The sequence below is a fragment of the Gemmatimonadales bacterium genome (assembly GCA_019637315.1).
Taxonomy (GTDB): domain Bacteria; phylum Gemmatimonadota; class Gemmatimonadetes; order Gemmatimonadales; family GWC2-71-9; genus SHZU01.
On record JAHBVU010000003.1, the window covers coordinates 57,672 to 115,342 of the forward strand.

At 65.0% G+C, this 57,671-nt stretch carries 47 protein-coding genes (2 of these 47 cut by a window edge); 23 read left to right on the plus strand and 24 right to left on the minus strand.

Annotated features, from left to right (window positions below; translation table 11 throughout):
• The 5 genes in view from glgP to KF785_03870 are tightly spaced (at most 22 nt apart) and all read left to right on the plus strand, a layout consistent with a single transcriptional unit that may run on beyond the window.
• Nucleotides 1-1,602, plus strand: the 3' portion of a protein-coding gene (gene glgP / locus KF785_03850; GenBank protein MBX3145877.1) for an alpha-glucan family phosphorylase. It extends 561 nt beyond the left edge of the window; the window shows 1,602 of its 2,163 coding nt (coding positions 562-2,163); the start codon falls outside the window, past its left edge; its stop codon occupies nucleotides 1,600-1,602.
• A 22-nt stretch (nucleotides 1,603-1,624) separates the two neighbouring features.
• Nucleotides 1,625-3,106, plus strand: coding sequence for a glycogen synthase (locus tag KF785_03855; protein ID MBX3145878.1), 1,482 nt, complete (start codon nucleotides 1,625-1,627; stop codon nucleotides 3,104-3,106).
• A gap of 10 nt (nucleotides 3,107-3,116) precedes the next feature.
• Nucleotides 3,117-4,799 carry a DUF1957 domain-containing protein gene (locus tag KF785_03860; protein MBX3145879.1) on the plus strand — a complete coding sequence of 561 codons (1,683 nt, stop codon included), beginning with the start codon at nucleotides 3,117-3,119 and terminating at the stop codon, nucleotides 4,797-4,799.
• Nucleotides 4,796-6,790 carry a DUF3536 domain-containing protein gene (locus KF785_03865; GenBank protein MBX3145880.1) on the plus strand — a complete coding sequence of 665 codons (1,995 nt, stop codon included), beginning with the start codon at nucleotides 4,796-4,798 and terminating at the stop codon, nucleotides 6,788-6,790. Before KF785_03860 ends, KF785_03865 begins: the two co-directional genes overlap by 4 nt.
• The gene (locus KF785_03870) at nucleotides 6,787-8,727 is read left to right on the plus strand and encodes a DUF1925 domain-containing protein (protein MBX3145881.1); all 1,941 of its coding nucleotides are present in this window, start codon (nucleotides 6,787-6,789) and stop codon (nucleotides 8,725-8,727) included. Before KF785_03865 ends, KF785_03870 begins: the two co-directional genes overlap by 4 nt.
• A 17-nt stretch (nucleotides 8,728-8,744) precedes the next feature.
• Here the strand turns inward: KF785_03870 and KF785_03875 are convergent, their stop codons facing one another.
• Nucleotides 8,745-10,700, minus strand: coding sequence for a hypothetical protein (locus KF785_03875; protein MBX3145882.1), 1,956 nt, complete (start codon nucleotides 10,698-10,700; stop codon nucleotides 8,745-8,747).
• 29 nt (nucleotides 10,701-10,729) lie between these two features.
• Nucleotides 10,730-11,800 (minus strand): hypothetical protein, encoded by a 1,071-nt coding sequence (locus KF785_03880; protein MBX3145883.1) that lies wholly within the window; start codon nucleotides 11,798-11,800, stop codon nucleotides 10,730-10,732.
• 88 nt (nucleotides 11,801-11,888) lie between these two features.
• Here KF785_03880 and KF785_03885 point away from each other — a divergent pair, with 88 nt between their 5' ends.
• The 9 genes from KF785_03885 (at nucleotide 11,889) to KF785_03925 (ending at nucleotide 22,503) form a co-directional block, all read left to right on the plus strand.
• Nucleotides 11,889-12,782 (plus strand): carbon-nitrogen hydrolase, encoded by an 894-nt coding sequence (locus KF785_03885; protein ID MBX3145884.1) that lies wholly within the window; start codon nucleotides 11,889-11,891, stop codon nucleotides 12,780-12,782.
• Nucleotides 12,779-13,852, plus strand: coding sequence for an agmatine deiminase family protein (locus tag KF785_03890; protein MBX3145885.1), 1,074 nt, complete (start codon nucleotides 12,779-12,781; stop codon nucleotides 13,850-13,852). The genes KF785_03885 and KF785_03890 overlap by 4 nt, the downstream gene beginning before the upstream one ends.
• Nucleotides 13,853-13,886: 34 nt before the next feature.
• A complete protein-coding gene (gene ftcD / locus KF785_03895; GenBank protein MBX3145886.1) occupies nucleotides 13,887-15,575 on the plus strand; it encodes a glutamate formimidoyltransferase in 1,689 nt (562 codons plus the stop codon).
• Nucleotides 15,576-16,067: 492 nt separating this feature from the next.
• Nucleotides 16,068-16,475 (plus strand): SCP2 sterol-binding domain-containing protein, encoded by a 408-nt coding sequence (locus KF785_03900; GenBank protein ID MBX3145887.1) that lies wholly within the window; start codon nucleotides 16,068-16,070, stop codon nucleotides 16,473-16,475.
• 224 nt (nucleotides 16,476-16,699) lie between these two features.
• On the plus strand, nucleotides 16,700-19,423 hold the full coding sequence (locus KF785_03905) for a peptidase (protein ID MBX3145888.1): 2,724 nt from the start codon (nucleotides 16,700-16,702) through the stop codon (nucleotides 19,421-19,423).
• A gap of 43 nt (nucleotides 19,424-19,466) precedes the next feature.
• A complete protein-coding gene (locus KF785_03910; GenBank protein MBX3145889.1) occupies nucleotides 19,467-19,853 on the plus strand; it encodes a hypothetical protein in 387 nt (128 codons plus the stop codon).
• Between the two features lie 169 nt (nucleotides 19,854-20,022).
• On the plus strand, nucleotides 20,023-20,934 hold the full coding sequence (locus KF785_03915) for a metallo-mystery pair system four-Cys motif protein (protein ID MBX3145890.1): 912 nt from the start codon (nucleotides 20,023-20,025) through the stop codon (nucleotides 20,932-20,934).
• The gene (locus tag KF785_03920; protein ID MBX3145891.1) at nucleotides 20,931-22,088 is read left to right on the plus strand and encodes a di-heme enzyme; all 1,158 of its coding nucleotides are present in this window, start codon (nucleotides 20,931-20,933) and stop codon (nucleotides 22,086-22,088) included. The genes KF785_03915 and KF785_03920 overlap by 4 nt, the downstream gene beginning before the upstream one ends.
• 46 nt (nucleotides 22,089-22,134) lie before the next feature.
• Complete coding sequence (locus tag KF785_03925) at nucleotides 22,135-22,503, plus strand: copper resistance protein CopC (GenBank protein MBX3145892.1); 369 nt, start codon at nucleotides 22,135-22,137, stop codon at nucleotides 22,501-22,503.
• A gap of 116 nt (nucleotides 22,504-22,619) precedes the next feature.
• Here KF785_03925 and KF785_03930 read toward each other — a convergent pair whose 3' ends face one another.
• Nucleotides 22,620-22,814, minus strand: coding sequence for a hypothetical protein (locus KF785_03930; protein ID MBX3145893.1), 195 nt, complete (start codon nucleotides 22,812-22,814; stop codon nucleotides 22,620-22,622).
• A 351-nt stretch (nucleotides 22,815-23,165) separates the two neighbouring features.
• Between KF785_03930 and KF785_03935 the strand changes: the two genes are divergently transcribed.
• From KF785_03935 to KF785_03950, 4 genes are all read left to right on the plus strand, one after another.
• Nucleotides 23,166-24,110, plus strand: coding sequence for a hypothetical protein (locus KF785_03935; GenBank protein MBX3145894.1), 945 nt, complete (start codon nucleotides 23,166-23,168; stop codon nucleotides 24,108-24,110).
• Nucleotides 24,107-24,904, plus strand: coding sequence for a glycerophosphodiester phosphodiesterase (locus KF785_03940; protein ID MBX3145895.1), 798 nt, complete (start codon nucleotides 24,107-24,109; stop codon nucleotides 24,902-24,904). The genes KF785_03935 and KF785_03940 overlap by 4 nt, the downstream gene beginning before the upstream one ends.
• Before the next feature lie 24 nt (nucleotides 24,905-24,928).
• Nucleotides 24,929-25,549: a hypothetical protein gene (locus KF785_03945; GenBank protein ID MBX3145896.1), complete on the plus strand. Its 621-nt coding sequence runs from the start codon at nucleotides 24,929-24,931 to the stop codon at nucleotides 25,547-25,549.
• Nucleotides 25,550-25,624: 75 nt separating this feature from the next.
• A complete protein-coding gene (locus KF785_03950) occupies nucleotides 25,625-25,993 on the plus strand; it encodes an MmcQ/YjbR family DNA-binding protein (protein ID MBX3145897.1) in 369 nt (122 codons plus the stop codon).
• A 116-nt stretch (nucleotides 25,994-26,109) separates the two neighbouring features.
• Here the strand turns inward: KF785_03950 and KF785_03955 are convergent, their stop codons facing one another.
• A complete protein-coding gene (locus KF785_03955) occupies nucleotides 26,110-27,306 on the minus strand; it encodes a DUF1343 domain-containing protein (protein ID MBX3145898.1) in 1,197 nt (398 codons plus the stop codon).
• Here KF785_03955 and KF785_03960 point away from each other — a divergent pair.
• From KF785_03960 to KF785_03975, 4 genes are all read left to right on the plus strand, one after another.
• Complete coding sequence (locus KF785_03960) at nucleotides 27,269-29,047, plus strand: hypothetical protein (GenBank protein ID MBX3145899.1); 1,779 nt, start codon at nucleotides 27,269-27,271, stop codon at nucleotides 29,045-29,047. The genes KF785_03955 and KF785_03960 overlap by 38 nt on opposite strands.
• The gene (locus KF785_03965) at nucleotides 29,028-30,257 is read left to right on the plus strand and encodes a beta-lactamase family protein (protein MBX3145900.1); all 1,230 of its coding nucleotides are present in this window, start codon (nucleotides 29,028-29,030) and stop codon (nucleotides 30,255-30,257) included. Before KF785_03960 ends, KF785_03965 begins: the two co-directional genes overlap by 20 nt.
• Nucleotides 30,258-30,351: 94 nt before the next feature.
• A complete protein-coding gene (locus KF785_03970) occupies nucleotides 30,352-30,699 on the plus strand; it encodes an iron-sulfur cluster assembly accessory protein (GenBank protein ID MBX3145901.1) in 348 nt (115 codons plus the stop codon).
• A 215-nt stretch (nucleotides 30,700-30,914) separates the two neighbouring features.
• Entirely contained in the window at nucleotides 30,915-31,799 is an 885-nt protein-coding gene (locus KF785_03975) for a hypothetical protein (GenBank protein MBX3145902.1), read from the plus strand.
• 8 nt (nucleotides 31,800-31,807) lie between these two features.
• Here KF785_03975 and KF785_03980 read toward each other — a convergent pair whose 3' ends face one another.
• The 12 genes from KF785_03980 to KF785_04035 all read right to left on the minus strand — a co-directional run bounded on the left by KF785_03980 (nucleotide 31,808) and on the right by KF785_04035 (nucleotide 42,127).
• Entirely contained in the window at nucleotides 31,808-33,352 is a 1,545-nt protein-coding gene (locus KF785_03980; protein ID MBX3145903.1) for an amino acid permease, read from the minus strand.
• Between the two features lie 64 nt (nucleotides 33,353-33,416).
• Complete coding sequence (locus KF785_03985) at nucleotides 33,417-34,226, minus strand: energy transducer TonB (protein MBX3145904.1); 810 nt, start codon at nucleotides 34,224-34,226, stop codon at nucleotides 33,417-33,419.
• 137 nt (nucleotides 34,227-34,363) lie between these two features.
• The gene (locus KF785_03990; protein ID MBX3145905.1) at nucleotides 34,364-34,708 is read right to left on the minus strand and encodes a biopolymer transporter ExbD; all 345 of its coding nucleotides are present in this window, start codon (nucleotides 34,706-34,708) and stop codon (nucleotides 34,364-34,366) included.
• 63 nt (nucleotides 34,709-34,771) lie between these two features.
• On the minus strand, nucleotides 34,772-35,164 hold the full coding sequence (locus tag KF785_03995) for a biopolymer transporter ExbD (GenBank protein MBX3145906.1): 393 nt from the start codon (nucleotides 35,162-35,164) through the stop codon (nucleotides 34,772-34,774).
• Between the two features lie 40 nt (nucleotides 35,165-35,204).
• Nucleotides 35,205-35,951, minus strand: coding sequence for a MotA/TolQ/ExbB proton channel family protein (locus tag KF785_04000; protein MBX3145907.1), 747 nt, complete (start codon nucleotides 35,949-35,951; stop codon nucleotides 35,205-35,207).
• A gap of 84 nt (nucleotides 35,952-36,035) precedes the next feature.
• Nucleotides 36,036-36,740, minus strand: coding sequence for a TonB family protein (locus tag KF785_04005; GenBank protein ID MBX3145908.1), 705 nt, complete (start codon nucleotides 36,738-36,740; stop codon nucleotides 36,036-36,038).
• A 104-nt stretch (nucleotides 36,741-36,844) separates the two neighbouring features.
• Nucleotides 36,845-38,293, minus strand: a complete 1,449-nt coding sequence (locus tag KF785_04010) for a HAMP domain-containing protein (protein ID MBX3145909.1) — start codon at nucleotides 38,291-38,293, stop codon at nucleotides 36,845-36,847.
• A 1-nt stretch (nucleotide 38,294) separates the two neighbouring features.
• Nucleotides 38,295-38,963, minus strand: a complete 669-nt coding sequence (locus KF785_04015; protein MBX3145910.1) for a response regulator transcription factor — start codon at nucleotides 38,961-38,963, stop codon at nucleotides 38,295-38,297.
• Nucleotides 38,960-40,465, minus strand: a complete 1,506-nt coding sequence (locus KF785_04020) for a PAS domain-containing protein (protein ID MBX3145911.1) — start codon at nucleotides 40,463-40,465, stop codon at nucleotides 38,960-38,962. Before KF785_04020 ends, KF785_04015 begins: the two co-directional genes overlap by 4 nt.
• Before the next feature lie 31 nt (nucleotides 40,466-40,496).
• Nucleotides 40,497-40,955, minus strand: a complete 459-nt coding sequence (locus tag KF785_04025) for a hypothetical protein (protein MBX3145912.1) — start codon at nucleotides 40,953-40,955, stop codon at nucleotides 40,497-40,499.
• A 107-nt stretch (nucleotides 40,956-41,062) separates the two neighbouring features.
• The gene (locus KF785_04030; protein MBX3145913.1) at nucleotides 41,063-41,476 is read right to left on the minus strand and encodes a redoxin domain-containing protein; all 414 of its coding nucleotides are present in this window, start codon (nucleotides 41,474-41,476) and stop codon (nucleotides 41,063-41,065) included.
• A 45-nt stretch (nucleotides 41,477-41,521) separates the two neighbouring features.
• Nucleotides 41,522-42,127, minus strand: a complete 606-nt coding sequence (locus tag KF785_04035; protein ID MBX3145914.1) for a superoxide dismutase — start codon at nucleotides 42,125-42,127, stop codon at nucleotides 41,522-41,524.
• Nucleotides 42,128-42,544: 417 nt separating this feature from the next.
• Between KF785_04035 and KF785_04040 the strand changes: the two genes are divergently transcribed.
• Nucleotides 42,545-44,383: a CocE/NonD family hydrolase gene (locus KF785_04040; GenBank protein ID MBX3145915.1), complete on the plus strand. Its 1,839-nt coding sequence runs from the start codon at nucleotides 42,545-42,547 to the stop codon at nucleotides 44,381-44,383.
• Here the strand turns inward: KF785_04040 and KF785_04045 are convergent.
• The 8 genes from KF785_04045 to KF785_04080 all read right to left on the minus strand — a co-directional run.
• A complete protein-coding gene (locus tag KF785_04045; protein ID MBX3145916.1) occupies nucleotides 44,355-46,442 on the minus strand; it encodes an acylase in 2,088 nt (695 codons plus the stop codon). The genes KF785_04040 and KF785_04045 overlap by 29 nt on opposite strands.
• Nucleotides 46,439-48,055 carry a long-chain fatty acid--CoA ligase gene (locus KF785_04050; GenBank protein MBX3145917.1) on the minus strand — a complete coding sequence of 539 codons (1,617 nt, stop codon included), beginning with the start codon at nucleotides 48,053-48,055 and terminating at the stop codon, nucleotides 46,439-46,441. Before KF785_04050 ends, KF785_04045 begins: the two co-directional genes overlap by 4 nt.
• A gap of 225 nt (nucleotides 48,056-48,280) precedes the next feature.
• On the minus strand, nucleotides 48,281-49,570 hold the full coding sequence (locus KF785_04055) for a RagB/SusD family nutrient uptake outer membrane protein (protein MBX3145918.1): 1,290 nt from the start codon (nucleotides 49,568-49,570) through the stop codon (nucleotides 48,281-48,283).
• Nucleotides 49,571-49,587: 17 nt separating this feature from the next.
• On the minus strand, nucleotides 49,588-52,617 hold the full coding sequence (locus KF785_04060; GenBank protein MBX3145919.1) for a SusC/RagA family TonB-linked outer membrane protein: 3,030 nt from the start codon (nucleotides 52,615-52,617) through the stop codon (nucleotides 49,588-49,590).
• Nucleotides 52,618-53,163: 546 nt separating this feature from the next.
• Nucleotides 53,164-54,441, minus strand: coding sequence for an amidohydrolase family protein (locus tag KF785_04065; protein ID MBX3145920.1), 1,278 nt, complete (start codon nucleotides 54,439-54,441; stop codon nucleotides 53,164-53,166).
• Between the two features lie 2 nt (nucleotides 54,442-54,443).
• Nucleotides 54,444-55,658 carry an amidohydrolase family protein gene (locus KF785_04070; protein MBX3145921.1) on the minus strand — a complete coding sequence of 405 codons (1,215 nt, stop codon included), beginning with the start codon at nucleotides 55,656-55,658 and terminating at the stop codon, nucleotides 54,444-54,446.
• 66 nt (nucleotides 55,659-55,724) lie between these two features.
• Nucleotides 55,725-56,876, minus strand: a complete 1,152-nt coding sequence (locus KF785_04075; GenBank protein ID MBX3145922.1) for an ArgE/DapE family deacylase — start codon at nucleotides 56,874-56,876, stop codon at nucleotides 55,725-55,727.
• Between the two features lie 71 nt (nucleotides 56,877-56,947).
• Nucleotides 56,948-57,671: the 3' portion of a hypothetical protein gene (locus tag KF785_04080; protein MBX3145923.1), read on the minus strand. Its footprint extends 611 nt past the window's final position; the window shows 724 of its 1,335 coding nt (coding positions 612-1,335); its start codon lies off the right edge, out of view; its stop codon occupies nucleotides 56,948-56,950.

The following is a 57,671-nucleotide window of genomic DNA, read 5'->3' on the forward strand; positions in this document are numbered from 1 at the left end:
AGTGGCGAACCCCACCTGGCGGTCGTCGATACCTTCGGACGGCCAGTCCACATCCAGGTCTGGACCATGAAGGTGGGGCGGGTTCCACTCTACCTGCTCGACACCAACCTCGAAGAGAACCACCCGGAAGATCGCACCTTGCTCAGCAAGCTGTACGCCGGGGGGCCGGACCTCCGGCTGCGACAAGAGTGGCTGCTCGGTGTCGGCGGCGTTCGGGTACTTCGGGCGGTGGGCATCGATCCTGGTGCCTGGCATGCCAACGAAGGGCATGCGGCGTTCATGATGCTCGAGCGGGTTCGCGAGCTGTGCGTGGCTGGCACATCGTTCGACGAGGCAGTTCGCCAGGTACGCGCAGCGTCGGTGTTCACGACGCACACGCCCGTGCCAGCCGGCCACGATGCCTTCGATCTCGACCACCTGGCCGAATGCACCGGCCCGATCTGGGAGGAGATGGGGGTCGACCGAGAGACGCTGTTTGGCCTGGGCATTCATGACCCGGTCCGCGAGCCGCGATTCCAGATGACGGTGCTGGCGATCCGGGCCGCATCGCATATCAACGGGGTCTCGAAGCGTCACGGGCAGGTCACCCGGGACATCTGGCATTCGCTCTGGCCCGGCCGGCCCCAGGATGACGTTCCGATCGGTGCCATTACCAACGGGGTCCATCTCGCCACCTGGATGGCCAATCCTGTCATGGCACTGCTCGATCGCGAGTTGGGCCAGGACTGGGGCCTGCGCCTCGACGACCCCTCGCTTTGGGAGCAGATTCGTTACCTCAACCCCGCGGCACTCTGGGCCACCCACCAGGAGCTCAAAGGGATCATGATGGGTTCGATTCGCGAGGACGCCCGGAGACGCTTTGCCGGGCACTGGGAAGCCGCGAATCAGGTGGTTGCCGCGGGCACGCTGATGCACCCGTTTGCTCTCACCATCGGCTTTGCGCGACGGTTCGCCACGTACAAGCGTGCTGCGCTGATCTTCAAGGACCCCGAACGCCTGCACCGCCTGCTGTGCGACAAACGCCGGCCGGTGCAGATCATCTTTGCCGGGAAGGCTCACCCGGCAGACAATCCGGGCAAGCAGGTGCTGCAGCAGGTCTACGAGACGACCCACGACAAGTTCTACGAGGGACGAGTGGCCTTCCTCGAGGACTACGACATGAATCTGGCGGGCACCCTGGTGCAGGGTGTCGACGTCTGGCTCAACCTTCCGCGAGTGCCGCTGGAGGCCTGCGGCACGAGCGGCATGAAGGCAGCCTTCAACGGTGTTCCCCAGTTGGGCACGATCGACGGTTGGTGGGAGGAGGGATACGACGGCACCAACGGCTGGGCCATTCCCTACCCGCCGGACGACGATCCTGAGATTGCCGACGCTTCCGACGCCGAGCATTTCTATCGGCTGCTGGAGGAGGAGCTGATCCCCCTCTACTACGAGCGCGATGCCTCGGGCGTTCCCTATGCCTGGGTCGACAAGATGCGCAATGCGCTCCGGGTCGCCATGGCCCAGTTCAGCGCGCGTCGGATGGTGCAGGACTACAGCGACCGCTACTACGTTCGCGCCATGCGCGCCGACGACGCGGCCGACGACCCGCCGACCGGCTGATCCGATGCTCGATCGCCGCCGGGTGTCCCACCGACGTTTCTCCGCTTCCGCTCTGCAGCATTCGAGCGGCGAGCCGGTCACGGTGGTACACGTTGCGGCAGAATACTATCCCTTCGCGCGGTCGGGAGGGCTGGCGGAAGCGGTTGCGAACCTGGCCAAATGGCAATCGCGGAGCGGCGTCCGCTCCCTCGCGATTCTCCCGCTCTACCGGAGCGCGAAGGACAAGGCGGGCCCCCTCGTCCAAGTCGGCGCACCGATCGACGTCGCCATCGGCCCGCGGCGCGAGACGGTCCGACTGCTGACCCAAGCCACGCCCGAACCAGGGGCAACGATCTATTTCATCGAGTACGATCCCTATTTCGATCGGCCACAGCTCTATGGCGATCGGACCGGAGACTACTCCGACAACGCGCAGCGGTTCTCGCTCTTTGCGCGCGCGAGCGTGCTCGCACTGCCGCGAATTACCTCTGGACCGATCCTGCTGCACGCCCACGATTGGCACGCGGCGCTGGCCCTGGCCTACCTGCGTGTCTACCACGCCGACGACGGCGAGCTCGGTCGCGCAAGCACCGTGTTGTCGGTTCACAACGCCGGCTACCAGGGCCACTATCCCGCGTCGACGATGGCCGAGATCGGCTTGCCCTGGGAGCTGTTCAACTGGCGGCAGGTCGAGTGGTACGGCAAGGTCAACCTGCTCAAGGCCGGGCTAGTCTTTGCCGACGCGGTCGTGACGGTCAGCCCCAACCACGCCGCCGAACTGAGGACCGCGGCGGGCGGCTTCGGCCTGCAGGAAGTTTTTGCCTCGCTCGGCAAGCGTTTCAGTGGCATTCTCAACGGCATCGACCCCGAGGAATGGGACCCGAGCCGAGACCCCCAGATCGCCGCGCCGTTCTCGGCCGAGGACCTGTCAGGCAAGGCGGCCTGCAAGCGCGCGTTGCAGGAGCGCTTCCGTCTGGCGCGTGAGCCCCGCGTCCCGATCATTGGCATGGCCGCGCGTCTGGTCACGCAGAAGGGACTCGAACTGGTCGTCGCCAGCTTTGACCTCTTCCAGGTGGAAGCACAGTTCGTCTTCATCGGCGCCGGCGAGGCGCGCTTCGAATCGGCGCTCAAGCGTATTGCCGGCATGATGCCGGATCGGGTGGCCGTCGACACCAACTTCACCGACGAGCTCGAGCATCAGGTCATGGCTGGCGCAGACTTCCTGCTGATGCCCTGCCAATACGAGCCATGCGGTTTGACCCAGATGCGGGCGCAGCGGTACGGCGTAGCGCCGATCGTCCGACGGGTGGGCGGTCTGGTCGACACCGTGGAGGACGGCGTGACCGGCTTCGTCTTCGATCCGTACGAGGCCCCGTCGCTGGTCGGTGCCACCCTGCGCGGCATCGACACCTATCACAATCCCGCCGAGTGGCGCCGGCTGATGACGTTCGCCATGGCGACGGACTTCAGCTGGGAGCGCTCGGTCGGCGAGTATCTCGACGTGTATCAGACGGTGATCCGATGACGGCAGCGCCATGGACCTGATACTCGCGCTGCACAGCCATCTGCCCTACGTCCTCAACCACGGGCGCTGGCCGCACGGATCGGACTGGATCGTCGAAGCGGCGGTCGACACCTACCTGCCGCTCCTCGAAACGCTGGGTATCCTCGAGACCCAGGGCATCAGGGTCCCCCTGACCGTTGGCGTGACACCGGTGCTCGGTGCGCAGCTGTCCAGCCCGACGTTCGGGCAGGAGCTCGATGCCTTTCTGGCCCAGCGCCTGGCCGCGTGCGATGAGGCGATCGCCGATTTTGCCCTCAGCGGCGAGAAGCAGCTGACCCCGATTGCGGAGTTCTGGCGCGGCCGCCTGGCCCGGCTGGAACGGCTCTTCGCGCGGATCGATCGCGACATCGTCGGGGCGCTCAGGCGGCATCAGGAGGCTGGGCGGATCGAGATCATGAGCTCGGCAGCTACGCACGGCTTCCTGCCGCTGCTGGCGCGGGACGAGAGCATTCGGCTGCAGCTTGCGGTTGGCCTGGTGGAGCATCGTCGGCTGTTCGGTCGCGCGGCCCAGGGTTGCTGGGCACCGGAGTGCGCCTATCGCCCGCGCGGCGATTGGCAGCCGCATCCCGACGCGCCGGCCCAGGCCGACCGCGCCGGCATCGAAACCCATCTGGCCGACGCGGGATACCGGTATTTCTTCACCGACTCGCACCTGGCCCAGGCCGGGCGAACCCTGGGGCTCTACCGGAGCGGCAACCGTCCGGATGGCGGACTCGAACCCACCGACGACCCGCTCGATCTCCCCGCCGCCCGATCGCCGTACCGGGCCTACCAGGTCTCGCCCCGCCCCGGCCAGCCAACGGTTGCTACGCTGGTTCGTGATCCGGTGTCGTCGCGACGGGTCTGGAGCCGGCACCAGGGCTACCCCGGCGACGGCGCCTACCTCGAGTTTCACAAGATCCGTTTTCCCGGCGGCCTCAAGCTGTGGCAGGTAACCGGCGCCGACGTCGACTTGGGCGGCAAACGGTGGTACGACCCCAACGGTGCGCGGGCGCGGGTCCGCCAGCACGCCGACGATTATGCCGCCCTGCTCGAAAGCGTGGCGGTGGGGGAGGCCGCGCATGGTGGCCAGCTGATCGTCGCGCCGTTTGATACGGAGCTCTTCGGTCATTGGTGGTTCGAGGGGGTCGACTTTCTGCTCGACCTGTATCGCGCCTTGGAGCGGAATACGACCCCGCGCCCGGTGACAGCGAGCACCCATCTGGCGGAGACGCCGCCATCGGCGGCGGTCCATCTCGCCGAAGGATCATGGGGAGCCAACGGCGACTTCAGCAAATGGCTCAACCCGGACACCGAGTGGACCTGGCTCAGGCTCTGGCCGGCCGAAGACCGCTTCTGGTCCGTCGCCGCCCGTGCCATCGAGCGGTCCGATGCGCATCCGGTGCTGGAACAAGCCGCGCGCGAGCTGCTGCTGGCCCAGTCGTCCGACTGGCAGTTCATCATTTCATCCGCCACGGCGGGCGACTATGCGTCCAAACGGTTCACCGAGCACCTCGACAACCTGGATCAGCTGCTCGGGATGCTCGAGGCCACTGTGCTACCTGAGCAGGCCGTCGCGGTTGCCGGAGAGATGCGGACCCGGAGCGACCTCTTTCCTTCAATCATCCCTGCTCTCCGGTCCGCCTTGGCCGTCAGAGGACCCCTGATCGCATGACGACGGGCACGGGGCGACGCAGCGTCGTCATCCACGGCCACTTCTACCAGCCGCCGCGGGAGGACCCGTGGATCGACCTGGTCGAGCGTGAGATCAGCGCGGCGCCGTTCCACGACTGGAACCAGCGGGTCGACCACGAGTGTTATCGGGCGGTACTTGCTGCGCGGGTTGTCGGGGAAGACGGCAGTATCCGGCGTATCGTCAATACGCTGGAATGGATCAGCTTCAACGTTGGCCCGACCCTGCTCGAGTGGATGGAGAAGGAAGCGCCGGCCACCTACCGCGGCATTCTTGCCGCCGACCGCGCCAGTATGATCCGGCTCGGCGCAGGCAACGCTATAGCGATGCCGTATCACCATACCATCCTTCCGCTTGCCTCGTATCACGACAAGGTCACGGAGGTTCGCTGGGGCATCGCCGATTTCCGACGCCGGTTCGGCCGCGAACCAGTCGGGATGTGGCTGCCGGAGACGGCGGTGGACGACGAGACACTCGATGTCCTCGCAATGGAGGGGATTCACTTCACTCTCCTGGCGCCGCATCAGTTGACCAAGCTCCCGCCGGCTGGTTTGCCCGGACGCTACCAGACCGGCCGCGGCCGATCGATCGTGATCATCCCCTATGACGGCGGAATGAGTCACGACGTCGCGTTTGGTCCCTTGGTGCGAAGTGCCGATCTCTGGCTCAGGCGCCTGCTCGAGCCACCGCTCCCGGCCCGCGGGCCCCGGCTCGAAAGCGTCGCGACCGACGGCGAGACCTACGGCCACCACCACAAGTTCGGTGACATGGCGCTTGCTGCCGTCTTGCATGCGCTCCATGGGCGCCGCGACGTTCGGATCGAGAACTTCGCCAGCTTCCTCGCCCGTCATCCGCCACAACACGATGTCACGATCGAGGCACCGACCTCGTGGAGTTGCGCTCACGGGGTCGAACGCTGGCGGTCGGACTGCGGCTGCCGGATGACGGCGGGAACCTCGCAGGCCTGGCGCGCTCCGCTGCGGGACGCGATCGTGTGGCTGACCGACGAACTGCATGCCCTCTACGGCGCCGAAGCGGCTCAGTACTTCGAGGACCCCTGGGCAGCCCGAACGACATACGGCATCACCGGGGCGCCCAGCGACCTTCCCGAGCGGGCACGGGAACTGATCGAGCTCGAGCGAAACGCCCTGCGCAGCTTCACCTCCTGCGGATGGTTCTTCGACGACATCGGTGGAATCGAGTCGATTCAGATCTTGCGTTATGCCGCACGTGCGCTCGACCTCGCCGGACCGACGGGCCCTGATCTCGAGCGCGGCTTTCTCGAGCGGCTGGCCGCAGCCGAAAGCAACGACCCTGCGCTCGGAACGGGAGCCGACATCTACCGACGCAGCGCCCGGCCGCGCTGGCCGGCGGAGCAACGCGTGGCCGCGGGATTTGCCGCGATGTCGGGCCTGTGTCCCGGTCACACACGGCACCTGATCGGCGGGTTCCTGGCAGGGCCCTCGGAGCAGAACACGGTTCAGGTCCAGCACCGACGGACAGGCCACCGCACCCGTTTTGCTGCGCAGGTTCATCGCACAGCCGGCTTCCGGCTCGAGATCGACCTCACCGACGCCGAGGGCCGACAGACAACGCTCGGCCTCGAGGCGCTCCCCGAGCGTGAACACGACCTTGCTCGCGAAGTGCTGCGTCGTGAGGTGCTGCGGGAGGTGATGAGCCCGGAGGACCTGGTGCGCTTGGCGCACGGTTCCGTGGCGTACCCCGAGGCACTGCGCAGCGCCATAACCCGGCTCGTTCCCGAGTCGACCGACCAGGTTACTGCCGACACGATTGCCCGATTGGTTCGCAGCTTGGACCTCCTCGCACTCGAGGAGCTCACGGTGCCGTTCGAAGCCCAGACTCGGTTCTTCCGATTGATGGAAGCGGCCGGGCCGCATCCGCCGACGCTGCTGGCGGGCCTCAGCACGCGACTGGGCTTCTCACGCGACGCCTTCGACCGCGAGGACCGATGACCCAGCCTGTTCTGTTCACCTTCGGCCTGCATCTGCATCAGCCGGTTGGGAATTTCGACTCCGTCTTCGAGCAGCATCTCACCGACGTCTACGCTCCGCTGCTGGATGCGCTCGGCGAGGGCCAGGCCTGGCCCGTGTCGCTCCACCTCTCCGGCCCGCTGCTCGACTGGCTGACCCGACATGCCGCAGCCTACCTCGACCGGCTCGGCCGCGAAGTGGCCTCGGGCAATATCGAGCTCCTGCTTGCCGGGTATGACGAGCCGATCCTCGCGGTGCTGCCGCGAGAGGATCGCATCGAGCAGATTGCCCGCCTTCGCGACACGGTCGAGCGCCGCTTCGGGGTGCGAGCGACTGGGCTGTGGCTGACGGAACGCGTCTGGGAGCCCGATCTGCCCGAGGACCTCCGCCGGGCCGGCATCGACTACGTCCTGGTCGATGATCGTCACTTTCTGGTCGCGGGCTTCGAGCGCACCGTCCTGCATCGGCCGTTCCGAACCGAGAGCGGCGGGCACGCCATTACGGTCTTGCCGATCGACGAGCGGCTTCGCTATCTCGTGCCGTTTCGCCCGCCCTCGGAACTGGCGGACTACTTCCGTCGGCTGCACCAGGAGGGCGCACCCATGGCTGTCCTGGCCGATGACGGTGAAAAGTTCGGCGGCTGGCCGGGCACGCTCGAGTGGGTCTACGGCAGCGGCTGGATGCGCGACTTTACCGCCACGTTGCGCCAGCTGAGCAATGAGGGCGTCATCCGCCTGGCCACGTTTGCCGACGCGGTGGCAACGATTCCGAGCGGCGGCATTGCCTATCTGCCGTCAGCCTCGTATCGCGAGATGGAGGGTTGGGCCCTCCCCGCCGCCGCATCGCGCCGGCTGTCCGCCCTGGAGTCCGAGCTCGGCCCGGACCGGCTCGAAAGCATGGATGGCGCCCTGGTCCGGGGAACCCACTGGCGAAACTTCTTCGTCAAGTACTCCGAATCGAATCGGATGCACAAGAAGATGCTGGCGTTGTCGGCCCTGTCGCGGCAACGCGGAGACCCTGCCGAAGCTCGCCGTGCCATCGGCAAGGCGCAGTGCAACGATGCCTACTGGCACGGCGTCTTCGGTGGACTCTACTTGCCCCACCTGCGCGAGGGGATCTGGCGAGAGCTGGCCAGAGCCGAGGGAGTTCTCCGCCACGGTGAGCCGCTCCGCTGGGAAAAGACAGATCTGGACGTGGATGGGGTCCACGAGCTCTGGATTCACAGCGGTGCGACCTCCGTACTGCTGGCTCCGCACCGCGGCGGGTCGGTCGAGGAGTGGACTGTGTTCGCCGCTGGCCGAAACCACGCCGACGTGCTGACCAGGCGCCGCGAAGCCTACCATCAGGACGCGATCGATCGCGCCACGGTAGAAGGGGCGCCAGCACACCCGCCCTCCGGCGACGGTGCACCGAGCATTCACGACCTCGAAGAGCGGCTGGAGCTGTCGACCCTGCCACCGTTTGACGCCTATCCGCGCGCGATCTTCCAGGAGCGCCTGCTTGGCACCATCGAGTCACCTGAGGCCCTGGCGACGTCTGCGGTCGCAGTTCTGAGAGATTGGGGAGCCCAGGTCGGACGGCTCGAGGCCGAACCAACCGACCAGACTGCCCCCAGACTCTCGTTCCGAGTCGTCTTTGAAGGCATGACCAAGCGCCTCACGATCGCGGATGACGGCACGATCACGGCTGAGTTCACCTGGGATAGCAGCGAGGACGTACCCTGGTTTGCAACCGAGCTCTCGGTTGCCGGGCAGGTCGAAATCGAAACCAATGCGGTGCGCGAGTGGCGCTACCCGATCGAGACGGTGGCCAAAAGCGAGCGGGGCTTCGACCGAACCGTCCAGGGCACCGCCATCGTACTGGCCTGGCCTGCCCCGGTCGGTCACGGCAAAGTCATTCTGCGCTCGGGCGGCCGGTAGCCGCCCGAGCCTGTGTATCAAGGAACCGGCTGTTCTTTCCGCGCCAGGCGCGTAATCCAGAGCCCGCTGTTGATATCGTTGAAGTAGATCGTGTTGTTCTTGACCACGACACCCCAGGTAAAGGTCGCCCGCGGCTTGAGCCCGGCCGAGTCTGCCGTGAAGAGCCAGGCGATTTCCCGCCCCTGCCGCAGCAGGTCGCCTTTGAGTTCACCCGAGATGTCGACCACTCGGCCACCACCCTGATAGGCGCCCATATACAGCGAGTCGCCCTCGACCCAGATGTTGTGCACCCCGCCATCGGTCGGCTCGTACCAGGCAACGATCTTGGGCTTGAGGATATCGGAGACATCCACCACTTGCAGCCGGCCCCAAGTCAGGTCGTTGCCACTCTCGTGGCCCTTGGCGGTCGCGGCGGCATACACTTCATCGGCAATAAAGATGTAGTCCTTGTGACGCCACGACGTGTGGGTACCCCGAGCGCCAAGCCCGTACATGTCGTCGACCCGGCGATACAAGTGATTCAGATCGTACTTGAGTTGCGACACGAACGCCGGCTTCTCGGGACTGCCGCCACGGAGGCCGTTCCCGATGTCGAGAATGATCAGGCCGTCGTTCCAGTAGGACAGGTAGGCAAAGCCGCCGCGCACGTCGATATCGTGGATGTACCGCCCATGTTCGCTCTGCTCAGTCTGCCAGCGCCCGACTTCCCGGGGGTTATAGGGATCCTTGATCGAGATGACGCGCATCGACCCGGTCGCGTCGTCCGTCAGGTAGACATGACCCTCATAGACGTACGACGAGTGGACCCCGCCTGACACGGTCTCGGTATAGTCGGCAATGATCTTGGGATGGCAGGGATCACTCGCATCGAAAACGGCAATGCCGTTCTTGCGATTCGAGGCGTTCTCCCGAGAGAAGACGCCATACTTGCCGTCTTCCGTCGTCATCACGTCGTTGATGAGGCGTGCATCGATCACCATCGAGTCGACGATCTGCGGTGCCGACGGATTGCTTACGTCGATGGCATAGATTCGATCCGCAATCGTGCTGTAGTACAGGCATTTGCCGTTCGGGTGCGGCCAGATCTCGGCGCCTCGAAACGGCAGCGGAACCCGACCGAGCACTTCGATGCCGCGACCGACGTTGCGCGGCGCGGCAACCACGCCCGCGTCACCACTGGCGCTTCCGACGGATGCGGTGACGGTGTACGACCCTTGTTCTTCCGCCACGAAGGCGCCATCGGCCCCGATCTGAGCCACCGCCGCGCCGGACAGGGCCGCAACGGACCAGCGAGGCGTCAAGCCCTCGAGAACCCGTCCGGCCCGGTCCTTCACGACCGCCGTGAATCGGACCACATCACCCGTGCGCACCGAGCTGACGCCGGGTTCGACCGTCACCGTGGCGGGAATGGCAGCGACCACCTCGATGTCGACCGAGGCCGATGCGGTTCCAGCCCGCGCTGTGACTACCGCGCTACCTGCGCGCACCGCATTGAGTCGACCATCCGGCGTCACAGCCACCACCGAGGGCTGGCTCGACTGGAAGGTGATGTTGTCATAACGGATGTCGTTTTCGGCGCTGAGCGGAGTGCCGGTCAGCGAGTAGCGGGATCCGACGGCCAGTTTAAGCGAGGTCGCCGAGAGCTGCAGCTTGGCTGCGGGCGCCGGGGTGATGCGCACCGTAGCCTCCTGAGTCACGCGAGGACTCCCCGGCGCAAACGCCATGGCCACGACGCGTACGTAGCCCCGAAAGCCTCCACGAACGAGACCGGTCGAGTCAACCGCTCCATCCCCGCCACCGAACCAGACCACCCTGGCGTTCGGTACCGGCGCGCCGTTCGCATCGAGGACTCTGGCAGTCATCTGCAGCGTCTGCCCGACCTGCAGTTCGGCACGCTCAGGCTCGACCTGCACTCGCGCAATCGTCGCCGGTGCCTGCTGCAGCACCGCAAGAACCAATACTGCCGACACCATACCCGCTCCTTTGCCTTCAACGTTTCGAGCTATCGAAGCCGGACTTCAAACGGTGTCCGGACTACCAGACGATAGGAGTACTCCCACGACGTTCCACGAATCGCAATGCTCGGTTCCTGATCGATCCGATGCAGTCGGAACTCAGCGTCGAGAGCAACTCCGCCCTCGAGGGTGGCGCGATGCAGCAGACCCAGCTCGAGATAGTCCCGCTTCGACCGAAACGAGACCGGCAGCACCGCGGTGGAATTGTAGTTGTTGTCCCCTTCCTGCGAGACAAAGTCCCGTCCCCACCAGCGAATTCCGAAGACCTCGAGGTGCCGAGCCGGCCAAACGCCCGCACGCACGAAGGTGCCCTGCCCGCGCCGGGGCCAATCCTCCGGGGCCTCCGAGTCGATGTTTCCCCGGCTGGCCTGACGAAAAAACGACAGCGAGGCCAGCCCGACAGCTGGAATGGTATCAGCCACCGTTACACCGTACGCAGAGGCGCCGTTGTTGGTGACGGGCACCCCGGCACTGAAGAGCTGACCTCCGTGGTGCAGGCCATGATACTGCGCTTCCAGGGCCAGCTGCCGGACTGGTTTCAGTCGGAAAACCCACCCAAAATCAAAGACCTCGCGCTGCTCCGGCGTGTTGAGAGCCTGCCAGTTGATGAATATCTCACCATCGAGCCAGGGACGCCGTTCGATCCACTGCAGGCCATACTCGATGGGCCGAGTCAGCTCGAGGGTGCTGACGGCAAGAGGATCGATGAACCCATGTCGACGCTCGGTCTGCAAGGTTCCCAGCACCCCGGTGGAGCTCCCGCTCTGATAGCGAAACGAGAGGATCGGTTTGACCCGATCGAGGAACGATTCGGACCCCCAGCGGACATCACCCAGCGCCCCGACGTGAAAGGCGTACTTGGGCGAGGGCCTGATGACCAGCCGAGTGGCCAGCTGGCCACCCAAAATCGTCTCCCCTTCACGGTACGGCGTGAAGAACTCGGTGTTGTCCCCATAGATTGTCCCGACGGACCGCCAGGTCACCTGCTGAGCATGGATCGGCAGCGCCGTCCCCACGGCTGACAGCATCAGGAGCGAGAGCGGGACAATGCGCGCCATGGCAGATCATGATAAGGCCGTGACGTGCTGGGGGCGAGGGACCCTCTGCCGGGCCCGTTTACCCCGCTACGACGTTAGATTCGGACCCATGACCAATCGATCCCGTATCGTGACGGTCGGACTCCCCCAAATGACGACGGTGGAGGATCCGACAGCCAATCTCCAAAAGGCGCTCGAACGCACCCGAGACGCGGCGCGGCAGGGCGCCCAGATCGTTTGTCTGCAGGAACTCTTCATGGGCCCCTACTTCTGTCAGATGGAGGACCACCGGTTCTTCGCGCTGGCCGAAGCAATTCCGGGCCCGACCACCACCGCGTTCTCGACCCTGGCCAAGGAGCTGGGCATCGTGGTGGTTGCTTCGCTGTTTGAGAAGCGAGCCGAGGGACTCTATCACAACACCGCGGCCGTGATCGACGCCGACGGGACCTATCTCGGTAAGTACCGGAAGATGCACATCCCGGACGACCCGCAGTACTACGAAAAGTTCTATTTCACACCGGGCGACCTCGGCTTCCGGACCTGGCAAACCCGATTCGGCAAGATCGGGGTGCTGATCTGCTGGGACCAGTGGTACCCCGAGGCTGCGCGGCTGACTGCCCTGTCTGGAGCGGAGATCATCTTCTATCCGACCGCAATCGGCTGGTTGCCCCCGGAGAAGGCCGAGTACGGCGAACGCCAGCAAGCGGCCTGGGAGACGATCCAGCGGTCTCACGCGGTCGCCAATGGCGCGTATGTCGCGTCGGTCAACCGGGTCGGGCACGAAACCGGCGGCACGGCCGGGCCGGGGATCGAGTTCTGGGGCGGCAGCTTCGTAGCGGACCCCAACGGTCGGATCCTGGCCAAGGCAGGTACGGCAGAGGAGACCTTGATCGTCCCTTGCGACCTGAGCCAGGTCGACGTGGTCCGCACCCATTGGCCCTTCTTTCGCGACCGCCGGATCGACGCCTACGGCGATCTCACCAAGCGATACATCGATTCATGACGACCACCGGTCAGAACCGCCCAGGCTATCAGGAAACGCCCGCCGAAGCCGGCTTCAGCATGCCCCCCGAATGGGCTCCGCATCGCGGCACCTGGCTGTCGTGGCCGCACCGGGAATCATCCTGGCCTGGCAAGCTTCACCTGATCCCGACCGTGTTCGGCGAGATCGTGCGCCACCTGGCCGGGCGCGAAGAGGTCCATATCAATGTGGCGGACGCCGCGATGGAGGCCGGGGCACGACTGACCCTGGCCCACGCCGGCGTACCAACCACCCAGGTGTTCTTTCACCACCATCTGACCAATGACGCATGGTGTCGGGATCACGGCCCGATCTTCGTACAGCGCGAGCGAAACGGCCGCAACGAACAGATCATCCTCGACTGGGGCTTCAACGCCTGGGGCAACAAGTATCCGCCCTTCGAGGACGATGACCGGATTCCGACGCTGATCGGCGAGAAATTCGGGATTCCGGTGGTACACCCGGGCCTGATCCTCGAGGGCGGTTCGATTGACGTGAACGGTGCGGGGACACTGCTGACGACGGAGAGTTGCCTGCTCAACCCCAACCGGAACCCCAGCCTGTCGAAGGACGAGATCGAGCAGGCGCTCCGGCAGTACCTGGGCGTCGCCAACGTTCTCTGGCTGGGTGATGGGATCGAGGGCGACGACACCGACGGGCACATCGACGATCTGACCAGGTTCGTCGACCCGACCACCGTTGTCACCGTGGTCGAAACCGACCCGTCGGACCGAAACTACGGGCCACTCCAGGATAACCTGGAGCGATTGAGCCGGATGAGGGACCAGGACGGACGCACCCTCGACATTGTGACGCTACCGATGCCTCGGGCCCTCTACGAGGACGGCCAGCGGATTCCCGCAAGCTACGCCAATTTTTATGTCGCCAACGGCGTGGTGCTGATGCCGGGCTACGATGTCGAGCGCGACGAGATTGCCCGGGAAACCTTGCAGAGTTGCTTCCCCGACCGCGAGGTCGTCGTCATCGATTGCACCGATCTGGCATGGGGCCTCGGCGCGATCCACTGCGTTACGCAGCAATGGCCGGCATGAGCGAGACGCCCTTGCCATTTCCGATGGAATAACCATGTCCCAGCTGATCGAGTGCGTCCCCAACTTCAGTGAAGGTCGCGACCCCGCCGTGATCCGCCAGATTACCGACGCGGTCGAACAGGTTGAGGGAGTGACACTGCTTCATGTCGACCCCGGCGTCTCCACCAACCGGACAGTCGTCACATTTGCTGGCGCCCCCGGCCCGGTCATCGAAGCAGCCTATCGGGCCATCAAGACCGCCGGTGAGCTGATCGACATGCAGCGCCACCACGGCGAGCATCCCCGAATGGGAGCGACGGACGTTTGCCCGCTGGTTCCGATTTCCGGCATCTCCATGGAGGAAACGGCCGCCTATGCCACGGAGCTGGCCCGCCGGGTCGGCGGCGAACTGGGCATTCCGGTCTATCTCTACGAGCACGCTCAGCCAAATCCCGCCCGGAAGAACCTGGCGGCGATTCGAGCCGGTGAGTATGAGGGCTTTGCCAAGAAAATGAGCGACCCCGCGTGGCAGCCGGACTTCGGGCCCGCGACGTTCAATGCGAAAACCGGTGCCACCGTGATCGGAGCACGCGACTTTCTGGTCGCCTACAACGTCAACCTGAATACGACGTCGACCCGACGCGCCAACGCCATTGCCTTCGACGTCCGGGAGGCCGGCCGCCCGGCCCGCGACGGCGACCCGCTGACCGGGAAGGTCCGGATCGGTCCCGACGGGAAACCGGAGTCGATTCCCGGAACGCTCAAGGCCGTCAAGGCCATCGGGTGGTACATCGATGAGTACCGCCTAGCCCAGGTATCGATGAACCTGACCAATCTGTCGGTCACACCCCTGCATACCGCGTTCGACGAGGTCTGCCGGGCGGCCGATGCCCGCGGCGTCCGGGTAACCGGCTCCGAACTGGTCGGGCTGGTGCCGCTCGAAACCATGCTGGAGGCGGGCCGTTATTTCCTGCGCAAGCAGCACCGCTCGGTCGGCATTTCCGAGAGCGAACTGATCCACATTGCCGTGACGTCACTCGGCCTCGATCAGCTTGGCCCGTTCAAGCCCGAGGAGCGAATCATCGAGTATCGGCTTCGCCAGACCGACCTCAAGCGTCTGGTCGATCTGACCGTCACCGATTTCACCAATGTGACGGCCAGCGAATCGGTCGCCCCCGGCGGCGGATCCGTCTCGGCGCTGCTGGGTGCGCTTGCGGCCGCGCTCGGCTCGATGGTCGCCAACTTGAGCGCCCACAAGCGAGGGTGGGACTCCCGCTGGGAGGAGTTCTCCGCCTGGGCAGAGCAGGCGCAAGTGCTGAAGGACCGCCTGCTCCGCGCGGTCGATGAAGACACCCAGGCGTTCGACCGGGTCATGGCTGCCCTCGGAATGCCCAAGGGGTCGGCCGAGGAAAAGGCGGCACGAGCAGCGGCCCTCGAGGCCGCGAACCGCGGCGCCACAGAGGTTCCCTTCCGGGTCATGCAAGCCGCGCACGCCACCTTTCCCCTGCTGGCGGCCATGGCCGAGCATGGCAATCCGGCCTCGGCTTCGGACGCGGGCGTCGGCGCTCTGTGCGCCCGATCCGCGGTGCTGGGCGCCTGGCTCAACGTGCGCACCAACGTCGCTGGCCTCAAGCAGCCGGAGCTGGTTGCCGAGTGGGTCCGCGAGGGCGAACGGCTGGCAGCCGAAACGCCGGGGCTCGAAGCGGCGGTTCAGCGCATCGTGGAGACGAAGATCGGCAGCTGACCGGAGCCGACGTCGCCCAGGCATCACCGAGCGGTGGCTCGGACCCACGAAGCCAATACCCACCCCTTGGCGAAGCCAAGGGGTGGGTATTGGAGCGGCTTCCACGAGCCACCATCGGGTCGACCCCGTCGGGCCGGTCCTGCTTGTGAACCCCCCTGCTCACGGCGACCCCCTTTGGGAGGCCTGAAAACCGATCTGTGACGATCGGGCTCTCTCTTCCACCGGTCGCTGACCGGGCCGCGTCCTCCCCATGAGCAACCCGCGCGCCGTGTCCGACCGAATCGTCAACACCTTGCCGTTCAATGGGTTACACGCGCAGACCCCGGGTTGCCGCGTCGAAAAGACACGAATCGCTCGATCACGTCCGTAGCGATACGACACAGCCAGCAGTCCGTGCCGACCCGGCGGTGCACGAGCGGGCTCGATTACTTTGGTGCCGTCTTCGCAGGCGCACTGGCCTGCCGATGTTCAACAGAACCCGACTGGAGCACGATGATAGCATTTTCGGAGCAGTGGGCCAGCGCTTGGTGCGCCGCGCTGAACAGCAGCGAAGCGTATCAGGCTGCGGCAGCGGCCTGGGAAGGCTCCGTTGCGGTCGTCGCGCGCAACGGCAAGAACTTGCCGAGCGCCGTCTACCTCGACCTGCATCGGGGGCAGTGCCGAGCGGCTCGGTCGGCATCCGAGGCCGATCTGGCCAGCGCGGCCTTCGTACTCGAGGGTGACGGGGCCGCTTGGCGGGACCTGTTCACCGGGCGACAAGCGCCCCTGATGGCGCTGATGTCAGGGCGGATCAAGCTGGCGCGAGGGGAAATTGCGCAGCTGGTGCCTCACGCTGGATCTGCCCGGGAGCTGGTCACTCTAGCCGGGCAGATACCGACCGAGTTTCCTGATGATTGGTGAGCAGAGGAGGGGCCTGTTCCTGCGACGGGCGCCGGCAAGGGCGTTCTCGTCCCCCCGCCGGACCGCGCTGCCTTCAACGTCGCCCTATCCATTTGCGTATACTTGAGATACGCCGCAGGCGCCCACCGCGTCGCGGCGACAGCTCATCAGCCCTTTCGACGCGGAACAAGCCCATCGGCGCCACCTGCCACTGGCAGCCTCATTTCTCGACCAGGAACCTTCTCATGCGTGCAACGGTTCGCATCGGCCTCGGGGTACTGCTTGCCACGACCTGCCTCACATCGTTGGCCTCGGCACAGCGGCGAATCACCACTCCCAAGGAGCAGTTCGGCTTCACCCTGGGCGACGACTATCAGCTGGCCAATTACAAGCAGCTCACCGAGTACTGGAAAAAGCTCGACCGCGAATCCGACCGGATGAAGCTCGTCTCGATCGGCAAGACGGCCGAGGGACGCGAGCAGTGGATGGCCATCATCACCTCGCCGGCCAACCATGCCAGGCTCGATCGCTTGCGGGAAATCTCCCGGCGGCTGGCTCGCGCCGAAGGGCTGACCGATCAGCAGGCCAAGGCCCTGGCCAAGGAAGGACGCGCCGTGATCTGGATCGACGGTGGCCTCCACGCCACCGAGGTGCTCGGTTCGCATCAGCTGATGGAACACGTCTACCAGATGCTCTCGTACACGGACGAGGAGACCATGCGGCTCCTCGATGACGTGGTCCAGCTGGTGGTCCATGCCAACCCCGACGGCATGGATCTGGTCAACGACTGGTACATGCGCCGCTCTGACCCGACTAAACGCACCACGGCCGAGCTACCTCGGCTGTACCAGAAGTACATCGGCCACGACAACAATCGCGACTTCTACCTGAACGCGATGCCGGAGTCCAAGAACATCAGTCGCGTGCTCTATCGCGAGTGGTACCCGCAGATCATGTACAACCACCACCAGACCGGCCCGGCCGGTTCGGTGATGTTTGCGCCGCCCTTTCGCGATCCGCACAACCACAACCTCGATCCGCTGCTGATCAACACGTTAGGCATGGTCGGCAACGCGATGCATACTCGGTTTGCCTCCGAGAACAAGCCCGGCGTGGTACAGCGCGAGGCCGCCAGCTATCAGACCTGGTGGAACGGCGGGCTCCGTACCACAGCCTACTTCCACAATCAGGTCGGGATTCTGACCGAGACCATCGGCAGCCCCACCCCGATGCAGATCCCGGTCGTTCCGGACCGGCTGGTCGCGGACGGCAACGGCCCCTTTCCGATCGCGCCACAGCCCTGGCGGTTCCGTCAGTCGATCGATTACTCGATTACGGCCAATCGAGCCATTCTCGACTATGCCTCGCGGTATCGCGAACCGCTGCTCTACAACATCTACCAGATGGGCAGAACCGCGATCGCGAAGGGTAACGAAGACAGCTGGACCCACTATCCGAAGCGGGTGGAACGCCTCGCCACCGAGGCCGCGAAAGACACCATGGGCGCCCAGAGTACTGCAACACAGCGGGGGCCGCGTTCCCTGACCATGCGTCAGTTCGAGACCTGGATGCGGCGCCCGGAAGATCGCGACCCGCGCGGATACGTACTGCCCAGCGACCAGCCCGACTTTTTGACGGCCACGAAGTTCGTCAACGCCCTGATCGAATCGGGTGTCGACGTGCACTACGCCACAGCGGCGTTTTCCGCAGGCGGCAAACGCTACCCCGAAGGTTCCTATGTCATCCGGTCGGCGCAGGCGTTCCGGGCCCATGTGCTCGACATGATGGAGCCGCAGGACTACCCCAATGACTTGATCTACCCGGGGGGGCCTCCCAAACCGCCCTACGACAACGCCGGCTATACCCTCGCAATGCAGATGGGCGTGCGCTACGACCGACTGCTCGATCGCTTCGACTGCCCCTGCCGCAAGATCCCGGATGTTCTTGCGAAGCCACCGGTCTCGGCCCGGATGCCGGGCGGCAGCGGCTTCCTGCTCTCGCGGCGCGTCAACGACAGCTACCTCGCCGTCAACCGACTGCTCGCCGCCAAGCAGCGCGTCGAAGCCCGCGGATCGATGTTCTACGTCGCCGCCACACCTGACGCTGTTCGGATCTTGCAACGGCTGGTCGATGAGCGAGGACTGCCCGTCACGGTCGGCGATCGGCCCATCGGTGCGTTGCCCGTGCCTCCCTACCGGATCGGCCTTTGGGACCAGTATGGCGGCTCGATGCCATCCGGGTGGGTGCGCTACCTCCTGGAGACGTTCGAGTTTCCGTTCGAGGTGGTCTATCCGCCCATGCTCGATCGCGGCAACCTGCACCAGCGCTACGATGCCCTCGTCTTCGTCGGCGGATCGATTCCCGCGGCTCGGGCTGACGGCCCGGGCCGAACGGTCGCGATGCAGCCGACGCCGTCGACCGACATCCCCGAGCCCTACCGCCAGCAGCTCGGTCGCGTCACGGTCGAACGCACGGTTCCCGCGCTCAAGAGTTTCCTTGAGCAGGGCGGTCGGGTGGTGACGATCGGCAGTGCCACCGACCTGGCCCGCCACCTGGGCCTCCCAGTCGACGACCACCTCGTCGAGCGCGATCCAGCGGGCCGGACCCGCCCGCTCCCGCGCGAGAAGTTCTACGTCCCGACCTCGATCCTTCAGGTCACCGTGGACACCACCGCCCAAAGCGCTGCAGGAATGGGTGCCGAGGCGCTCGTGACGTTCGACCAGAGCCCGGTTTTCCGGGTCCCGCTCGACGGACGCCACCGGGGCATTCGCCCGGTGGCGTGGTTCGCGTCGGCCGAACCACTCAGGAGCGGCTGGGCCTGGGGCCAGACCTATCTCGATGGCGGCGTGGCCATCGCCGAAGCAACCGTTGGGAAGGGCACGTTGTTCTTGTTCGGCCCGGAGGTGACCTTCAGGGCTCAGCCCCACGGGACGTTCCGGTTCCTGTTCAATGGCATGATCGGGCGGTAGGAGTGGTCTGGCCTTCCGATCCGAACGGCCTTACAATCGACTGATGATGCGGTCGGTACGGCAGCGGGGATTCCGGTCCATCCTGGGCTTGGCCGCGAGCGTGATGCTCGCGGCCCGCATGGTGGTGTCGCCGTGGTTTCACGCCTGCCCCATGCCTCCGTCAATCGAGGCACACGCGGTCGACGAACACGCCCACCATGCCGCACAGGCCGACGCCGACCATAGCGCGGGCCAGCACAGCAGCGAGCATGACTGCCGCTGCGCAGCCTCGCAGTGCGGCCCCGGTGGCGCACCCGCGCACCGCCCCCCGCTCGTCGGCAGCTTCGGCAGCCGTACGGCCGACCGGGTTGAGACCCCTCAGCTGGACATCCGTCTGGCGAGACCGCCCTACCAGCTTCCCTACGCTACGGCACCACCGCTGTCGCTCTGATCATCGATAACTGACACATCGTTCGCCGCCCAGCGCGTGTGCGGGGCGGCAGTGCGCCATCGCCTGCAGCTCGGCGACGGCCGGCGTGCGAGAATGCCTCGCTGGCCGGCTGCACGGCACAGATCGCAGCTGGGAGCTGGACGGTCGACCCCGTCCGGAACACTCTATCATGACACACCTTGCCATCCGCGCAGGACGTTTGGACCTGCTGACAGTCGCCGGTTTGATCGGGCTGACCGCATGCTCATCGTCGCAACCCAACCTTCAGCCCGATCCGGCGAACCTGACGCCCGTATCGATTCCGTTTGCCGCGCTCGTCGGCGAGCGGTCTTTTGCCTGCGGCCAGACCTACGACAACCTCGGGGCCACAGGAAGTCAGATCACGCCGACCGATCTCCGCTTCTTCGTCTCCGAAGTCGAGCTGATCGATCGCCGGGGTCGAGCGGTCCGGCTTCAGCCGACCACCGGCGACGTCTGGTCGCACGAGGGCGTGACCCTGCTCGACTTCGAGGATGGCACGGGCCCGTGCACCAACGGCAGCGCCGAAACCAACACGGCAGTCCGAGGCCTGGCTCCCGCAGGTGACTACAACGGGGTGCGGTTCACCCTGGGCGTACCCTTCGATCAGAACCATCTCGACCACAACCGGCAGCCGTCTCCGCTCAACGTCACCAGCATGTTCTGGGCATGGCGCTCGGGCTACAAGTTCCTGCGAATGGACTTCCGCACCTCGGGACCGGCTCGACAGCTGTTTCTCCACATCGGCAGCACGGAGTGCCTCGGCGCCGACACCACCGCCCGCTCCGCAACCCGGTCCTGCGGCGCACCCAACCGGGCCCGCATCGAGCTGCCGACCTATCGGGTCGGCCAGGACACCGTGGCCCTCGATCTAAGCCGGCTCCTGGCGGGTGCCAACCTGGACGAGAACCACCCCGAAACGGCTCGGGGCTGTATGTCCGCAGCAAGCGACCCTGATTGCGCCCCGATCTTTGCCAACTTGGGTCTTCCCTTCGGGGCGACCCAAGCCACCCGCCAGAGCACCTTCCACGTCCTCGACCGGCGACTGGCCCAGGCACCATGAAGTCCACCAGAACCCGTGGGATACTGACTGCCGTCACCGGCGGCATCATCCTGCTGGCGGCGATGGCCGCGCCGCCGACTGTGTTCGAATGGGATCTGCCACCGGGTTTCCCGGCCCCGCGCGTCCCGGCGGACAACCCTATGAGCAATGCCAAGGTTTTGCTTGGTCGGCACTTGTTCTATGATCTTCGGCTGTCGGCGGATCAGTCCATCTCGTGTGCCACCTGCCACATCCAGGCCTCGGCGTTCTCCGACCCCCGAGCCCATCCGGTCGGTGTAACCGGGGAGAGCCATCCTCGGGGATCCATGAGCCTCGCCAACGTCGGCTATGCCGCGGTGCTTACCTGGGCCAACCCGGTTCATCGACGCCTCGAAAACCAGGCGCTGGTTCCGATGTTCGGAGAGACGCCGGTCGAGATGGGACTGGCCGGAATGGAGCGAGAGGTGATCGAGCGCCTCACGGCCGAGCCGCGCTACCAGACCCTCTTTCCCGCAGCGTTTCCGGGAGACACTGCCCCAGTCTCGATTCCCAATGTGACACGGGCCTTGGCTGCCTTTCAGCGAACCCTGATTTCCGGACGGTCGCCCTACGACCGCTTCGAAGCCGGCGATGCCTCAGCCATGTCACCAGCTGCGCAGCGTGGGCTCGAGCTCTTCAACAGCGAACGGCTGGAGTGCTTCCATTGCCACGGCGGCTTCAACTTCTCGGGCAGCACCGACTTCGAAGGCAAGGGGCTGGTGGAGATCGAGTTCCACAACAACGGCCTCTACAACCTCGACGGCAACGGGGCGTACCCCAAGTCGAACCAGGGTATCTACGAGATCACCGGCAACCCGGACGATATGGGCAGGTTCAAGGCCCCGACCCTACGCAATATCGAGGTGACTGCGCCCTACATGCATGATGGCAGCCTGGCGACGCTGGATGCCGTCATCGAGCACTATCGCCGCGGCGGCACTCTGACGGCGCACGGGCCCAACGCTGGCGACGGCGCCGAGAGCCCGCTTACGAGCCCGTTCGTGCCGGGTTTCCGCTTGAGCGAGGCAGAGAAGGCAGATCTGATTGCATTCCTGATCAGTCTGACCGACCGCGGCTTTCTCAACGATCCGCGTTTCAGTGATCCCTGGCCCAAGCCCTTCGAGCTACCCAGATGACAGTCGGACCCAGATATATTTCGCCTTCATGAAGGAGATGACAACGATGCGTATCCGTACCCTTGCCCTGTCCCTGGCCATCCTCGGCGCAGTTGCAACCGGAGCCCGTGCCGCATTCCACGCGCGTCTCGTCAAGGCCGAGCCGGCTCTCGATGGCACGGTGTCCGAAAAGCCGTCCCAGGTTCGTTTGTGGTTCAATGAGGCACCCGACGCCAAGCTGTCCTCCGGAACCCTGACGTCCGCCGACAGCAGCGTCATTGTGAAGTTGGTATTCGGCGCCACTGACGACCCCAACTCAGTGGCAAGCCCGGTTGAAGGAGACCTCAAGCCCGGCGCCTATACAGTCCGCTGGCGCACCGTATCGAAGGACGGCCACGGCATTCGGGGCACTTACAAGTTCACGTTCCAGCCATAACGGCTGCCAGGCCCTGCACCTCAGACTGCAGGCTTCTGCACGTGACCCCACCAAACACAACGGGTCCTCGACACCAGTTCGAGGACCCGTGCTGTTTGACTGAGCCCGTTGGGGCTCTACACCGCTGCGAGTTCGGCCTCTGACGACTCGTCGTCGCCCTCGTCATCCGCTGAATCAGCGCCGAGCAGGCGGGCCGCCAGGAGCGGAAGCGCGGCCGGGAGCACCAGATCAGGGTCCAACTGGATCATCTGGGCAATCCATTGGGCCGTCTGCTTGGCCTGCGGTAGATGGTGCAGTACCGGATCGATCATCGTCCTACCCTCGCTTTCCATCGGCAAGTCCCCCAACCCGCCGACGCTACGTCATGACCCAGGAAACTCTCTTTCGTCGTTGCCTGAAGGTCAGCGCAAGAATGGTTCCACAATTTTGCCGGGCTTGGTCCCCCAGACCGGGCCCTAAACGCCACCGTCCCCCATTCTCGAGTTGAGGGGAAACAGCCCATCGGCCCGGAGACAGAGCGCCGGAAAGCAAGGATTTTCCCCAGCTTCATCGGTACCATAGCAGACGCGCATCACATGAGGCCGGGCTGCCATGTGTCGATCCGTCATCATTCGTGCGACGAATTGTCACGTGCGTGAGGCACGACGTTCCGATAGATTGCGGTGCTCGCGATCGTGATCGTCATCACCTTTTGTCGCCGCTGCCTCGTGAACCGATTCTGCATAACGCTGATCCTGCCTGCCGTTGCTGCGTGCCAAGTAGCCACCTTGCCACCGCCTTCCAGCCGTAGCGACGGTGGCCCCGTCGCCGCGCGGGGGACGATCGCGCACGAGGCACGCTCGCAACTGCGCCTCTATCGAGACGCCGCAGGCTGCGAGTCGATTCAGACGGTCAACCGGCAGTTCCGCCCTGTCACGATCACGACCGACCAGGGCTCGGAGTTACGCGTCCTCGAGGAGCAGTATGACATCCGGCGCTGCCGTGACACGGGCGGCGTCTCTTCCGAAGCCATCGTTACTGCGTGGCTACCGGAAAGCCGGCAACCCCGGCCGCTGTTCCGAATCAGCGGCCGAGGCGTGTCGGGGGCACCAGCCGGCAACCTGTACCAGATGGTCACGTCCGGGTGCTGCGGCAGTCGCCCGCTGGCGACCTACCACAGTTTGCACACGGGGGCCTTCCTTTTCAGCTCGAGCGTGCCGCTCCGAGAGATCAGCACCAGCACGACCGGATTGGCCCGATTTGCTGCGTTTCACGATACGTTCTCGGCCGCGCCCCCGCCGGAGACCGCCTCGGATTCGACGGTCATCGGCGTGCTGCAGTGGGGGGATGATCGCTCTCCAGGTCGTCGTATCCTGGTGCACGCCGACCGGCCCGAGGACTTTGCCGCCACCGGATTCCGGTTCTACCGCGGCGGTGTGCCGATCGCGGACTCCATCGGGGTTGTCGCTGCTGCTGCAGCCGACCCGATCTCGCTCCGAATCGAGCTTCAGGCATCCAGTTCCAGCCGTCGCCTTCAACTCAATTTTGCAGTCCGGGGAGACTCGCTCGCACCAGAAAGCGCCGACCTTCCGGCCGGTATTTCGCTGTCCTGGGGTCAGGAGGGGTGAACCCGCTGCTGGACCCCGATCGACGCCCTATCATCGGGCATCGGGGTGCCTCAGGAGATGCGCCAGAGAACACCATCGCCAGCTTCGACCTGGCACTCGCCCAGGGTGCCGAGGCATTCGAGCTCGATGTCAGGATTGCCGCGGATGGGGTCCCGGTGGTCATTCACGATGCGACCCTGGAACGAACCACCGGGCAGCCTGGGTTGGTGAGGGGAGCGACAGCCGCAGAACTCGGGCGGCTCGATGCGGGCAGAACCTACCTGGCAAATGGCCGTTACCCGTTTCGGGGCCAGGGTGTCGGGATCCCGACGCTCAGCAGCGTCCTCGAGCGCTATCCGAACACGCCCATGTTGATCGAGCTCAAAGAGGTGGCGGCCGCCGCCCCGGTTCAGGACGCTATCAGGGCCGCCAATGCCGTTGAGCGAGTCGTGGTTGCCTCGTTTCACGCTGATGCGCTCAGGCCGTTTCCGTCTCCGCCGTTCCTGATCGGGGCGAGCCGGCGGGACATCATTCGCCTCTATCTCAGGAGCCGAGTCGGCCTGGGCCCGGACCGGCGAGAGAATCCCCGGTGCTACGCCGTTCCAGCCCGTTATCGCGATTTGATTCCGGTGCCGACACCACAGTTTGTGGCCGCCGCGCGGCGGGCCGGCCGACCGGTCCACGTCTGGACGGTCAACGACGCTGAAACCGCCACCGCCCTGTGGGACATCGGCTGCGCCGGGATGATCACGAACTACCCGGCCCGGCTGCTCGAAGCCCGGACACGGTGGTTGGGTCCTCCACTCAAATCCTGAGCGGTCCTGCCGATACTCGCCGGTATGGAGATGACCCCAACCCTGCTGAGCCGTTACACCCAGGATGTGGCCGGCATCGACTCTCGGATGGTTGCTCGATACATCGGCAACCTGGAAGAGGGCCGCTCCAAGGTGTCGGTCAACAGCGCGCTCTCCAAGGGCGATAAGAGTGACCACTTCCGCTTCCGCGTCGTCGGGGAGGACCAGTGGCTCCGGCTTTCGACCGGCGAGCTGCGCGACGAAGCGGACGAAGGGGTCGACCTCGCGAAGGACGGAGAGGTTCGCTACCAGCTCCGCAGCCCGTCGGGGCAGCTGATCGCCGACTCGGATCCCAACGCAGGCGCCGCTTACGAAGCCTGGACGAAACTGACGTCGCAGGAGAACCTGAAGCTGAGCAAGGGATACTACACCTTGAGCGTGCAACGCGGCCCGGGCGCGGTCGAAGCCAAGGAGTACATCTATTCGTTCACCTTCCGGAGCGGGGTCGATCCCATCACCAACGACACGCCGGAACTGGCCAGTCGCGAGTTTCTTACGACCGAGCGTCCTGCCCCGGCCAACGCCTTGGGTGGAGGGTATGCCTACGACGCCAACGGGCACGTCACCGCGATCCTGGGCCTCTTCGCCAACGTCCGCGCCTTCTAGCCGATCCGCGGTCGGGGTCGACGCCAAACAACCCACCGCCGTATAATCCGTGGGTCCGCCTCAGGAGCCACGTCGTTGCCGCCTCGCCCGCTGACCCGCCTCCGCAGACTCTGCCTGGCATTCCCGGAGGCCCACGAAGTCGAGGCCTGGGGCGAGCCGACCTTTCGGGTCCGCAACAAGATATTCGCGATGTTTGCGAGCCCCACCAACCATCACGGCGGCGGGAAATCCTCCGTCTGGTGCAAGGCCAAGCCGGAAAATCAGGGGTTCATGATCGCCGCCGATCCGGCTCGGTTCTTCGCGCCCCCGTACGTCGGTCCGAGCGGCTGGATCGGGGTCGTCTTGGACAGCGAGGTCGACTGGGGTCAGGTGGCTGAGCTGGTCGAGGATGGCTATAGGCTCACGGCGCCGAAGAAGCTGATCGCCGCGCTCGATAGCGCCTGAGCGGCGTCACCGCCGCGTTCGCGACCTGGACCCAACGTCTCGGCCGCGTTCGTGGCGTCAACCAGCGCCGACATCCTTCTGGGACCCGGGCCGGTCAGGCGGCGCTCCGAGCGCAACTAGCGATAGATCAAGAAGGGACGAATCCTGGTCTCGAAGCTTTCCCGTCCGCTGGTCCACTCCGACACGATCGACTCGGCGGTGCGATCGGCCAGGATGGCCTGGCGGAGGCGTATCCCCCCTGCCAGCAGATCGAAGTGACGCTCGATGAAGCCTATCTGGTCGGGGTGGACGGCCCGGACGGCCAGCAGCATCACGACCGCGGTACGTGTCGGATCGTAGGCCTCGCGGTCCGTCACTCGGAGCCGAATGCCACGGAGCGCGACGTTCGGAAATTTTGCATCGCCGGGCCGAACCGGCGTGAATCCGACGCCCTCGAAGACAACCCCCGGCAGCCGGGCACCTCGCACCAGCGCGAGCACGCGGGTGGTATCGAGCCAGGGCGCGCCGACCTGATGGTACGCCGCCGGGGTGCCGCGGCCGACCGACAGCGCGGTGCCTTCGAACAGGCAGGTACCGGGATAGTGGATCAGCGCCTCGAGATCCTGGAGATTGGGACTGGGTGGCACAAACGGGATGCCGGTGGCGTCACCGTACATGCTGCGGGTCCAGTGCTGTGCGGGTACCACGACGAGGTCGGCGCCGATCTCGAGTTCCCGATTGGCCAGCCGGGCCTGCTCGCCAAGCGTCATCCCGTGCCGCATCGGCACGGCAAGCGGGCCAATGAAGGAGCGAAAGGCCGGATCGAGCAGGTTGCCCTGGACCCTGCCGCTGATCGGGTTGGGGCGATCGAGGATGATGACCCTGCGGCCGTGCTTCACTGCCGAACGCATCACTTCGATCGCGGTAGAGATGTAGGTATAGTACCGGGTTCCCACGTCCGGCAGATCGACCAGCAGGACGTCGACGTTGCTGAGCATCGTGTCGGTCGGGGCCGCGGTGCTTCCATAAAGGCTGTAAATTGGAAGTCCGGTCGTCCGGTCGACGGTGGAGGCAACCTTCTCGCCCGGGTCGGCGGTGCCACGGAACCCGTGCTCCGGGCTGAACAACGCGGTCAGGTTGACGCCGGCAGCCCGCAGTACGTCGACCGCGTGTGCGCCGGCGCGGTCGATGCCACCCTGATTGGTGACCAGCCCGACCCGCCGACCGGCGACGAGATGCATGCTGTCGCGGATCAGGACTTCGAGCCCGGGACGCACCGGTTCCGGCGAGGATAGGATGCTGACCAAGCCCAGTACAACCAGCCCGAACGCCATGATGTGCTCCCTGATTCGTTCCGTCGTCGTGATCTTGCTCGCGACGGGAATCGTGGCCCCGATCGCTGCGCAATCGCCCCGGACGAGCGCCCGGGTGCGTACCCTGATGGCGCGGATGCCGATCGAGCATCAGGTCGCCCAGCTGGTGATGCCCTGGCTGCTTGGCAACTACGCAGGCCACGACTCTGACGAACTCGCTGACGCCAGGATGTGGGTCGACTCGCTCCGGGTCGGCGGCATCATCATCTCGATCGGCTCACCGCTCGATGTCGCGGGCAAACTCAACTTCCTGCAACGTCGATCTCGCCTGCCGCTCCTGATCGCCGCGGACCTGGAAGGCGGGGCGGCCTTTCGCTTTCCCGGGGCCACACCCTTCCCTACCAATATGGGGGTCGCGGCAACCGGCCGGGAGTCCGACGCCCACCTGATGGGCAAAGTGACCGGACTCGAAGCTCGGGCAGTCGGGGTTCATCTCACATTCTCGCCCGTGGCCGACATCAACGACAACCCGGCCAACCCGATCATCAACACTCGCTCGTTCGGCGGCGATCCGGCCACCGTCGCCCGTCTGGTGGCGGCCACCGTCGCCGGCACCCGGGAGTCCGGGGTCCTGTCGACCGTGAAGCACTTTCCCGGACATGGCAACACCGACGTCGACTCACACATTTCCCTGCCCATCATACGTGGCGGCTGGGCGCGGCTTGATACCATCGAGCTGGTGCCGTTTCGAGCGGCCGTCAAAGCCGGCGTCGACGTCGTGATGTCGGGGCACCTGGCTCTGCCCGGTTTCGACCCGGACAGCCTGCGCCCTGCGACGCTGTCGCCCCTCGTGATGACCTCGGTGCTGCGCGACTCGCTCGGCTTTCAGGGGCTGGTCGTGACCGATGCGCTGGACATGGGTGCGCTGGTCACCAGTTACGGCGGTGGCGAGGCCGCGGTGCGCGCCTTCCTGGCCGGGAGCGATATGCTGCTGATGCCGGCCGACCCTCGGGCAGCGATTGCCGCCATGGTCGAGGCGGTGCAGACGGGACGGATCTCACGGGAGCGGCTGGGGCGGTCGGTCCGCAAGGTGCTGATGCTCAAAGAGCGGCTGGCACTCTTCGAGCGACGCGTGGTGCCGCTGGAACGCGTCGGCGCCGTCGTGGGGCAGCGCAGCTTCATCGACAGCGCACGCGCCATCAGCGCGCGATCACTGGTGCTGGTGCGGGACAGCGGCGCCGTCGTTGCCACCCTGCGTGACCGGCTCGGCCCGGTTGCGGTGGTCAGCTACGGCGAACCGGGGTGGGCAACGACCTTCCCGCAGGAACTCACCAAGCTCGGCTACCGCACGACCCCGTTCCGGCTCTATCCCACCAGCGGGCCCGCCAGCTACGACTCGGCCCGCGCCGTCCTGTCGGCCGCCCCAGCCGCGATCGTCTCGGTTGCGGTTCGGGCTCGTTCGGGCAGCGGTGTGATTACCATGCCCGACTCGCTAGCGGGTCTGATCGATGCCTCGAGTCGCCAGCGCCCGACCGTGCTCGTCTCGTTCGGATCGCCCTACCTGCAGAGTCAGGTGCCCGGGGTTCCTGCGTTCCTCCAGGCCTGGACCAACAATCCCCTGACCGAAGCGGCCGCCGCCGCGGCCCTTGCCGGGGCACCCATATCCGGCAGGCTTCCCATCGATCTACCAGCCGGCGCGCGACTGGGCGACGGCATTGCCCTACCCGCCCACGCCCGATACCATGCTGCCAACCAACCGTAACCCGCTGACCCTGCTGCTGCTCGCGGGCGCCGCCGCGTGCGGCCGGAGCGCTTCCGAAACCGCCCCGGGCGCCGTACCCGCCCCCCTCGACCGCGGTGAGGCAGCAGCCCCGGTCTGCGGTGCCCTGCCCTGCGACTGGTCGCGACTGACCGCGGGCATCGACTCGGCGGTTCGCGCCGGTGCCGCGCCGGGCGCCGTGGTTGCCGTCTCGCTGCGTGGCGGACGTTTCTACCACCACGCCGGCCAGCTCGGTGTCGATCATCCCACAGCGGTCGACCGCAACACGGTCTATGACCTCGCTTCGCTGACCAAGGTCGTTGCGCTCACCAGCATGGCAATGATTGCCGTCGACGAAGGCCGGATCAGGCTCGACGATCCGGTCGTCAGGTACCTGCCGGGTTTCGTTGGTGGGTGGAAGGAGTTCGTCACCATCAGGCACCTGCTGACGCATTCGAGCGGACTTCCTGCGCATCGACCGCTCTGGCAGGATGCCGCCGACCGGACCAGTGCGCTGGCGCTCGTCGTCGCCACACCGCTCGACACCTTTCCCGGTGCGCGGATGGTCTATTCCGACCTCGGTGCGATCACCACGACCCTCCTGCTCGAACGGGTCTACGGCCAGCCGATCGATCGGCTCTTCCACGAGCGCATTGCCAAGCCGCTGCACCTCGAGTCGACGAGATTCGTGCCACCGGAGTCATGGCGCAAACGGATCGCACCGACAGAGCGCGATCCCTGGCGCGGCCGGCTCGTTCACGGCGAAGTCCACGACGAAAACGCTGCCTTCCTGGGCGGCGTGTCGGGACATGCCGGGCTCTTCTCCACAGCCACGGACCTGCTGACCTTTGGCGAGTGGTTGCTCCGCGAACGCAACGGCGCTCCCGGCCGCCGACCCGACAACCCGTCGGTTGCCTCCGAGGTCGCGCGGGAGTTCACCAGTCGCCAGGAAGTCGTCGCCGGGTCGAGCCGGGCGCTGGGCTGGGACACGCCATCCAACGGCAGCAGCGCGGGCACCCGGCTCTCTCGCTGGAGCTTCGGGCATACCGGGTTCACGGGCACCTCGATCTGGATCGACCCCACCCGCGAGCTCGTCATCGTCGTGCTGTCCAATCGCGTCAACCCGACCCGCGAGAACACTCGAATTGGCCCCTTCAGGATCATGGTGGCCGATCGCGTCGCGGAGGTCGCGGGATTCACGGGGGCGCGTTGACACCACAAGCGGCATATCCTACTTTTCGAGTTGGGTTTTGGCGTCAATCACGACGCTGCTATCTGAGGAGGAGTACGTGAGCACCGCTGGAAACATGCAGCTTGACGGCGTCACCATTACGCTGACGCCAGCCGCAACCAAGGAAGTCGTCAAGTTCATGGAGGCCGAGAACGTGGCGGCCGACGTGGGCGGCCTTCGCGTCAGTGTCTTGCCGGGCGGTTGTTCGGGGTTCAAGTACAGCCTCAACATCGAAGAGCAGTCCCAGGAGGACGACATCATTCTCGAGGTGTCGGGGATCCGGCTCTTCGTGGACGGATTCAGCCTGCCGTACCTGAACGGTGTGACGGTCGATTACGTCTCGTCGATGCAGGGGTCGGGCTTCACGTTCGAGAATCCGAACGCGACCGGCGGTTGCGGCTGCGGCAGCAGCTTCAATGCCTGAGCGGGACCGATCCTGTGCAGTGCAACGGGGAGCTTCGGCTCCCCTTTGTTTTTGCACGGCTCTCAGCGAACCTTGCGATCGAGGACGTGCGGACGCCGCCGTTCGACTTCACACCGCGCAGTGCACTGCCTTGCTGCCAGCGCAGCATCCGAGCAATTTCAGCGGGTTGGCGACAGCCCGTCGGCCCTGAGTCGGTCCGAGATCGAGGAACGCACATGATCATCATTACCGCCGATGTCGGGGGCAGCAAAACCTCGATTGCCGTGACCAGAGACGGCGAGCGACTGGTCGAGACCCGCGGCCAGGGCACCTCGGTCCGTCCGGGGCGCGCGGTCGTGGCCGCCACGATGATTGCCGACCTCTGTCGCCGCGCCCTGGCCCAGGCCAATCTGTTGCGCGCGGACATTCTCGTGGTCGGCGCCGCGGGAGCGGGGCGTGAGGCTGACGCCGAAGAGATCCGGATCACCCTCTCGCGAGAACGCTTTGCCGCGCAGGTCGTGGTCGTGAGCGACGTGATGCTCGCCTTTGCCGCGCTTGGTGCCGAGATCGGCGTCGTCCTGGTCGCCGGTACCGGCAGCGTCGCCTTTGGCCGCGCGTCCGATGGTCGAATGGTGCGTCAGGGGGGCTTCGGGTGGCAGATGGGCGACGAGGGCGCCGGCTACTGGATCGGTCGTGAGGCCCTCCGCGCCATGGGACTTGGTGTCGATGGTCGTGGCCCCAGCACCGAGCTCCTCGCCGGTATCATGACGACCATTGGTGCTCCAACCGTCCGCGATGCGGTCGGCTGGTCGACCGTGGCAAGCCCGCGCGAGGTTGCGAGCCTGACCCGGACCGTCGTGTCGGTTGCCAAGGCTGGCGATGCGATTGCTGCCGACATTCTGACCCGCGCCGCTGGAGAGTTGGCCAGGCTGGTCAACACTCTGGCTCCCGAGTTTTCCGATCAGAGCTCGGTCCCCGTCGGGCTGACGGGTGGCCTGCTCGGCCCCGACGGCCCCCTCTATCAACCGGTCATTGCGCTGATCCAGGCCCCGTTTCGGCCCGCCGAGCAGCCGATCGATCCGCTGCTGGGCGGGCCCGCGCTTGCTGCCGGCAAGCGCTGACGAACGAGCTACGACTGCGGGTCGGTCCGGTTCCGAAGCCGGCTCCTGTGGTAGCCATAGGTGAAATAGACCACCACACCGATGGCCAACCAGATCCCAAAGCGGATCCAGGTAATGCGCGGCAAGCTGGACATCAGATAGAGGCACGCCGCGACTGAAATCAGCGGTGTCCACGGCGCCCCGGGAACCCGAAACGGTCGAGGACGATCCGGCTCCCGAATCCGCAGGACCAGCACACCAACCGACACCAGCACGAACGCGAAGAGGGTCCCGATGTTGGTCAGATCGACCACCTCGGCGATGTTGGCCAGGCCGGCGAACGTTGCCACGAACAGGCCGGTCAGGATGGTGCCGACATAGGGCGTCTTGAAGCGCGGATGAATCCTGGCCATCGCGGGCGGCAGCAGGCCATCCCGCGCCATGGCGAAGAAGATGCGCGGCTGGCCAAGCTGAAAGACCAGCAGCACCGTGCCCATTGCCACGACCGCACCGAGCGCCACGATGAAACGGGAGGCGGTAATCAGGCCCGCCGGCCCGTTGGCGTGCTCGAGCGCCGTAATCATCGGCTCCGGCGTGCCCAGCACATTCCAGGGCGCCATCCCCGTCATGACGGTCGACAGCACCATGTACACGACCGTGCAAACGACCAGGCTCATGATGATGCCGAACGGCATGTCCTTGGCGGGATCCTTGGTTTCCTCCGCACAGGTCGAGACCGCGTCGAAGCCGATGTAGCTGAAGAAGATGATGGCCGCGCCGGCGCTGATCCCTTTGAAGCCGTTCGGTGCAAAGCCGCCGAGGGCCGGGTTGGTCCAGTTGATCGGCTCGATCAGGGTCGCACCGACGCCACAGAAAAAGACGATGATGCCCAGCTTGAGCAGCACCATGGCGTTGTTCCAGCGCGCCGACTCCTGAATCCCGATCACCAGCAGCACGGTCAGCAGGCCCACCACGAGAAACGCCGGCAAATTGAAGATGAGCGAAACGCCGAACAGCTTGGGTGCCCCGCTCGCCGCGGCCGCGAGGAACAGGTTGGTGGCATCGGTTGCCCCGGCCGCAACCGCATCTGCTGCTATCTGCGCAGAACGGAAGTCGGTACTCAGCCAGGGCGGGAATCCGACCCCGAAGTGACTCAGCAGCTCACGGAAGTAGCCGGACCAGCCAATCGCGACGCCGATGTTGCCGACGGCGTATTCGACCACGAGGTCCCACCCGATGATCCACGCGACCAGCTCACCGAGCGACGCATAGGCGTAGGTATAGGCCGAACCGGAAACCGGCACCATGGCGGCGAACTCCGCATAGCAGAGCGCGGCAAATCCGCAGGCCACGGCTGTGAGCAGGAACGAAAGAATGATGGCGGGGCCTGCACCTGGTCGGGCGGCGTCGCCAACGATCGCTGTTCCGGTCGTGGCAAAGATGCCGGCGCCGATGGTGGCGCCAACGCCGATCGCGGTCAGATGCCAGCGGTTGAGGGTGCGGCGAAGGCCGCCGCGCAGGGCAATATCCTGGTCGAAATCGGCAACCGATTTCCGACGAAACAATTGAGACATGGAGTGGGCACTCGAACGTTGTGAGCGACGAAGAGCGCTCCCGTTCGACGGCCCGGAGGGAGAATCAGAACGTGAGCGCTACGGTTAGCCTGCCGGCAACGGGAAGTCCATCAGGAGCCCGCGCCGGCCGGAACCGGTAGTGCCTCATCACGTCCTCGAGCTTTTTGCCGAACCCCCGATCCGACGGGGGCGGGGTAATGATGACGTCCTCGACCCCGCCGACGGGGTCGATCAGGAAGGTGACCGCGATGGTCATGCCCCGAAGGGACTTCGGAACGTCGGCAGGCGGCAGGATCAACTGCCTCGGTTCTGGAGGCCTGGCCGAACCTGAGCCACCGATGCCCGGCCCCTTACCGGATCCAACCCCCGACCCGTCGCCGTCGCCGCGCCCTGATCCGGACCCTGAGCCAGTACCGGTCCCTTTGCCCGTCCCGGCACCTGTCCCCGCCCCCGAGGGCTGACCGGAGATCGGCGCTCCAGGAACCGAGTCCAAGGTGGCAACGATGATGGGCTCCGTTTCACGAACCTCGGGCACTACCGGAGCCGGGACGGGCGGCGGGGTCACCGGGGGCGGAACCGGCGGCGGAACTGGCGTTGCAACGGTCACAGAGGCCGCTCGGGAGACCTCAAAGGCCGGGAGGGCGACGACCCGGAGCTGCCCCCCACCGCCCCCACCTCCGCCGGACATTCCACCCTCCAGCAGGCCGCTGCTGTCGGCGTAGTTGAGCAACTGGGTCGGGGCGACCCTGATGATCACCAGGGCCAGGAGGAGATGGACCAGCAGGGCAACCATGCCCCCAACCGGCGATCGGCGGGATTGGGGCACCCCGAGCCCGATGGGCCGGGCCGCCGTTGAGGGTCTGGTTTTCGCCATGGTACCTGCCCGTCCCGAATGCCGCTGCTGTTCTAAGTTGGCCAATCGGCTGTTCTATTGCCAGCGCGGCATCGGATACGAGAAACGGGAGCAGGCGTGATGCCTGCTCCCGTTACCCGATCTACCCTCGAACCGGCTCAGGCCTTCGGCGTAAACCCGATAACCTGGACCCCGGCACCCCGAACGATATCAGACGCGTCGATCCAATCCTGATAGGTGCGACTGGCAGCGGCCTTGATGAAGATCAGCTTGGTCGGCCGGTTGTCATAGATCGCATGGATCTGCGTATCGAGCTGGCCGGGAGGTACCGGCTGCCCGTTGATCTCATAGTTCCCGTCGTCGAGAATATTCAGGACGATCTGGGACGACGGCCCCGAACTGGCGGCTGTCTCGAGCGGCGGAACCTGGACGTCGATCGCCATTCGGGCCAGCGGCTGCGAGATCATGAAGATGATCAGCAGCACCAGCAGAATGTCGATCATCGGGATGACGTTCGGCTCCGCGCTAATTTCTCCAGTACGGCCTACGGACGCTCCCATGGTTCCCTATTCTTTCTTCGGGCCGAACATGCCGCCCTGTTCGATTTCCGTAATCGCCGCCATGACCCGGACACCTGCCCGGCGAGCGATCTCGACCGCTTCCTCGATCTTGTCGAACTTGAGGCCGCTGTGCGCCCGGAAGTACAGAATCTTGTCTTCCGGTCGAGCAGCGTAGATCGCGGCAAGCTGATCCCCAAGCACATCCTGCGGGATCGCGAGACCGTTGAGGAAGTAGCCGCCGTTCTGGTCAATGCCCAGCACGACTTCATTTTCCCCTTCCGGCCGCTTGTCGAGGTTGTCACCCCGCGGCATCGTTGCCACGAAGCCGTTCGAGATCAGCGGCGTCACGATCATGAAGATGATCAGGAGCACCAGCATGATGTCGATCATCGGAATCACGTTCGGTTCCGATGAGACGTTCGTTTTACCTGCCAGTTCTTCAGCTGATGTGGCCACTGCCGCTCACCGCCTTCTGCGCCTGGAACTCCTTGGTGAAGATGGAGCGCCCGAACTCGCTGCCGACGCTCTTGATGAGGTAGTCGATCAGCTCCTTGGAGCTGTACGTCATCTCAACCGTCAGGTTTTCGATCTTGGTGGTGAAGTAGTTGTAGAACCACACGGCCGGGATGGCGACGAGCAGACCGAGCGCCGTCGCGATCAGGGCCTCAGAGATACCAGCCGCGATACCGGCCAGACCGCCAGCCGCGCCGCCGGACGAGATGGCCTGGAAGGCCGTCACGATGCCCATCGTGGTACCGAGCAGACCGACGAACGGCGCCGTCGAACCGACCGTGGCCAGAATGCCGGTACCGCGCTTGAAGTCGGCCAGCGTGATCAGCATCTGCCGCTCGACCGCGCGCTCGGCCGAGTTGATATCGGCAGAGGTGATGGTCGCGCGGTCGCGGAGGAGCGGTTTCACCTCGGTGAGGGCGCCGCCCAGCACGCGAGCCACATGGCTCTGCTGGTTCTTCTCAGCCAGGGCGATGGCCTGGTCGAGCTGCTCTTCCTGAATGGCCCGCGAGAACTGCGGAGCAAACTTCCGCGTCGCCGCCGTGGCCTTGAAGATCTTGATCAGCTTGCCAATCGCCACCGTGAGCGAGAAGAACGACATGAAGATCAGGATCCAGACGATGGCACGAGCGAACGTGTTGGCATGCTCGTACAGTTCGAGAATATCTACACCCATGGGATGCTCCCTCTAGCGTGTCTGGGCAGAATCGAACTGCCCGGTTCAGTGGTTCGAACGGGGATACCCCGTCGACAAAACGTGTTACCCGCCGATCGTGAACGACACTCGCTGCTGCACCAGCTGACGCACCGGCTGTCCGCGAATCCGTGCCGGCCGGTAGGTCGAGCCGAGGATGGCGTCGCGAGCCGGATCTTCGAACGCCTTGTTCGTGCTGCGAAGGACCTTGAACGACTCCGGCTCGGCCTTCCCGTTGGTGCCAACCACGTATTGGACGTCGACACTGCCCGCAATGCCCGCCTGCTGCAGTACTGGGGGGTAGCGGGGACGCTGCTGATTGATCGGCTGGACCGGATCGTCGACTTCGTCGGCGACGAAGGTCTCCTCGGTCGACACCGGACCAGTTCCGCCGACGATGCCTGCCGCGATACCGCCCTCGACGCCCTTGCCGCTGAAGTCCCGCGCGTCGAATCGCTCGTTGAGATTGACCGGCGGGATGTCCCGCGGAATCTCGGTCGGCGGCATGACGGTCTGGAAACCCATCGGCGGCGGGTTGGCCGTGACAATCGCGTCCGGCGGAACGACCGTTGGCGGCGGAGGCGGCGGCGGCTCCGGCGCTTTGAGGAACACCATGGTGGTGTCCTGGATGATCTCCTTCAGCACTTCCGCCGCGCCCGCCGTTGCCTTGATCGCCCCGTAGATCAGGACGACGTGCAGCACCAGCGAGAACAGCGTCTGCTTGAAGGTGCGAGCCCGTTGGGGCTTCGACTCGATAAGGTTCTCAAACATTTTCTGGATAGGCCTCCCGGATGAGTCAGCAATACCCGGTACTAATCAAACCAAGCCGAGTTACACCCGGCTCACTCCGACATGACAAATAGATGACAGAAGGATTAGGCGACGGCGCTCGACTGGAGCGATCCGGAGCGTGGCAATGATACGGTAAAAACCGCGCCTTTGCCAGGGCGGCTTTGGACAGTAATTGAACCACCATGTGCTTCAGCAATCCACTTGGTGATCGCGAGGCCGAGCCCGGCGCCGGTGCCGCCGGTATCGCGCGCTCGCGCGGGATCGGCACGCCAGAACCGATCGAAAATGTGGGGCAGATCTCCAGGCGCGATTCCCATCCCGGTATCGGCAACGATCAGGTGGACCACATCGGCTTCATCCGTGAGGGAAACCGTCACTCCACCACCACTCGGAGTGTACTTGACGGCATTGGTCACCAGGTTGAGCAGCAACTGCCGCATCCTGGTACGATCGATCGGATAAGGCACCGGCCCGTCGGGCACCTGGCTTCGGATGGTCAGGCTCTTGGCTTCGCCCAGAATCTGTGCGGTCTCCGCAGCCTCATTGACCAACTCGCGCAGGTCACGCGTTTCGACGGCCAGGGCGACCCGGCCCTCGTCGGCACGAGCCAGCGTCAGCAAGCTGTCTACCAGCTCCGACATCCGGTTGATCTCCTCGAGCGACTGATCGAGCGCTTCCAGACTTTCGTTCGGCGTGGTGGAGTCGGTCAGTGCCCGCTCGACGCCGGCTCGGAGTACCATCAGCGGCGTCTTGAGTTCGTGACTTGCCTCGGCGACAAAGCGCTGCTGCGCTGCGAAGCTCTGCTCCAGTCGCGCGAACATGCCGTTGACCGCTTGGGACAGGCGTGTCAGCTCGTCGGTGCCACTCGGGTTGACCGGCAGGCGACGGTGAAGACTTCGGCCGTCGGTAATTGCGGTCAGTTCGTCGATGGTGGACTCGAGAGGATACAGACTGGTGCCAGCCAGCCAGGAACCGATCACCACGGACACGAGCAGAACTACCGGGGCCACCAGCAGCATCGAGCGCAGCAGTGCCGCGGGGCCGAACGACACCTCGTCGAGGCTCGCGCCGACCAGCATGTACCGAATGGCCGGGTCCGCACCGACAACAGGCGCCAGATAGAGGCGAACCGGCGACTGCCCCGGTATGATCGTGGTGGTGGTCCAGGTCGGAGTACCATCCTTGACCAGATTCGTCAGTTCGCGAAGGCGCCCCACAGCCTCGTTGCCCATGCTGCCGACCGGGTCGATCACCAGAATGATGTTCTGATCGGTCCCGACGAGAACCAGGTAGTGGGCAAAGCCCTGGAAATACTGCTGGACGCTCTCGACGACCGGCGGCAAACGCCCCAGCGATCGCGACAGGTCACGAAGCATCCTGAGCGTCAGCTGCGCCTCGACCTCCAGTCGATCGTCGAGCGACTGGAAATCCGCCTGACGCCGGTCGACATACAACACGACGCCAAACAGTGTCAGCGTCAGACCGAGCGCGACGACATAGCCGATGGTAAGCCGGCGACGGATCGAGCGCACGCTACACCTTGATCACGTAGCCGACACCGCGAACGGTGTGCAGGATTCGTCGATCATGACCGGCATCGAGTTTCTTGCGAAGGCGATTGATGACGACATCGACGATGTTGGTGCCGGGATCGAAGTGGTAATCCCAGGCATATTCGGTAATCAGTGTCCGGGACATGACGCGTCCGGGATGACGCATCAGGTACTCGAGCACCGTGTACTCCTTCGGCGTGAGATCGATCAGCTTCCCGGCGCGGCGGACCTCCCGCGTCGCGGTGTCGAGTTCGAGGTCGCCCACTGCGACCTTGGTCGATCGGAGTTGCTGCGGTCGGCGCGCAATGGCCTCGACCCGGGCCAGCAGCTCTTCGAACGCGAACGGCTTGGTGACGTAGTCGTCCGCTCCCGAGCGGAGCGCCTGCACCTTGTTGTCGACCGCATCCTGGGCCGTGAGCACCAGCACCGGCAGCGTCAGACCGCGATCGCGAACGGTTCGCAGCACCTCATATCCCGTCATTCCGGGCAGGCGCAAATCGAGGATGACGAGATCGTAGTGCCCGCCGGAGATGAGTCGAAGCGCTTCGAGACCATCGCCGACGAGATCGGCGTGGTAGCCCTGCTCTTCGAGGCCGCGCCGGACGTACTGGCCGACGATCCGGTCGTCCTCGACCACGAGGATTTTCATGTGCGCACCATCGGCAGCACGACCGCAAACGCACTGCCCCGACCCAGCTCGCTTTCGACGTCGATCCGACCACCGTGTTCGCGAACGATGCCATAGGCAATCGAGAGGCCCAGTCCGGTGCCCTGCCCCGGGGGCTTCGTGGTGTAGAACGGCTCGAAGATTTTGGACAGCTCACGGCTGGGAATCCCAGCGCCGTCATCGCGCACTTCGAGCGCGGCCTCCGTTTTCCCCGGCAGCACTCTCGTGCGCAGGGTCAGCGTGCCGCCGTCTCCCATCGCGTCAACCGCATTCAGCATCAGTGCCATCAGAACCTGGATGATCTGCTCATCGTTGGCGACCACAGACACGTCAGGCCCGAGATCCGTCTCGACGACCAGTCGACGGAAGCGCTTGTGGTGTTTGAGCAGAAAGAGAGTTCGTTCGATCAGCTCATTGACGCGCACCGGACTCTTCGGCGTGCCCGCGTGGTGAGGCCGACTGAATTCGAGCAGACCATCGACGATCTTGGTGCAGCGCTGCACCTCCTGATCGATGATCTCGAGATACTCCTTGACCGGCGCCTCGGCGGTCGCACCGATTCGCCCTTCGATGGCAGCCGCGCAGGCGGCAATCGTCGCCAGCGGATTGTTGATTTCATGCATGATCCCGGCGGCCAGCTGGCCGACGGCGGCGAGTTTCTCGTGCTGCAGGATCTGCTGCTGCACGTTGCGGGCGTCGGTGACATCCTCCCCGATGGTAATCACGTGGGTGATGGCGTCGCCCTCGAGACGCATCGGCAGGCGGGAGAGCAGGTAGACGCGCCGTTCTCCGCCCTGCTCGACCACGGTTTCCTCCTGGATACTCTCGCCTGTCGCAAAGACGCGGTCGAACTCGGCCTTCAGTACCTCGACCGGCTGCCGGGTCAGGACCTGGAACACCGGTCGCCCCACCACGTCGTCCCGTTTGAGACCCTGGGTACCGGTTTCCCGTTTCCGATTCCAGAATTGAATCCGATAGGCCCGGTCGATCACATACAGACCGACCGGGAGACTGTCGATCACCAATCCCGTGAGTCGGCGCTGCTCCGAGATCTCGCGCGATCGGCTCGCCACCTCCAGCGCCAGATCCTCAGCGAGCGTTATCGCATCGAGGAACGGGGCCAGGAGATTCTGCAGTACGTCCACGACCGCCGGCAGAACGTCCGGCCCCCCCGGGTGTCGAGTCAGTTCGAGCAACCCGAGTCGGAGCCCGGCATGAACCAGCGGAACCCGAACGCTGTGCGGACCTGCGCCTGGCAGCTCTTCCAGGCTCGGCGCAACCAGCGCCCGGGGCGGGCTGGCAATCCCGGTGCAGCGGCTCATCCCATTGTCTCGCCGCCAGATACAGACCGCCTCGAGCCCGAGGCCCTGCTGCACCGCACCGGCAACTGACCCCAACGTGTCATCGGGAGGCAGGCCGCTGTTGAGGATGCGGGCCACTCGCCCCAGCAGCTCGAGAGCAGTACCGCCAAGCGTTGTCGTCATGGTCGTGCTGTCAAAAGTAAGCCCACTGGAGTCAGCCGACCTCCCCCCGACCGGGAGCACCGAGGTAGAACAGGATCTCGTGCTCTCCCTGGAGTGTCAGGATGGCCTGGTGGCTCTCGAGAGGCACCTCGTCCACCGTAACCCGGGAAACCAGCAGCGTGTCCGGCAGGCTGACCCGAACCGGAATCGCAGGCCCGAACCGCACGGCCAGTCGAACCGTGACCCACTCCGCCCGGGGACGCACCTCCAGATCCAGCAGGGTGCGGTGCGACCGGAGCCGCTTCACTTTGAGGCTCTTCCACCCGGCTGGAAGGTCCGGACAAAGCTCGAGGCGCCCCCCGGCGCCGTCCTGCCGTGCTCCCAGCAGAATCCCGGTGACCCGACCGAGCAGCGCAACCGGCTCGAGCATGCCAGGCTTCCGAACCCGGTGCCAGGCCCGCACATCGTCGATCAGGCCGTCGACCCCGGACTCGAGGTCATCGGGCGCCACCGCCTCCACACGCAGGTGTCCCCCGACCTGGCCGATCGCCCAGGCGGTTGCCTGGTCGAGCGCCAGCTCGGGGGACTCGATCCCCGGATAGTGTCGGGCTGCTCCGCTCAGTTGAGCGCCTTGATCTGTTCGAGCAAGGCCGCGTTGTCCCGCCGCTGGCCCGACTCGACCTCCTCGTGAGTCCAGCGGACGACACCAGCCCGGTCGATCAGGACGTAGGCACGCTTGCTGAGGAACTTGTCTTCGAGCAGCGTACCGTACGTCCGACAGACCTCGCGTTTGAAATCGCTCAGCAGTTCGATCCGGATCCGTTCCTTGGCCTTGAACTCCTTGAGGGTCGGAACCGAATCGACGCTGATCGGCAAGACCACCGTTCCCGTGTCGCGGAACCGATCGTAGTCCTCGGAAAAGGCGCACATCTCGGCTGTACAAACGCGCGTGAAGGCAAGCGGAAAGAACGCGAGCAGCACGTTGCTGCCACGGTACGCCGCAAGCGACACCTCACCTCCGGTCGAGGCCAACGTAAAATCGGGAGCCTCTGTTCCCACCGCAGGCAGCGGCATGGGTCAGGCGGCCCCGAATCGGTTGCCCACGATGGTCCAGTTGACCGTGTTCCACCAGGCGCCCAGATAGTCCGCGCGGCGGTTCTGGTACTTGAGGTAGTACGCGTGCTCCCAGACGTCACAGCCGAGAATGGCCTTCTTGCCCTCCATGACCGGCGAATCCTGGTTTGGTGTGCTTTCGATTGCCACCCCGGATCCGGATTGCACCAGCCAGGCCCAGCCGCTGCCGAACCGACCCATCCCGGCCTTCTGAAACTGCTCCTTGAACGATGCGAAGCTGCCGAATGCCGCGTTGATCGCCGCACCGAGCGCACCGCCCGGCTCGGCCGCCCCACCGGGCGTCATGATTTCCCAGAACAGGGTGTGGTTGTAGTGCCCGCCGCCGTTGTTGCGCACCGCGGTCCGGACCGCCTCCGGCACCTGGGACAGATCCGCAATCAGCGCATCGATCGACAGCTTGTCGAGCTCGGGATAATCCTTGAGCGCCGCATTCAGGTTGTTGACGTACGCGTCATGATGCTTGCCGTGATGAATCCGCATCGTCTGCTCGTCGATGTGCGGCTCGAGCGCGTTGTAGGCGTAGGGAAGCGGGGGTAACGTGTGGGGCATGCGATCCCTCCCGTCGAGAGATGGAAGCTTGTGCTTGGTGAACAGACCTGATGAGGAGGCAAAAATGGCCGCCCCGACTGAGAGAAGCAACGGACGTCGCTGCATGGTCGACCTTCCGTCCATTGGGTTCGATCCCGAGGGCTCCGAAACGCAAGCCACCGGAACGAGGTGCCCGCGACGGGCCGTCCCGCCTGATCATGGGGAGACGAGATGACGTCGTCACAGCAACACTGCTTTCGCCATGGCGGCTGGTACTGACGCCGCGGCACCGACGAATCAGGAGTCGGCTACTTTCAATTCTAGTCGATTGTGACCCCGGGCAGAACCGCCCGATCCCTGCGGTGGCGCCCTGCGTCGCGCTTGACGGAAGAAACACAACGAACGTTATTTTCATTGTCCGCTCCCCGGGAACGTGTCATGCGTCGCTTTTGCCCGCCGTACCGCCAGTCCACGATACCCTCTCGCCCGGGCCGGGCACTCGCGGCAATGGCCGCCGTGCTGCTCCTGGCTACGCCAGCCCTTGCCCAGACGCAGCCCGAGCCGCTGGCAAGCTGCCGAGCCCCGGCCAGCACCAGCGATTCTGTGACGAGAACGTCACGCTATGTCGCCATGCCAGACGGTGTCCGACTTGCCGTCGATGTCTACCTGCCAGCCCGGGTCGGAGGGCCTCTGCCGGCCGTGCTGGTCAGCACCCGGTACTGGCGGGCAGCCCAGGGTCAACCGATCGGCGCGATGGAGCGATTCTGGATATCGCGGGGCTATGCCTACGTCTATGCCGACGTGCGCGGAACCGGGGCGTCGTTCGGGCAATGGTACTATCCCTGGTCGCCGACGGAGGTCAACGATCTCCATCACCTCGTCGGCTGGATCGCGGCACAACCGTGGTCGAATGGCACCGTCGGATCGGTCGGCACCTCCTATACCGGAAACACCGCGCTGCTCACCGCTGTCGGGAATCACCCCGCCCTCAAGGCGGTGATTCCCCGCTTCATGGACTTCGACGCCTACGCCGACCTGACCTTTCCGGGTGGCGTCGTCAATGAGATGATGATTCGCGATTGGGGTGCGGCAGTCCATGCCATGGACATGAACCAGGTACCTCGGGCCCCGCAGGGTGTTCGGCCGGTCGACGGCGACTCGGCAGCTGCGCTGCTCGCGGCCGCGATCGAGGATCACCGCGGCAACCCGCGCCTCGATTCGTCATTGACCGAGACCCGGTTCCGCGACGAGCCGGTTGCCGGCTTCGGAGGCGCCACCCTCGACGGCGCGTCGAGCTTCTTGTACCGGCAGGCCATCGAACGCGCCGGCACGCCAATCTTTGCCTGGGCCAGCTGGCTCGATGCCGGCACCGCGCAAGGAGCGCTCAACCGCTTCATGACCTGGTCCAATCCTCAGTTGCTCGTGATCGGGCCCTGGAGTCACGGCGGCGGCCATCACACCAGCCCCTTCCTGCCGGACTCGGCTGCCACGACTCCCTCCTCCGCGACCCAGAATGAGCAGGCGGCTTGTTTCTTTGACCGACATATGAAGGCCGGCGGCAGTCCCTATCGGGGCAAGACGCTGATCTACTACACCTTGGGTGAGGAGGTCTGGAAGCGCGCCGACCGCTGGCCCCTTCCCGGCACTTCGAACCGGCGGCTCTACCTGAGCGGCGAGGGGTCGCTGGCCGACCGGCGTCCCTCGAGAGGAACCGACAGGTATGAGGTGGACTTCGAGGTGAGTACTGGTCGGCAGAATCGCTGGTATACCCAACTAGGCGGCAGCGACGTCGTCTACCAGGAACGATCGAGCCAGGATGCGCGGATGCTGACGTATACCAGCGCTCCGCTCTTGCAGGATCTCGAGGTGACCGGGCATCCCGTCATCACGCTTCGCGTCGCTTCGACCGCAACCGACGGCAATCTCTTCGCCTATCTGGAGGATGTCGCCCCCGACGGCCGATCGACCTACATCACAGAAGGCCAGCTGCGCTTGCTGCACCGAAAAGTGAGCAGGGATCCGGCGCCCTACCGTACGACCTACCCTTACCGAAGCTTCGCGGCCCAGGATGCCGCCCCGCTCGTTCCAGGCCAGGCCGAAACGGTGACATTCCAGTTACTGCCAACCTCGGTGCTGTTCCGCGCCGGCCACCGGATCCGGATAGCCATTGCCGGCGCCGATCGCGATACGTTTCAGCGAACCCCGGCCACCGGCAGCGCGACGTTAACCGTTCACCGGGGCGCCTCGTTCATCGACCTCCCGACCGTGCCGAGGTAGCGGGAGGCAATTCCTCCCGCAGGTCGAGATTGGCTTCGATCTCTCGGCGATCACGCCAGGCGTCGCGCATGCCCTTCGCAGCGAAAAGCTCGAGCTGATCGCCGATGTACTTCGAGCCGGGCTGGGTGGCATTGCCATAGGCCAGCAGGACCTTGGCCCGCACCGGCCGGCCAAGCTCAACCGCCTGGTAGTAGGTATCGCCGCCAACAATCCGATACTTCCCGTCCGTATCGGGAATGTAGTTGGCAACCCGAAAGAGTCCGCCGTCGTCGCCGCCGTTACCGGGGAGGTCCTTCCCGCCGTAGCGGAGCCGCATAACCTCTCCATACGGCACCTCGTGCGAACCGTAGGCGCGTTCGACCTCCGCAGCCGCCGTCCGGAGCGCCGCAACTGCGTCTGCGGGACGAGCCAGCCCGGCGGGCGTGCTCAATGCCGAGTCGGCCTGCCAGGGCCTGGCAAAGGCGGGGCCACCGCGAGTCCAGTGGTGGACCCACGCAAGGAACAGAACCGCGCCACGACTCTCGGCGTCGACGGTGCGGTCCCACTTGGCAAGCACTCGCGCCGCGCGCTGGGCAACCTCATCTCCCCCTTCCGCAGCCCGCACCAGCTCGTCGAGCACGCGATCGGCCAGCAGAACCCGGGTCGAGTGCTTGGCAGCAACCAGCTCATCGAGGGTAAAGCTCGAATCGGCAAGTTGCAGCAGTGCCGACTGCTGCGCTCGGAGCCCCATCCCCCGAGGCGACAGATACGCAGGATACTGCTCCGGATCGAAGGCCATCGGCCAGGTAACCGTCCAGGGCGGGTCGTTAGCGTTCTGCAGCCACCCGGTCGCGGGATTGCGAAGGTGCGGCAGCTCGTCATAGCCAAGATGGTCGTCCCAGATTAGTGCGGAGCTGTCGCCAGGCACGGGGCTTCGCCAGTACGTGAAGTCGCCGTGCGGGCGACGCGGTGTCTTGCCACCGAAGAAGTACAGGATGGTTCCGTCCTGCCCGGCGGCCATGACATTGAAGAACGGGACGTTGATCCGGCGAATGATGGACTCGAAGTCCGCGCTGTTCCGAGCCCCCCCCATATCCCACCACTGCGCCAGGGCACCGGGATCATCGAGGCCGGCCACGCGAACGGCCAGGGTAGACTCCGTGTCCTCGCTGATGAGTGGCCCGTGAACCGTGGACCGAATGACCAGCGTATCGGTTCGCATCGAACCGTCCGAGGCTTTCACGTGCAGCAACTCGGTCCGTGACGTGAACTCGCGCTCGACGCCATCGAGGAGGTAGCCCTGCCCCTGCTTGATGATACGGTAGACGTCGGCTCCGTCCTGGGTATTGACCGTGTGCGACCAGGCAACGAAGTCGTTGAACCCGATGGCAATGACCGGACTGCCGATCAGGCTCACTCCGTAGAGATTGCGACTCGGGGTGGCCTGATGCGCTTCGAAGAAGAGGAAGAAATCACTCCAAGGGAGATGCGGATTGCCGAGCAGCAGGGCGTTGCCGCTTGCCGAGCGCTCGGGAGCAACCGCCCACATGTTGGACGCCGGCGTCGCCGTCAGCCTGGTTGCCGGAACGTCGACCTGGCCGGAGACCATGAACCGGAAGTGGACCACCAGCTGGCCGTGTGCGATCGCATCCTGGGCGGTAACAGGAAGAACGGCCTTCACACTGTCTACAATCCGTTCCGGATAGCGCTCGGCGTACTGATTGACTCCGTCGGCAAAGGCGTCGAGATTGGCCCGGAAGGCCGGGGCCATCGCGTCGTACCATTCCGCGGCCCGCCTCGGTACACCCACCGTGCGGACAAAACGGTCCTTGGACAGATTGGCTTCACCCCAGTACTCCGCGGCACGACCCCGCGCCTCGCCGTAGAGTTTGAGCAGCAGATCCCCATGCGCAGCTGCCTGAGCGTAGCCGAACCCGCGAAAGGCCTCGGCATCGTTGGCCGCGTAGATGTGTGGAACACCCCAGCGATCCCAGAGAATTTCCGTCGTTGCGGGGTCCGCCTTGCCGCACCCCGTCAGCGCAAGAATCCCCGCCAGGCCCAGCAGCAGCCGACCGGTCATGATGGCTCCGTCCATTGGTAATCCCGGAACTGATCCCGCAACACCTTCTTGTCAAACTTGCCGACACTGGTCTTGGGCACCGCGTCGACGAACACGACATCATTGGGCAGCCACCAGGTGGCAAATCGATCCTTGATCGACGCGATGATATCACCCGCGGTCAGCTGGGCACCTGGACGCAGCACCACGCATGCGAGCGGCCGCTCGGTCCACTTCGGATGCGCCACGCCGATGACCGCCGCTTCCTGCACCTGGGGATGCTGCATGATCGCATTCTCGAGGTCGACACTCGAGATCCACTCGCCCCCGCTTTTGACCACGTCCTTGGTCCGATCAACCAGCTTGAGGTAGCCATCCTGATCGATGGTCGCGACGTCTCCCGTGCGAAACCAGCCGTCGTGGAAGCACTCGGCGTTGCGCGGGTCGTTGTAGTAGGCACTGATCACCCAGGGCCCGCGAACTTCCAGCTCGCCGAACGCCACCCCGTCGTGCGGCAGGGCCTGTCCGTCGCTGTCGACGATCCGGACCTCGACGAAGGGAGCAGGCCGCCCCTGCTTCAGGCGAACCTCCAGCTGCTCAGCCGGCGACCACGCGGCCATATGCGGCAACAGACGGCACATACTTCCAAGGGGTGCGGTTTCGGTCATGCCCCAGGCATGACTGATCCAGACGCCGAAGTCCCGATGGAATCCCTCCATCAGCGAGGGAGGACAGGCCGCGCCACCCACCACGATCGTTCGCAGACTCGAGACGTCGTACTCCCCTCTGTTGGCGCGCAGGTACTGATACAGGCCCGCGATGATGGTCGGAACGCCGCCCACGAAGGTGACCCGCTCATTCTGAATCAGGTCGGCGAGATCGGCGGGCTGCATGAAGGGGCCAGGCCAGACCATCCTGGTTCCGGTCATCACACCGGCATAGGGCAACCCCCACGCGTTGGCGTGAAAGAGCGGAACGATGGCAAGGATGGTGTCACCGGAGGCGATCCCCATCATATCTGCGGCCACCTCCGTGAGGGTGTGCAGCACGACCGCCCGATGCGAGTAGACCACGGCCTTCGGGTTGCCCGTGGTTCCCGAGGTATAGCACATCCCCAGGGCATCGTTCTCGTGAATCTCGGGGTACCCGACGGCAGGAGAGGCCGACCGGAGCAACTCCTCGTAGTCGAGACCCTGGGCCGGATCGACGGGGCGCCCGTCATCGGGAAAAACGATGACGTGCTCCACGGTGGTCAGGTGCGGACGGATCTTCTCGAAAAGCGGCAGCAGCGAGGCATCGACGCAGACGACTTTGTCGCCCGCATGGTTTGCGATGTAGATCAGCTGATCAGGAAAGAGGCGGATGTTGAGGGTGTGAATCACCGCGCCCATGCAGGGGGCGGCAAAGTAGACCTCGAAGTGGCGGTAGGAGTTCCAGGCAAAGGTGGCAACCCGGTCGCCCTTCTGCACTCCAAGCGAGGTCAACGCCGTGCGCAAGCGATCGACCCGATCGACGTAGTCGCGATAGGTGTACCGATGCAGGCCCGCCGGGGTCTTGCTGATGATTTCCTGCCGACCGTGAAACTGCCGCGCTCGATCGAGGAAGGTCGTGATGGTCAGGGGCCAATCCATCATCAAGCCGTTCATACGTTGCCCCAGCGAGGTGCGAAGTTTCGGGGGTGCCGCCACCGGTCCCGCTGATGGCGCAGACGGAATGTGAGACTTTGCGAGTATGCTGTCTCGCCGGGTCTCCGGCAAGTCACACGGGGTCGAACCGGCCGCGAAGCCAAGGGTCGGAACGCAGAGGAGCCGACCAAGGCCGGCTCCCCGCGCACTACCCTGATTGTCCAACGCTGCAGGTCAGCCGCCTGCGGCGATCCGCTCGCTGGTCGGCAACGGGAAGCAACGCCACGGGCCATAGGGCGCGCCGATCTGATCGTTGCCGGTCTTCCAGGCAATGTTGAAGCGAATCAGGTCGTTGAACCGGTGTCCGCCCTCCATGAAGAACTCCCGGTTGCGCTCGCTGATGATGAGGGCCCGAATCGACGCCTCATCGACGCCGCCCGTGTAGGTCGGGAGCGAGAGCTGGGTACGGCGGGCATTGACGATGTCGGCTGCCTGCTGCCCACCGAGCGCCTCCGCCCGAATCAGCTGGGCTTCGATGTAGCTCGCCAGCCGCATCGGCGCCGCACGTGAGAGGTTCTTGTTGTTGACCACGTACAGTGGGGTGACGCCGTCGAAGGCCGTCGGCAACATGCCAATGTCTGGACCGAACCGAACGTCGACGCGTGTATCCTTGACGCCACCGACCTGCAGGTTGCGATAGGCCGGGTCTACGGAGCCATGACGCAGCTCCGTCAATCCCCAGTAGGCGTCATTGTAGCGCGAGGTCGCGTCCGCGCTGCGAGTGACGTTGAACTCGAATCCTGCCGTGACCGCCGCTGCGTCGGCGGCCGCACCTGCGTTATTGCCGAGCCTGATTCGGACTCGGGCGCGTCCGACCCGGGCAAGGTTCGCGAGTTCCGCACCTGCGGCTCCCGGCAGCGCGGTGGCCGCGGTGAGCGCCGCGTTGAACTTCGTCTCCGCGATTGCGAGGACTTGGGCCGGCGTCAGGATGCTGGTGCCCTGGTCGATACGCATGGCGCAGAATCCCTCGCCCAGCAACGTATAGCTGTACGCACCAAGAACCATGGTGCGGACCCGATGGGGCGCCAGATCGATACCGGCCTGTTCATTGGTCCAGCCGTTCAGACGTGCAAGGATGTCTTCCGACTGGAAGCGAGCCGTGTGCAGCGGGGTGTACGCTCCAAAGACGGTCGTACACGCGGCTCGCTCGTTGACGGGATCACCCTCCGGGATGTTCTTGGTACCCCACTGTTTTGCTGAGGCGTTGCCCGAAGCTCCGAGGTACTCGTCGGAGAAGATGGAGGCCGACGCAACGTACTGACTGAAGGCGCACTCGAAGTCGGCTACGACGCTGGCTCCGAGCACCGCGGCGTTGCTGGCGTCGTCGAGCAACACCGTTGGGATACGGCCGGGCAGCTCCGCATCCAGGAGACTGTCACATCCCGCGGCGCCGAGCACGATCGCCATCATACCAGCCGTGGCGATCAGACGACGGGTCCGGGATTTTCTGATCAGATTAGTCATGATGCACATGTTCCTTTTCAGAACGAAAGCCGGACGGTGGCAAGGAAGCTGGTGTACTGCGGCCAGGACTCCTGATTGAAGGCGATGAACAGGTCACCCGTGTTCCGCTTCACCTCAGGATCGACCACTTTCCCGCCGAAGGTTCCCCGCTGCGCGCGCCAGAGCGTCGCCAGGTTGGAACCGGTCAGGGTCACCGAGCCGCCGGCAGCGCCGAGCAGCCCCGCTACACTCCGCGGCATGTCATAGGTCAGAGACACGTTGCGAAGCTTGCCGAAGCCGCCCTTCATCATCCCCGTGGCAAAGTTCTGCGACGCCAGCGGGCCGGTCTGGTAGGCCACCAGGATCGGGTCCGTCCGCTGGGCACCGGCGAGCGAGTTGAAGAAGAAGATGTGTGAAGCCGCGAGATTGCCGTCCAGGTACATCTGACCGCTCTGGAACTCGGCAATACCCACCAGCCGGAACCGACGCCACTGGACATCCGCGCTGATCGAGGACAGCAAGGTCGGCGTCGACGGGCCCCAGTACAGGTTGGGCGCCGTGGCACACGGAACTGCCGAGCCGTCGCCGTTGCCGAAATTGGTGCCGCCCTCGCACAACACGTTGATGGCCTGACCGGCAGCGTTCAACTCGGCCGAGATCGGCTTCTTGTAGAACTGCCCACCGATCGGGAAGCCGGACACATGATAGGTCCCGAGCTGGGCATTCTGCACCAGCGGCACCGCCTGGCCCAGGTCATCGATCTTGTTGGTATTCTTGGCGATCGAGCCGCGCAGGTTGAGCTTGAATTCCCGTCCATTGATGAGCGAACCGTCAACGGCAACCTCGACGCCCTTGTTGCTGAACTGACCGACATTGATGAACTGGTTACCCGGGAAGCCGCCGGACGGCGACACCGGCGCAGACAGAATGCCGTCCGTCGTCACCTTGTTGTAGTAGGTGAACTCGAGGCTCATCCGATCGCTGAGCAAGCTGGCGTCGAATCCGGCCTCGATCTCGCGGCTGACTTCCGGCTTGAGATCCGGATTGCCGACGTTGAGCGGCGTCACCGTCGGATTGCCGCCGGCGCCGACCGACGGGCCGTAGGTCTGTACCGCTGCAAACACGTCCGGCTGCTGCCCGGCCTTGCCCCAGGCGCCGCGCAGCTTGAGGGTGGACAGGAACGACGAGTTCGCGAAGAACGGCTCTTCCGAGATCACCCAGGACAGGCTGACCTTGGGATAAACCACGAAGTCGAAGTTGGTACCGAAGGAGCTGTTGTCGTCACCGCGAACCGCGCCCGTGATGAACAAGCGGTTTTTCCAGGAGAGCTGCTCCTGGACGTAGACGCCGAGCGTCTTGTTCTCGAAGTTGAACTGCGGGTTCTCAAACCCTTCACGGACGCCGCCGCCACTGACGGTGTTGACGCCGACGACAGGGAAATTCTGACCGTTGGCCTGAATCTGCTCGTATCGCTTGGTGTAGTACTGCACACCTGCCGAGGTCTGAGTGACGAGGTTGGCACCGACGGATACCGTGGCGTTGGCCGAGTAGTCGGCCGTAATGAAAGCGCTGCGGTCGAGCCGTTCCTGCTTGATACCGCCCGGCTGACCGAACTTGGCGCTGCCGCGCGGGAAATAGACGGACGACGGGTTGTTGGTGAAATCGCCGCCGATGACCAGCCGATGGTTGAGCCAGCTGACCGGACGATGGTTGAGCGTGAGGCCCATGCGGCTACGGTCGACTTCGTCGTATCCCTCGAGCGGGTCGAAGTCTTCCGGAAGCACACCGGCCAGCCATGCCCGACCAGGCTCATTCGGAGCCAGGCCCGATCCAGCGCGGCACGAGTTGCTCGGGCAGCCCCAGACGAGGTAGGTCGTCACCGGCTGAGTCGCCGAAGCCGAGCGAACCTTGGAGCGGGTAAAGCCGATGTTCAGGTCGGCTTTGAAGGTTTCGCCTGATGAGTAGCTCAGGTTGCCGACACCGTTGAGCTTGTTCATCCAGTTGTAGCTGACGATGCCCTCGTTGCGATCATACGACCCGCTGAAGAAGTACCGGACGGCGTCTGAGCCGCCGGAAACTGACATCGTCCCGCCCAGGGCCTGGCCCGTCGAAAACGGGCTGCCGAAACCACGGGCTATGTCGTTCTCGATCAGGTTGACGTACTGGATCTGATTCGCCGCATCCCGATACCAGACTCCCTCGTAGACCTTCTCGGGACTCGGCAGCCAGTTGGCGCCGCCACGACCCTCGACGCTCCACGCGGCGCGGCCGGACGAGCCACGCTTGGTGATGATCTGGATCACGCCGTTGGAGGCTTCCGTACCATAGAGCGTGGCTGCCGACGGCCCCTTGAGCACCTGGATCGACTCGATGTCGTTCGGGTCGATATCGTTGATTCGGGTCGGCTTGTCCGCGCCCCAGAACCCGAGGCTGGTCGATCCCGACCGGTTGTCGGCCCGAACGCCATCGATGAAGATGATCGGTTCCGAAGCCAAGCTGAGCGAGCCGACGCCCCGGATTCGCGTGGCGGCGCCGGTTCCGAGCTGGCCGCTGGCACGCTGAATCTGCAGACCGGGGATCGCCACCGACAGCGCCTCCTGAATCCGCTGGGTCGGCGCGGCCAACTGCGTTGCCGCGAGGTCCAGCTGGCCGACCGCGTTGCCGAGCGACCGCTTCTGGGTTTCGGCGGCCGCGCCGGTCACGACGACCTCGTCGAGTCGGAGCGCCGTCTCGACCAGTGCCAGCGCGACGTCGGTCGCGCCGACCCGAACCGTTTGGGTCAGCGGCTGGTACCCGATTCGAGTTACCGTCACTTCGACACTGGCCCCGGAAAGACCGGACAGCGTGAAGCGACCGGCGGCGTTGGTCCGAGCCGAACCACTCGCCGCGCGAACCAGCGCTTCAGCGAGTGGTCGTCCCGACTTTGCATCCGTCACCGTTCCTGAAACAGCATTGGACTGCGCCGTGAGTGCAGCAGGCTGCCAGGAAACAAGCGCAACCAACGCCGCACCGAGCATCATCCGCCGCGGCAACCCGCGACACGACGCTCCAAACGAGCTGAAGAGCATGAGCACCACCCTCCCGAATTGTGACGAACTGAAACGACCGCTGGATCAACTTGCTGAGACTGCCACTGCCTCCACCACACACAACACCGCAATCCGTCCGCTGGCCATCAGTCCAAGTACACGGTGGGTACCATACCCTGGACTGGACCATCCGCTTGCGATGCCGGAGTCCGATTCAAAAGCGATACTGAAACTGAAAACCTGTTCCTGGCCCGCTGAGTTCTCAAGCTCGAAAGGTTCGGCCGTCGCCGGGGGGTCCTTCCGAGAATCGATCGATCATGCCAACAGCATGCAAACGATCGGTGACTTCACTTTGAGCAGGAGTCGATGCTGAGAGGTTGCATCGTCTGCATACAATCTTGTGCACATAGTGCTTTCAGGCAAGAGGGTCGCTGGCGTGTCCATTCGACTTTCGCCGCTGGCGAACAACCCCTGGTACGTCCACAACCACATGCCGTCAGATCGCAGGCACCGCGCCGAGGAAATGCTGCATGCGACACGACCCCCGGGCAGGCAAAACGCACCCCGGGGGCCCGATTTGACGAGCTACGGCTTCTCGTAAACGAGTTCGCCCCCAACATAGGCTTTGCGAACCCACGTCATCACACTGAGCGGCGGCCCATCGAGCAGGATAACATCAGCGTCCTTGCCGGCCTCGAGCGAGCCGACCCGATCGGCTACACCAAGGACCTCCGCTGGCGTGAGCGTCACACCGCGCAGCACCTGGGCCTCCGTGAGACCGTACCCGACCGCGATGCCGGCATCCATGAGCAACCACTTGCCGGTACCGGCCGGCGCCAGCGTCCCGAAGGCACGTGAGAAGGTGCCGAACGCCGTCGTGACACCCGCGGCGGTCAGCTTGGCAGCGAGCGCCTCGTCCGGCTCCGGGTAGTCCGTCTTGTCCGGAATCTCCTCATTGCTGACATACGGATGGGAGACCTGACCGAGCACCACCGGCACCTTGCGCGCCGCGAGCTCGGTCTTGACATCGAGCGCACCCGCCCCGCCGTCGATGACGACATCGATGCCAAACTCGTCCGCCAGCCGCAGCGCCGCACGAATGTCCGTCGGACTGTTGGCCTGGATTCGGGCCGGGATCTCCTTCCGGAGTAACCGACCCAGCGCTTCGAGACCGAGATCCTTGGGCAACGCGGGATTCCCCTCCTTGTTCCGCTGATACTCCTGGGCGCGCACCAGGATCTGCCGAATCATGGCGACTTGCGACATCCGGGTATACGGCGCCCGGTTCCGGGCCCGCGCCACCGTCTTGGGCGGCGTCCCGAGCGTCATGTCCATGGCCGCGGGCTCGCGCACGAGCAGGTCGCTGTGCAGCGCGGCAGCCGTCTTGACGACGGCTCCCTGCCCGCCAATGACCTGCGCATCGGCCGGTGCGATATACATGGTCGTCACACCACCCGAGAGCGCCTCCCGGTTCCTGAGCGGCTGCCGCTGCCCGGCCCCGAAGGTGCCGAAGGGATTGTATCCCTCCCAGGCCCGATTCTGCGGCGTCATGGGGTCGCCCATCTCGTTGAGATCGCCGCCGTCGAAACCAAGATTCGACATGGCGTCCACCAGCCCGGGCAGCACGTACTGACCCTTGGCATCGACGATCTGCGCACCGGACGGCACCGCGACATTCGCACCGACCGCCACGATCTTGCCGCGGTGTATCACCACCGTTCCATTCGGGATACTCGGACCGCTCACCGGCACGACGGTGCCGCCACGGATTGCAATCGGTCGTTCCTGTCCGTCGACTGACCCGGCAATCAGTGCGGTCGCAACGAGCGCGCCGCCCAGTACCTTCGCTGTGAAGGCGGTCATGGTTACTTGCCCTCCGTGCTGCGGTCGTAAATGACCCGACCGTCGCCGACGACGAGATCGACCCGCGATGCCGGCTCGTACCAGGGTCCGTTCATGATTACCAAGTCGGCATCCTTGCCGACCTCGAGGCTGCCGACCCGATCGCCGACCCGAGCAATCTCGGCCGCGTTGAGGGTCACCATCTTGAGGGCTTCATCTTCCGGAACACCGTACCGCATCACGATTGCCGCGCAGAGTCGCAGCCACTTCTGATTGATGACCGGGGCATCGGTGTGCATGGCCACCTTGACCCCCGCCTTCCAGAGATCGTAGATCCCGGCCAGCGCGTCGTCAGTCACGCCGATCCGCGGACCGAGCGGCAGCACGACGGCTGAAACATTCCGCTTGGCCAACTCAGGGGCCAGCTTGTACGCCTCGGTGGAATGGTGGAGCGTCAAGTCGAAGCCGAACTCGTCCTTGAGACGGAGAATGGTGGCAACATCGGTGGCCGAGTGGACATGCGACCGGACATATGTGGTCCGGTCGAGCACCAGTCCCATGCCCTCATACGCCAGATCTCGGGCGGGAGGATTGCCCTTGCGCCCTTCGTCGACCCACTTCTTCTGTCCTGCCAGGTACTCCTGGGTTCTGATCAGGTACTGCCGAAGATTGGCCGCGACCCCCATGCCTGTTCCGGGGTATCGGTCCCGACCCTTGGGGCCCATCGCGAACTTCATCCCGCCCTTTTCGAGCAGCATCCGCTTGGTCAGATCCTCGCCAAACGTTTTGATGACGACCGCCATGCCACTGACGTTCTCACCGCTGCCCGGCCCCGTCACAATCGTGGTGACCCCGCCCGACACCGCGTTGGCGAACTCCGGATCGGTCCAGTCGAGCACGTCGAGAAAGCGGTGCTGCGGTCCGATCAGAACCGGCGTATCGTTCAGATCAGAGACCTTAGCGCCAATGTGCGAATGATTGTCGATCATACCCGGCACGACCACCTTGCCGGACGCATCGATGATTCGCGCCCCGCTCGGCGCGGACACGTTGGTGCCGATCGCCACGATCTTGCCGTCGCGAATCAGCACGCTGCCATTCCGAATCGGGGCGCCGGCAGCCGTGTGAACCGTACCGCCGCGGACCAGAATCGTACCGCCCGCCTGCGCGGATGCCGGCACCGACGCCAGCGCGTGAACAGCCAGTCCCAGGACCAGCCAGCGAAATCGTCCCATCATCTCACCCTTGACCATGCTGTGTGCACTCTGCCTTCCTGTCAGTTGCCCCGCCTGTGCCTCGACGCCTCAACGGCAGTAGTCGACCGCCGTTGCCGCGAGGATCTCCGCCGTTCGATAGACCGACTCGAGATCGACCCACTCCTCGGCCGCATGAGCGCCATGCCCGGTCGGCCCGAAGATCACGGTGTCGACTCCGGCGGCAGCCAGCAGCGCCGAGTCCATCCACGGCGTGTCTCCAACTACGACTGGGGGGGCGCCGAGGATTCCGGCAGCTGCCCGCGACACGGCCTGCGCCACGGCCCCGTCGGCTGCGGCCTCGAAGGCATCGCGAGCAAAGAAGCAATTGACGTCGGCCGCGAAGCTCGGGTCGTCCGCCTTGAGTTCGTCGATCAAACTGGTAATCTCGGCCAGCGCAGAGCCTTCTGATTCGCCTGGCACGGTACGCCGCTCGATCTCGACCCGCGCCGACGCGGCGTAGGTGCTGAGGCCGGTCCCGCCCCGAAGGGTGGCGGCATGGAGTGACGGCGGCCCGACCAGCGGATGGGGCGGCCGGCTCCGCAACTCCGCCTCGAGCCGAGCCAGCTTGCCGAGGAAGCGACCCATCCGGAGGTTGGCGTCGATGCCCTCCTCGAACCGGCTGCCGTGCGCCGCACGACCATGAACCTCGACGGCGATCCAGAGGTAGCCCTTGTGCGCCACACACAGGCGCAGCGCGGTCGGCTCGGTCACGACGGCACCGTCCACCCGGATCCTCTTTGCCAGGTCCGCAGTGCCGCAACTGCCATACTCTTCATCGGCGACCGCCGCCACGACGACATCACCCCGGAGCGGGGTGCCACTATCCTTGAGCGCCTTGGCCGCGGTCATGCAGGCAGCCACTGCTCCCTTCATATCGAATGCCCCGCGGCCGAACAGTCTGCCGCCGTCGACCCGGGCACTGAACGGCTCGGCCATCTCGGCCACGTCGACCGTATCGATGTGGCCGTTGAGCATCAGGTGCTTGCCGCCGCCCGATCCGGCCAGCCTGCCGGTCACACTGACCCGCCCGGGTACAGGTTCGTGCAACTCGACCTGAAGGCCCACGTCGCGCAATCGGCCCGCAACGTACGCAGCAATCGGCCCTTCACCGACCGCTCCCGGAACCAGATTAGGATTGATAGAGTCGATCCGCACCAGATCGCGGAGCGTTTCGAGACACCAAGATCGATCGATCTGCATCTTCACGTCCTGAAAAGAGCACGGGAGCGGCGACTGAACCGTCGCCGCCCCCGAGTCCGAACCTCAGGTGATCAGGCCTGGTTGACCAGGCAGGAAGCCGCGCTGTAGTTCGGATTGTTCTCTTCCGTCTGCGGCACGATCAGCGTGGCCTGGGTCCCGCGAGTCAGGCCCTGCTTGTGGTACGCACCGGTCGGATAGACCGACTCGATGGACCGGCCGTACTGACGCACCAGACGACGGAGGTCGCCGAGACGGTGCGCGGTCAGATAGAACCAGAAACCGCGCTCGCGGAATGTCATGTTGATCCGGGCGGCTTCGGTGCCTGGATCCGTGAGCGGCGCAAGGCCGGCAACGGTGGCACGCGCATCGTTCAACTTCTGGAGCCACGTGGTCGGGTTGCCTGCCCGAAGCGCGGCTTCGGCCTCGATCAACCGCGCCTCGACGCCAGTCACCATGGCCACCGGCGAACCGATGGTCGGATACTTCGTCGTGACGACCATCGGCGTGACGCCGTCGTTGCGGGACGGCCCGGTCGACGTCACCGGCACCCGCGGATCATTGGCGCTGGCGAAGTCGAGCCCGTTGGTACCCTCGCGGTCCGGCACTGAATAGACGTCGTTCACGATGTTCTGCTGAACCTGATTGGTCTGCCGAGCGGGCGGCGCACCGTGAATGAACTCATACGAAAAGCTGGTCGGAACGCTGGCAACCGCCGCCGCGGCTGCGGCGGGCTGATTGAGATTGAGCAGCGCCCGGCCGCGCAGCACGGCCGTCAGATTCTGGACCCGGGCATTT

What these genes read in the sequence shown, in the direction of transcription:
- KF785_04045 (MBX3145916.1), bottom strand. Translation starts at nt 46,442, where the DNA reads ATGACCGGTCGGCTGCTGCTGGGCCTGGCGGGGATTCTTGCGCTGACG.
- KF785_04020 (MBX3145911.1), bottom strand. Translation starts at nt 40,465, where the DNA reads ATGACGACAACGCTTGGCGGTACTGCTCTCGAGCTGCTGGGGCGAGTG.
- KF785_03955 (MBX3145898.1), bottom strand. Translation starts at nt 27,306, where the DNA reads ATGGCGTTCGGGCTGGTTGTACTGGGCTTGGTCAGCATCCTATCCTCG.
- KF785_03880 (MBX3145883.1), bottom strand. Translation starts at nt 11,800, where the DNA reads ATGGCGCGCATTGTCCCGCTCTCGCTCCTGATGCTGTCAGCCGTGGGG.
- KF785_03885 (MBX3145884.1), top strand. Translation starts at nt 11,889, where the DNA reads ATGACCAATCGATCCCGTATCGTGACGGTCGGACTCCCCCAAATGACG.
- KF785_03975 (MBX3145902.1), top strand. Translation starts at nt 30,915, where the DNA reads ATGATCATCATTACCGCCGATGTCGGGGGCAGCAAAACCTCGATTGCC.
- KF785_03985 (MBX3145904.1), bottom strand. Translation starts at nt 34,226, where the DNA reads ATGGCGAAAACCAGACCCTCAACGGCGGCCCGGCCCATCGGGCTCGGG.
- KF785_04070 (MBX3145921.1), bottom strand. Translation starts at nt 55,658, where the DNA reads ATGATGGGACGATTTCGCTGGCTGGTCCTGGGACTGGCTGTTCACGCG.
- KF785_04060 (MBX3145919.1), bottom strand. Translation starts at nt 52,617, where the DNA reads ATGCTCTTCAGCTCGTTTGGAGCGTCGTGTCGCGGGTTGCCGCGGCGG.
- KF785_04000 (MBX3145907.1), bottom strand. Translation starts at nt 35,951, where the DNA reads ATGGGTGTAGATATTCTCGAACTGTACGAGCATGCCAACACGTTCGCT.
- KF785_04075 (MBX3145922.1), bottom strand. Translation starts at nt 56,876, where the DNA reads ATGCAGATCGATCGATCTTGGTGTCTCGAAACGCTCCGCGATCTGGTG.
- KF785_03865 (MBX3145880.1), top strand. Translation starts at nt 4,796, where the DNA reads ATGACGACGGGCACGGGGCGACGCAGCGTCGTCATCCACGGCCACTTC.
- KF785_03965 (MBX3145900.1), top strand. Translation starts at nt 29,028, where the DNA reads ATGCTGCCAACCAACCGTAACCCGCTGACCCTGCTGCTGCTCGCGGGC.
- KF785_03980 (MBX3145903.1), bottom strand. Translation starts at nt 33,352, where the DNA reads ATGTCTCAATTGTTTCGTCGGAAATCGGTTGCCGATTTCGACCAGGAT.
- KF785_03930 (MBX3145893.1), bottom strand. Translation starts at nt 22,814, where the DNA reads ATGATCGATCCGGTACTGCACCATCTACCGCAGGCCAAGCAGACGGCC.
- KF785_03915 (MBX3145890.1), top strand. Translation starts at nt 20,023, where the DNA reads ATGACACACCTTGCCATCCGCGCAGGACGTTTGGACCTGCTGACAGTC.
- KF785_03890 (MBX3145885.1), top strand. Translation starts at nt 12,779, where the DNA reads ATGACGACCACCGGTCAGAACCGCCCAGGCTATCAGGAAACGCCCGCC.
- KF785_04055 (MBX3145918.1), bottom strand. Translation starts at nt 49,570, where the DNA reads ATGACTAATCTGATCAGAAAATCCCGGACCCGTCGTCTGATCGCCACG.
- KF785_03870 (MBX3145881.1), top strand. Translation starts at nt 6,787, where the DNA reads ATGACCCAGCCTGTTCTGTTCACCTTCGGCCTGCATCTGCATCAGCCG.
- KF785_04050 (MBX3145917.1), bottom strand. Translation starts at nt 48,055, where the DNA reads ATGATGGATTGGCCCCTGACCATCACGACCTTCCTCGATCGAGCGCGG.
- KF785_03905 (MBX3145888.1), top strand. Translation starts at nt 16,700, where the DNA reads ATGCGTGCAACGGTTCGCATCGGCCTCGGGGTACTGCTTGCCACGACC.
- KF785_03960 (MBX3145899.1), top strand. Translation starts at nt 27,269, where the DNA reads ATGCTGACCAAGCCCAGTACAACCAGCCCGAACGCCATGATGTGCTCC.
- KF785_03875 (MBX3145882.1), bottom strand. Translation starts at nt 10,700, where the DNA reads ATGGTGTCGGCAGTATTGGTTCTTGCGGTGCTGCAGCAGGCACCGGCG.
- KF785_04035 (MBX3145914.1), bottom strand. Translation starts at nt 42,127, where the DNA reads ATGCCCCACACGTTACCCCCGCTTCCCTACGCCTACAACGCGCTCGAG.
- KF785_03990 (MBX3145905.1), bottom strand. Translation starts at nt 34,708, where the DNA reads ATGATCGACATTCTGCTGGTGCTGCTGATCATCTTCATGATCTCGCAG.
- KF785_04040 (MBX3145915.1), top strand. Translation starts at nt 42,545, where the DNA reads ATGCGTCGCTTTTGCCCGCCGTACCGCCAGTCCACGATACCCTCTCGC.
- ftcD (MBX3145886.1), top strand. Translation starts at nt 13,887, where the DNA reads ATGTCCCAGCTGATCGAGTGCGTCCCCAACTTCAGTGAAGGTCGCGAC.
- KF785_04015 (MBX3145910.1), bottom strand. Translation starts at nt 38,963, where the DNA reads ATGAAAATCCTCGTGGTCGAGGACGACCGGATCGTCGGCCAGTACGTC.
- KF785_03910 (MBX3145889.1), top strand. Translation starts at nt 19,467, where the DNA reads ATGATGCGGTCGGTACGGCAGCGGGGATTCCGGTCCATCCTGGGCTTG.
- KF785_03920 (MBX3145891.1), top strand. Translation starts at nt 20,931, where the DNA reads ATGAAGTCCACCAGAACCCGTGGGATACTGACTGCCGTCACCGGCGGC.
- KF785_03945 (MBX3145896.1), top strand. Translation starts at nt 24,929, where the DNA reads ATGGAGATGACCCCAACCCTGCTGAGCCGTTACACCCAGGATGTGGCC.
- KF785_03900 (MBX3145887.1), top strand. Translation starts at nt 16,068, where the DNA reads ATGATAGCATTTTCGGAGCAGTGGGCCAGCGCTTGGTGCGCCGCGCTG.
- KF785_03970 (MBX3145901.1), top strand. Translation starts at nt 30,352, where the DNA reads ATGCAGCTTGACGGCGTCACCATTACGCTGACGCCAGCCGCAACCAAG.
- KF785_04005 (MBX3145908.1), bottom strand. Translation starts at nt 36,740, where the DNA reads ATGTTTGAGAACCTTATCGAGTCGAAGCCCCAACGGGCTCGCACCTTC.
- KF785_03860 (MBX3145879.1), top strand. Translation starts at nt 3,117, where the DNA reads ATGGACCTGATACTCGCGCTGCACAGCCATCTGCCCTACGTCCTCAAC.
- KF785_03925 (MBX3145892.1), top strand. Translation starts at nt 22,135, where the DNA reads ATGCGTATCCGTACCCTTGCCCTGTCCCTGGCCATCCTCGGCGCAGTT.
- KF785_04065 (MBX3145920.1), bottom strand. Translation starts at nt 54,441, where the DNA reads ATGACCGCCTTCACAGCGAAGGTACTGGGCGGCGCGCTCGTTGCGACC.